The 57,671-nt window shown below is 69.8% G+C and carries 47 protein-coding genes (2 of these 47 cut by a window edge); 18 read left to right on the top strand and 29 right to left on the bottom strand.

The features are described 5' to 3' along the window. The 5 genes from U5N23_RS00765 to U5N23_RS00745 all read right to left on the bottom strand — a co-directional run. Positions 1-618, bottom strand: the beginning of a protein-coding gene (locus U5N23_RS00765; protein ID WP_322590969.1) for a branched-chain amino acid ABC transporter ATP-binding protein/permease. Its footprint begins 1,155 nt before the window's first position; only the first 618 of its 1,773 coding nucleotides appear in the window; it begins with the start codon at positions 616-618; the stop codon falls past the left edge of the window. Continuing rightward, positions 615-1,538: a branched-chain amino acid ABC transporter permease gene (locus U5N23_RS00760; RefSeq protein ID WP_322590968.1), complete on the bottom strand. Its 924-nt coding sequence runs from the start codon at positions 1,536-1,538 to the stop codon at positions 615-617. The genes U5N23_RS00765 and U5N23_RS00760 overlap by 4 nt, the downstream gene beginning before the upstream one ends. A 106-nt stretch (positions 1,539-1,644) precedes the next feature. Continuing rightward, on the bottom strand, positions 1,645-2,844 hold the full coding sequence (locus tag U5N23_RS00755) for an ABC transporter substrate-binding protein (RefSeq protein ID WP_322590967.1): 1,200 nt from the start codon (positions 2,842-2,844) through the stop codon (positions 1,645-1,647). 71 nt (positions 2,845-2,915) lie between these two features. Further along, on the bottom strand, positions 2,916-3,692 hold the full coding sequence (locus tag U5N23_RS00750; protein ID WP_322590966.1) for a glucose 1-dehydrogenase: 777 nt from the start codon (positions 3,690-3,692) through the stop codon (positions 2,916-2,918). A 38-nt stretch (positions 3,693-3,730) separates the two neighbouring features. Beyond that, a complete protein-coding gene (locus tag U5N23_RS00745) occupies positions 3,731-5,491 on the bottom strand; it encodes an FAD-dependent oxidoreductase (protein ID WP_322590965.1) in 1,761 nt (586 codons plus the stop codon). A gap of 166 nt (positions 5,492-5,657) precedes the next feature. Between U5N23_RS00745 and U5N23_RS00740 the strand changes: the two genes are divergently transcribed. Further along, positions 5,658-6,449 carry an IclR family transcriptional regulator gene (locus tag U5N23_RS00740; RefSeq protein WP_322590964.1) on the top strand — a complete coding sequence of 264 codons (792 nt, stop codon included), beginning with the start codon at positions 5,658-5,660 and terminating at the stop codon, positions 6,447-6,449. 444 nt (positions 6,450-6,893) lie between these two features. Beyond that, positions 6,894-7,220, top strand: coding sequence for a DUF2834 domain-containing protein (locus tag U5N23_RS00735; RefSeq protein ID WP_322590963.1), 327 nt, complete (start codon positions 6,894-6,896; stop codon positions 7,218-7,220). Here the strand turns inward: U5N23_RS00735 and U5N23_RS00730 are convergent. Then, positions 7,190-8,020: a helix-turn-helix domain-containing protein gene (locus U5N23_RS00730; RefSeq protein ID WP_322590962.1), complete on the bottom strand. Its 831-nt coding sequence runs from the start codon at positions 8,018-8,020 to the stop codon at positions 7,190-7,192. The two genes, U5N23_RS00735 and U5N23_RS00730, sit on opposite strands and share 31 nt — an antisense overlap. A gap of 154 nt (positions 8,021-8,174) precedes the next feature. Further along, on the bottom strand, positions 8,175-8,627 hold the full coding sequence (locus U5N23_RS00725; protein WP_322590961.1) for an acyl-CoA thioesterase: 453 nt from the start codon (positions 8,625-8,627) through the stop codon (positions 8,175-8,177). 223 nt (positions 8,628-8,850) lie between these two features. Here U5N23_RS00725 and U5N23_RS00720 point away from each other — a divergent pair, with 223 nt between their 5' ends. Further along, positions 8,851-10,809 (top strand): methyl-accepting chemotaxis protein, encoded by a 1,959-nt coding sequence (locus U5N23_RS00720; RefSeq protein WP_322590960.1) that lies wholly within the window; start codon positions 8,851-8,853, stop codon positions 10,807-10,809. A gap of 1 nt (position 10,810) precedes the next feature. On the opposite strand, the gene U5N23_RS00715 is transcribed toward U5N23_RS00720, so the two are convergent. Continuing rightward, positions 10,811-12,160 (bottom strand): ATP-binding protein, encoded by a 1,350-nt coding sequence (locus U5N23_RS00715; RefSeq protein ID WP_322590959.1) that lies wholly within the window; start codon positions 12,158-12,160, stop codon positions 10,811-10,813. Then, a complete protein-coding gene (gene ompR / locus U5N23_RS00710; protein ID WP_322590958.1) occupies positions 12,157-12,897 on the bottom strand; it encodes a two-component system response regulator OmpR in 741 nt (246 codons plus the stop codon). The genes U5N23_RS00715 and ompR overlap by 4 nt, the downstream gene beginning before the upstream one ends. Before the next feature lie 165 nt (positions 12,898-13,062). Between ompR and U5N23_RS00705 the strand changes: the two genes are divergently transcribed. Together U5N23_RS00705 and U5N23_RS00700 are read left to right on the top strand one after the other, a co-directional pair. Then, a complete protein-coding gene (locus U5N23_RS00705) occupies positions 13,063-13,371 on the top strand; it encodes a hypothetical protein (RefSeq protein ID WP_322590957.1) in 309 nt (102 codons plus the stop codon). A 46-nt stretch (positions 13,372-13,417) separates the two neighbouring features. Beyond that, positions 13,418-14,395, top strand: a complete 978-nt coding sequence (locus U5N23_RS00700) for an alpha/beta hydrolase (RefSeq protein WP_322590956.1) — start codon at positions 13,418-13,420, stop codon at positions 14,393-14,395. On the opposite strand, the gene uvrA is transcribed toward U5N23_RS00700, so the two are convergent. Beyond that, positions 14,392-17,382 (bottom strand): excinuclease ABC subunit UvrA, encoded by a 2,991-nt coding sequence (gene uvrA / locus U5N23_RS00695; protein ID WP_322591166.1) that lies wholly within the window; start codon positions 17,380-17,382, stop codon positions 14,392-14,394. The two genes, U5N23_RS00700 and uvrA, sit on opposite strands and share 4 nt — an antisense overlap. A 432-nt stretch (positions 17,383-17,814) precedes the next feature. Between uvrA and U5N23_RS00690 the strand changes: the two genes are divergently transcribed. From U5N23_RS00690 to U5N23_RS00660, 7 genes are all read left to right on the top strand, one after another. Continuing rightward, positions 17,815-18,996, top strand: coding sequence for an MFS transporter (locus tag U5N23_RS00690; RefSeq protein WP_322590955.1), 1,182 nt, complete (start codon positions 17,815-17,817; stop codon positions 18,994-18,996). 134 nt (positions 18,997-19,130) lie between these two features. Further along, a complete protein-coding gene (gene ssb, locus U5N23_RS00685; protein ID WP_322590954.1) occupies positions 19,131-19,703 on the top strand; it encodes a single-stranded DNA-binding protein in 573 nt (190 codons plus the stop codon). A gap of 128 nt (positions 19,704-19,831) precedes the next feature. After that, on the top strand, positions 19,832-20,983 hold the full coding sequence (locus U5N23_RS00680) for a VWA domain-containing protein (protein WP_322590953.1): 1,152 nt from the start codon (positions 19,832-19,834) through the stop codon (positions 20,981-20,983). A gap of 2 nt (positions 20,984-20,985) precedes the next feature. Next, entirely contained in the window at positions 20,986-23,076 is a 2,091-nt protein-coding gene (locus tag U5N23_RS00675; RefSeq protein WP_322590952.1) for an SWIM zinc finger family protein, read from the top strand. A 143-nt stretch (positions 23,077-23,219) separates the two neighbouring features. Beyond that, entirely contained in the window at positions 23,220-27,032 is a 3,813-nt protein-coding gene (locus U5N23_RS00670) for a DUF4132 domain-containing protein (RefSeq protein WP_322590951.1), read from the top strand. 233 nt (positions 27,033-27,265) lie between these two features. After that, a complete protein-coding gene (locus U5N23_RS00665; protein ID WP_322590950.1) occupies positions 27,266-27,829 on the top strand; it encodes a hypothetical protein in 564 nt (187 codons plus the stop codon). A 97-nt stretch (positions 27,830-27,926) separates the two neighbouring features. After that, positions 27,927-28,640: a Bax inhibitor-1 family protein gene (locus U5N23_RS00660; RefSeq protein WP_322590949.1), complete on the top strand. Its 714-nt coding sequence runs from the start codon at positions 27,927-27,929 to the stop codon at positions 28,638-28,640. A 104-nt stretch (positions 28,641-28,744) separates the two neighbouring features. On the opposite strand, the gene U5N23_RS00655 is transcribed toward U5N23_RS00660, so the two are convergent. Continuing rightward, a complete protein-coding gene (locus U5N23_RS00655; RefSeq protein WP_322590948.1) occupies positions 28,745-29,260 on the bottom strand; it encodes a hypothetical protein in 516 nt (171 codons plus the stop codon). A gap of 214 nt (positions 29,261-29,474) precedes the next feature. On the opposite strand from U5N23_RS00655, the gene U5N23_RS00650 reads away from it, so the two are divergent. After that, on the top strand, positions 29,475-30,581 hold the full coding sequence (locus tag U5N23_RS00650; protein WP_322590947.1) for an AAA family ATPase: 1,107 nt from the start codon (positions 29,475-29,477) through the stop codon (positions 30,579-30,581). An 8-nt stretch (positions 30,582-30,589) separates the two neighbouring features. Then, complete coding sequence (locus U5N23_RS00645; protein WP_322590946.1) at positions 30,590-33,181, top strand: DUF5682 family protein; 2,592 nt, start codon at positions 30,590-30,592, stop codon at positions 33,179-33,181. On the opposite strand, the gene mnmA is transcribed toward U5N23_RS00645, so the two are convergent. Both mnmA and U5N23_RS00635 read right to left on the bottom strand, forming a co-directional pair. Further along, the gene (gene mnmA / locus U5N23_RS00640) at positions 33,182-34,303 is read right to left on the bottom strand and encodes a tRNA 2-thiouridine(34) synthase MnmA (RefSeq protein ID WP_322590945.1); all 1,122 of its coding nucleotides are present in this window, start codon (positions 34,301-34,303) and stop codon (positions 33,182-33,184) included. It lies immediately after the preceding gene. A 17-nt stretch (positions 34,304-34,320) separates the two neighbouring features. Continuing rightward, complete coding sequence (locus U5N23_RS00635; RefSeq protein WP_322590944.1) at positions 34,321-35,241, bottom strand: LysR family transcriptional regulator; 921 nt, start codon at positions 35,239-35,241, stop codon at positions 34,321-34,323. A 195-nt stretch (positions 35,242-35,436) separates the two neighbouring features. On the opposite strand from U5N23_RS00635, the gene U5N23_RS00630 reads away from it, so the two are divergent. From U5N23_RS00630 to U5N23_RS00620, 3 genes are read left to right on the top strand one after another with little or no spacing between them, the layout of a single operon-like run. After that, complete coding sequence (locus U5N23_RS00630; RefSeq protein ID WP_322590943.1) at positions 35,437-36,531, top strand: 4-oxalomesaconate tautomerase; 1,095 nt, start codon at positions 35,437-35,439, stop codon at positions 36,529-36,531. Positions 36,532-36,576: 45 nt separating this feature from the next. Beyond that, positions 36,577-37,572 carry a tripartite tricarboxylate transporter substrate binding protein gene (locus tag U5N23_RS00625; protein WP_322590942.1) on the top strand — a complete coding sequence of 332 codons (996 nt, stop codon included), beginning with the start codon at positions 36,577-36,579 and terminating at the stop codon, positions 37,570-37,572. A gap of 36 nt (positions 37,573-37,608) precedes the next feature. Continuing rightward, complete coding sequence (locus tag U5N23_RS00620; RefSeq protein WP_322590941.1) at positions 37,609-38,691, top strand: porin; 1,083 nt, start codon at positions 37,609-37,611, stop codon at positions 38,689-38,691. Positions 38,692-38,699: 8 nt separating this feature from the next. Here the strand turns inward: U5N23_RS00620 and U5N23_RS00615 are convergent, their stop codons facing one another. From U5N23_RS00615 to U5N23_RS00595, 5 genes are all read right to left on the bottom strand, one after another. After that, the gene (locus U5N23_RS00615; RefSeq protein WP_322590940.1) at positions 38,700-39,533 is read right to left on the bottom strand and encodes an SDR family NAD(P)-dependent oxidoreductase; all 834 of its coding nucleotides are present in this window, start codon (positions 39,531-39,533) and stop codon (positions 38,700-38,702) included. Further along, positions 39,530-40,258: an SDR family oxidoreductase gene (locus tag U5N23_RS00610; RefSeq protein ID WP_322590939.1), complete on the bottom strand. Its 729-nt coding sequence runs from the start codon at positions 40,256-40,258 to the stop codon at positions 39,530-39,532. Before U5N23_RS00610 ends, U5N23_RS00615 begins: the two co-directional genes overlap by 4 nt. Continuing rightward, positions 40,255-41,046, bottom strand: coding sequence for a citryl-CoA lyase (locus U5N23_RS00605; protein WP_322590938.1), 792 nt, complete (start codon positions 41,044-41,046; stop codon positions 40,255-40,257). Before U5N23_RS00605 ends, U5N23_RS00610 begins: the two co-directional genes overlap by 4 nt. A 13-nt stretch (positions 41,047-41,059) precedes the next feature. Then, positions 41,060-42,547, bottom strand: coding sequence for a class I adenylate-forming enzyme family protein (locus tag U5N23_RS00600; RefSeq protein WP_322590937.1), 1,488 nt, complete (start codon positions 42,545-42,547; stop codon positions 41,060-41,062). A 145-nt stretch (positions 42,548-42,692) separates the two neighbouring features. After that, positions 42,693-43,697 (bottom strand): tripartite tricarboxylate transporter substrate binding protein, encoded by a 1,005-nt coding sequence (locus U5N23_RS00595; protein WP_322590936.1) that lies wholly within the window; start codon positions 43,695-43,697, stop codon positions 42,693-42,695. A 103-nt stretch (positions 43,698-43,800) separates the two neighbouring features. Between U5N23_RS00595 and U5N23_RS00590 the strand changes: the two genes are divergently transcribed. Beyond that, positions 43,801-44,628 carry an IclR family transcriptional regulator gene (locus tag U5N23_RS00590; protein WP_322590935.1) on the top strand — a complete coding sequence of 276 codons (828 nt, stop codon included), beginning with the start codon at positions 43,801-43,803 and terminating at the stop codon, positions 44,626-44,628. Between the two features lie 21 nt (positions 44,629-44,649). Here the strand turns inward: U5N23_RS00590 and U5N23_RS00585 are convergent, their stop codons facing one another. The 11 genes from U5N23_RS00585 to U5N23_RS00535 form a co-directional block, all read right to left on the bottom strand. After that, positions 44,650-46,344 carry a DUF692 family multinuclear iron-containing protein gene (locus tag U5N23_RS00585; RefSeq protein WP_322590934.1) on the bottom strand — a complete coding sequence of 565 codons (1,695 nt, stop codon included), beginning with the start codon at positions 46,342-46,344 and terminating at the stop codon, positions 44,650-44,652. 41 nt (positions 46,345-46,385) lie between these two features. After that, positions 46,386-46,679 carry a hypothetical protein gene (locus tag U5N23_RS00580; RefSeq protein ID WP_322590933.1) on the bottom strand — a complete coding sequence of 98 codons (294 nt, stop codon included), beginning with the start codon at positions 46,677-46,679 and terminating at the stop codon, positions 46,386-46,388. Positions 46,680-46,814: 135 nt separating this feature from the next. After that, on the bottom strand, positions 46,815-47,300 hold the full coding sequence (locus U5N23_RS00575; protein WP_322590932.1) for an NUDIX hydrolase: 486 nt from the start codon (positions 47,298-47,300) through the stop codon (positions 46,815-46,817). A gap of 120 nt (positions 47,301-47,420) precedes the next feature. Further along, positions 47,421-47,924, bottom strand: a complete 504-nt coding sequence (locus U5N23_RS00570; protein ID WP_322590931.1) for a GNAT family N-acetyltransferase — start codon at positions 47,922-47,924, stop codon at positions 47,421-47,423. A gap of 5 nt (positions 47,925-47,929) precedes the next feature. Beyond that, the gene (locus U5N23_RS00565; RefSeq protein ID WP_322590930.1) at positions 47,930-48,637 is read right to left on the bottom strand and encodes a riboflavin synthase subunit alpha; all 708 of its coding nucleotides are present in this window, start codon (positions 48,635-48,637) and stop codon (positions 47,930-47,932) included. A 114-nt stretch (positions 48,638-48,751) separates the two neighbouring features. Next, positions 48,752-50,113 (bottom strand): esterase-like activity of phytase family protein, encoded by a 1,362-nt coding sequence (locus U5N23_RS00560; RefSeq protein WP_322590929.1) that lies wholly within the window; start codon positions 50,111-50,113, stop codon positions 48,752-48,754. 89 nt (positions 50,114-50,202) lie between these two features. Further along, on the bottom strand, positions 50,203-50,700 hold the full coding sequence (locus U5N23_RS00555; protein WP_322590928.1) for a L,D-transpeptidase: 498 nt from the start codon (positions 50,698-50,700) through the stop codon (positions 50,203-50,205). An 11-nt stretch (positions 50,701-50,711) separates the two neighbouring features. After that, positions 50,712-52,427, bottom strand: a complete 1,716-nt coding sequence (locus U5N23_RS00550) for an NAD(P)-binding protein (protein ID WP_322590927.1) — start codon at positions 52,425-52,427, stop codon at positions 50,712-50,714. 48 nt (positions 52,428-52,475) lie between these two features. Next, the gene (locus tag U5N23_RS00545; protein WP_322590926.1) at positions 52,476-53,471 is read right to left on the bottom strand and encodes a two-component system response regulator; all 996 of its coding nucleotides are present in this window, start codon (positions 53,469-53,471) and stop codon (positions 52,476-52,478) included. Between the two features lie 39 nt (positions 53,472-53,510). Continuing rightward, positions 53,511-57,305, bottom strand: coding sequence for a PAS domain S-box protein (locus U5N23_RS00540; protein ID WP_322590925.1), 3,795 nt, complete (start codon positions 57,303-57,305; stop codon positions 53,511-53,513). A 250-nt stretch (positions 57,306-57,555) separates the two neighbouring features. Then, positions 57,556-57,671: the 3' portion of a polyamine aminopropyltransferase gene (locus tag U5N23_RS00535; RefSeq protein WP_416208556.1), read on the bottom strand. 1,435 nt of this gene lie beyond the right edge of the window; only the last 116 of its 1,551 coding nucleotides appear in the window; its start codon lies beyond the right edge, outside the window — the gene reads right to left on this strand; its stop codon occupies positions 57,556-57,558.

The raw sequence follows: 57,671 nt of genomic DNA, 5'->3' as shown, positions 1-57,671 counted from the left end.
CTTGGCACGGTACACGCGCACGCCGACCGAGGACGAGGCGATCTCGTCGGCCTGCAGCGACAGCAGGGCACGGCCAAAGCGGCTGCAGATCAGGTTGCGCAGCAACAGGTGGGCCACGGCGCACAGCACGATGCCGAACCACGCCCATTGCACCGGGGTGAAGGGCTGGCCGTTCCAGGTCAGCGGCTTGATGCCGTAGATGCCCTGGGCCCCGCCGAACACGTCCGTCCACTCGCCGACGAGCTTTTCCACCACGATGCCGAAGGCCAGCGTGACCATGGCCAGATAGGGCCCCTTGACGCGCAGCGAGGGCAGTGCGATCAGCACGCCGCACAGCCCCGAGATGCCGGCAGCAAGCACCAGCGCCAGCCAGGGGCTCATTTCCGTGCGCGTGGTGAGCAGTGCTGCGGCATAGGCGCCGGCTGCGAACAGGCCGGCCTGGCCCAGGGATTTCTGACCGGCGTAGCCCACCAGCACGTTCATGCCGGCGGCGCACAGGTAGTACACGCACATCATGAACACGATGCGCAGGTAGTAGTCGTTGTTGAACAGCGCCGTGGCGCCGATCAGCGCCGCGGCCATCAGGGCGACAGCGACGAAGTGACGGCCCTGCTTCATACCTTCTCCACCATCTTCTTGCCGAACAGGCCCGTGGGACGGAACGCCAGCACCAGGATCACCAGGGCGAACACCGCCACCTCGCGCCACTGCGCCTGCCACAGGTTGACCATGGACTCGAACACGCCGAGCACGAAGCCGCCGATCACGCAGCCGCGCGGGTTGCTCAGCCCGCCGATCATGGCGCCCGAGAAACCCTTGAGCCCCACGGTGAGCCCCATGAACAGCGAGGCCTGGGCAATGGGCGCGAGCAGAAAGCCCGACAACCCGGCCAGCGCAGAGCTGATGACAAAGGCGCCGATCATCACCGCATTGGTGTTGATGCCCATCAGACTGGCCACGCTGCCATTGGCGGCCACGGCGCGCATGGCCTTGCCGACCATGGTGTGGTTCATCACGCGGTCGAACACCAGCATGATGGCCACGGTCACGCCCAGCGTGAGCAGCTCCTGCGGGCGCACGCCCACGCCCATGAAACGGATCACCGCATCCCCCACAGGCGCCGGCACCACCACAGGCTTGGGCCCCCAGATGGCCAGGCCGATGCTCTGCAGGATGACGCCGAACCCCAGTGTGCTCATCACCCAGGCCATGCCGGGCCGGCCGGCGAACGGCCGCACGCCGATGGCGTACAGCAGCCAGCCCAGCAGGCCCATGGCACCCAGGGCCGCCACCAGGGCCAGCATCTGCGCGCCGGCCCCCGGAATGGCATCGCCGAAGGTGGTGGAGCTCACCGGCTTGCCCAGCACCAGGAAGAGCGCGCTCATGCCGATGAAGGCGCCCGCCGAGACGAATTCCCCATGCGAGAAATTGAGGGTCTTGGTGGTCGTGAATGTGATGCTGAACCCCAGCGCTACGAGCGCGTAGGCACCGCCTACCGCCAGCCCGCTGATGATCGCCTGCAAGAGCGCTTCTGTCATGTTCTGTTCCCCCGGCCGGGCGCGGCGTGCGGACAGCCCGTGTCCACCGCGCCCGGTCGTTGTTGTCGTCGTCGTGCGTCGTTCCGATGAAGGCCGTGAGACCGGCTTACTGCTTGAAGTCGGCCGGCGCCAGCGAGCCGATCAGCGCATCGGTGTAGGGCAGCAGCTTGCCGTCCTTCCAGCGGATCCAGACCAAGTCCTTGGCGGTCAGCGCGTCGTGGTTGGTCTTGGTGAAGGGCTTGTCGTAGGCCTTGAGCACGCCCTGCACCGGGGTCTTGAGGTCTTCGAGCGCCAGGCGCACGGCCGAGCCTTCGGTGGTCTTGGCCTGCTTGACGGCCTCGGCGTACAGCAGCACCGAGTCGTAGCCGTGCAGCGCGAACGAGAACGAGCCGGGCGCCTTGAGCTTGGCGCCGATGCGGTCGAACAGCTTTTGCTGGGCAGGGGTGCGCGTCTCGCTCACGGTGCGCATGAACAGCGGCTTTTCGGCCAGCGCCTTGCCGGCCGCGTCGTAGAAGGTGATGTTGTCAGCGGCCCAGGAAGTCAGCGTGAGCGGGAAGTAGTTGATCTTCTCCATGCTGCGCACCAATTGGGCAATCGGCGTGCCCTGGGCCCAGACGACCACCGTGTCCACGCCTGCGGCCTTCATCTTGCTCAGCTGCGAAGTCATGTCGGTGTCGCCGACGCCGAAACGCTCGGTGGCAGCGGGCTTGATGCCCTGCACCTCGGCGATCTCCTGCATGTCCTTCAAGCCACCCTGGCCGTAGCCGGTGGTCTCGGCCATCAGGCCCACCACCTTGGAGGTGGCAGCGTTCTTCTTGACGTAGGCCATGAGGGCAGCGACCTGCTCGCGGTCCACCATGGAGACGCGGAACATGTAGTTGTCGGCGCCCGGGCTCATGGGCTTGGTGATGTCGGTGCCCGAGCCCACGTTGCCCAGCACGGGAATCTTCTTCTGGTTGGCGATGTGCTTCCAGGCCATGGCGTTGCCCGAATTGGTGGGGCCGAACACGGCGACCACCTTCTCGTTGTCGATCAGCTCGCTCATGTTCTGGATGGACTTGGGCGGTGCCGAGACATCATCGCGCGTCACCAGCGTGAGCTTGCGGCCCAGCACGCCGCCAGCGGCGTTGATGTCGGCGATGGCCGCTTCCATGCCGATCACGGCGGCCTGGCCGCTCTGGGCCGAGGGCGAGGCGGAAAGGTCGCCGTTGTAGCCGAGCTTGATCTCCTGGGCGGACACGCCGGTCGAGATCGCGGTGATGGCGGCTGCGGCCAGAAGGCCTGCGCAAAGGCGTTTGAGTTGCATGGTGTTGTCTCCATCTTTATGGTTGAAATCTGCCTCGCACCCTTTCCCGGGCCGGGCCAGGGGGAACTCGGTCAGACGGCGAGAAATCCGCCGTCCACGGGCAGCGTGATGCCTGTGACGTAGCGCGACATGTCGGACGCGAGGAAGATCACCGGGCCGACGAGGTCCTCGGTCTCCCCCACGCGGCCCATGGGGATGCGGGTCATGAACGATTCGAGCCGCTCGGGGTTGTCACGCGTGGCCGCCGTCATGGGCGTGGCAATGACGCCGGGCGCCAGCGCATTCACGCGCACGCCCTTGGGGGCTTGTTCGGCCGCGAGCGACTGCGTGAACATCTTGATCGCACCCTTGGAGGGCGAGTAGCCCAGGCTGCCGCCCTGGCCAGCATAGGCGGCGATGGAGGCGATGTTGATGATGGAGCCCCGGGTGGACTGGATGGCCGGCAGCCAGGCCAGGCTCACGTTGAAGGTGCCGTTCACGTTCACGTCGATGGTCTTCTTCCAGTTGGCGGCGGCGCGTTCGCTGCCGGTGCCCTCGCGGATGATGATGCCGGCGTTGTTCACCAGGATGCCGATGGCCCCTACGTCGCGGCCCACCTGCGCGGCCAGGGCCTGACAGCCCTCGGGATCGGTCACGTCCAGCTTGTAGGCGAAGGCGTCGCCGCCTTCGGCCTGCACCAGGCGGGCCGTTTCCTCCACGGCCGCCGTGTTCATGTCGGTCACCACCACGCGTGCGCCGGCCTGGGCCAGGCCCAGCGCGATCGCGCGGCCATTGCCCTGGCCAGCGCCCGTGACCAGCGCCAACCGGCCGTTCAGCAGGCGCGGGGCCACTGCTTCTGGATACACCATCTGTCTGCTCCTTCTTCTCTGTTGTCTTGGGTGGGCGCTCAGGCCGTGCGGGCCAGGGGCACGGCGGCGCGGTCCTGCAGCATCATGGGGTCGTGCACCGGCATCAGGGCCTGCGCCAGTTCCATCCCGGCCACATAGCCGAAGGTGAGCGCCGGGCCCAGGGTGATGCCGGCACCGGGGTAGTTGCCGCCCATGATGCTGGCCGCGTCATTGCCCACGGCGTACAGGCCCTTGATCGGCTGGCCTGCGGTGTTGAGCACGCGCGTACGGTCGTCGGTCTGCAGGCCGGCAAAGGTGCCGATGTCACCGATCACGAGCCTGATCGCGTAGTAAGGCCCGTTCTCCAACGGGGCCAGGCAGGGGTTGGGCGTGACCAACGCATCGCCCTGGTAGCGGTTGTAGGCTTTGCTGCCCTTGCCGAACGCCGGGTCTTCGCCACGGCGCGCGGTGTCGTTGAATGCACTGACGGTGGTCTCCAGCACCGACGGCTCCACGCCGATGCGTGCGGCCAGCTCGGCCACGGTTTTGCCGCTTTGCAGGTAGCCGCTGCGCAGGTGGCGCCCGATGGGCAGCGGGGCGGGGGCCACACAGCCCAGCCCGTAGGCGCGCAGCGCCTTGTGGTCGCACAGCAGCCAGGCGGAGACTTCCTGCTCGCCCTGGCAGGCAGCGACCATGGCCTGCACAAAGTCGTGGTACGAATTGCCCTCGTTGGCAAAGCGCACGCCCTTGGGCGTCACGGCGATCACGCCGGGCTTGGCGCGGTCGATGAAGTGCGGCATCACGCCCTTGCTGCCATCGGAGCGTGTGGTGACCGATGCGGGCACCCAGGCCGCCGCATGGGGGATGGTGCCGTCCACATAGCCGCCCACGGCCTCGGCGAGCTTGAGGCCGTCGCCGGTGTTGGATGCGGGCGAAGGCGAGTAGTGCTCCTTGCCGGTGGGCGCGTGGGGAAAGAGCTGCTTGCGCCGCTCCACGTCGTGCGGGAACCCGCCACAGGCCAGCACCACGCCGCGCGTGGCAGTCACCTTCACGGTCTTGCCTTCGTGCTGCACCAACGCGCCGCTGACGCCGTCGTATTCCACCACCAGTTTCGTGACCGGGGAGGACAGCCATACCGGGATGTCCAGATCCATCGCGGCCTTGGCCAGACGGCCGGCCAGGGCGTTGCCGTTGGTCAGCGTCATGCCGCGGCCGTTGCCGATGACGTCCATGGCGTGCTTGCTCAGGCGCCGCGTCACGTAGGCGAACGAGGTGGGCGACTTGAAGGCGCGCATGAAATGTTTGATCTCGGGGCCCGAGCCCAGCATCATGCCGAACACCGTGAGTTCGGGCAGGGGCGGCGCCAGGTGCTTGATGCGCGGGCCGAGTTCTCGCCCATCGAACGGGCGCGTGACCATGGACCGCCCACCGGGCTGACCGCCCGTGGCCTCGGCGTGGTAGTCGGGGAACACGGCGGGCATATCGAATTGCACACAGGTGTTCTGCGTGAAGAAGTCGATGGCCTTGGGGCCGTACTCCAGGAAGGCGTCGACGCGCGCCGCGTCGAAGTGGGTGGTGGCCTCGTGCTGCAGGTAGGCGCGGGCGGCGCCGTCCGGTTCATGGATGCCCTGCTCCTTGGCCAGGCTTGTGCCCGGGATCCACAGCCAGCCACCCGAACGCGCAGTGGTGCCCCCGAAACGCGCTTCTTTTTCCACCACCAGCACCTTCAGGCCCTGCGATGCCGCCGTGATGGCCGTTGCCATGCCCGAGGCGCCCGTGCCCACCACCAATACATCCACCGAGATGCTGTCCTGCGTCATGCCTTGACTCCAACGTTAGAAGTGTTTTGGCGGATTCTATCGAGCATATGACTATTGTCAATTGATCCGTTAATATCAAATCATGCGATTCAATCGGATGAATCTGCCTATATCATGGAAAACCCTTATGGATACACTGGCCACCCCCCGTCTGGAACTCCCCATCATGGAAAAAAGTCGCCGTGGCATCCAATCGATCGAGATCGGGAGTGCCCTGCTGTTGCAACTCGCCCTGCATGTGCGCCCGCTGGCGCTCAAGGACCTGGCCAAGGCCAGCGGCATGACCGCTGGCAAGGCGCATCCGTACATGGTGAGTTTTCTGAAGGTGGGCTTCGTCACCCAGACCGAGGCCGGGCACTACGAACTGGGGCCGCTGGCGCTGCAGCTGGGCCTGACGCGCCTACAGCGCATGGACCCGGTCAAGGAGGCCTCGCAACTCATCGAGGCGCTGGCCAATGACTCGGGCCAAAGCATTGCGGTGGCCGTCTGGGGCAACCTGGGGCCCACCATCGTGCGGCTGGAGGAGCCCATCGAGCCTCTGCACGTGAACCTGCGCACGGGCACCGTGATGTCGCTGACCAATACGGCCACGGGCCGGCTGTTCGCGGCCTACATGCCGCCCAAGGTGGTGGAACGCATCCTGAACGATGAACTGCAGCGCCTGGGCACGCGCAAGGACGCCAAGGGCGAACCCGCCCACGCGGAACTCGATGCCGCCCTGGCCGAGACGCGCAGGCACGGCCTGTCGCGCTCGCTGGGGCAGCCGATTCCCGGCATCGACGCGCTGTGCGCACCGGTGTTCGACTCGGCCGGCCACCTGGTGCTGGGCATCCTGGCCATGGGCCCTTCGGCCAGTTTCGACAGCAGTTGGGATGGCTCGGTGGCCACGCCGCTGCGCCAGTGCGCGCTGCAGGTCTCACAGCGCATCGGGCGCACTGCGCCGCCCGTCCCGGGCTGAAAGGCTGAAAGTCTTCGTCCATGCCCGCCTTGCACGCCAAAAAAATCCCAGCCGCTGACGCCCCATGCTCAGAGCCCGGCCCTGGCTCGGGAAGACCTGGGAGCAACTGACCCCCTGGGGAGAATTCCCTGCCGCCCGAGAAGAAGGGCGCGCAGGGCGCCACGGGCGCACGTGGAGCGGCATCAGCCCCTGCGCCCCAGCTGCGCAAGTGCATCCAGGGTGGCCGCACGGTCTACACCGACGAAGCCTGTCCGCCGGACAGCCAGGAGCAGAAGGTGGACCGCGGCGCGGTCACCTCGCTGCCACGCGCGCCGTGAGCGCGGGGCCTGCACGCGCCGTGCCGGCCCCATGTCGTATTTTTCCTATCGCCAGAAGGCTTGCAAGCCTAGTCTCAGGGGTCCTTGATCCATCCAACGCCCGCCACTGTGCGGGCCCCCCTGACATATGCAGCCAAAACACCTGCGCGTTTTTCTTTTCGGCCTGGCCATCGCCGGCATGGCAGTCCCCTGGTACTTCAACCTGGTGTATTTCCAGGGCGGGGGCAGCGTCGCGCCCGGGGTGTACTGGCGCGATGCCGCCGCCAACGCGCTGACCACCGGCATCACCGTGGACGTGTACCTCGCGGCCGTGGCGTTCTCGGCCTGGGTGGCCAGCGATCGGCGCCTGGGGGCCTGGCGCTGGGCCTATGTGCTGGCCTGCTTCGGCATCGGCCTGGCGTTCGCGCTGCCCCTGTACCTGGCTCAGCGCCTGCGCGGCGAATCCACAGCCTGACGCACCTGCGCGCCGACCTGCAAGGGCCAGTGGGCGCTGGGCGAGCGCCGGGCCGCCTCCTTCACCAGTCCCTGGAGGGGCTGGCCTGCCAGCCTGCGCATGTCGCGCGCCATGTGCGACTGGTCGTAGTACCCCTGGTCGGCCGCGAGGTGCGCGCCGGGCTCCGTCGGCGCCTCCATCGCGTGCTGCAGCGTGGCGCTGAACCGGGCGATGACCTGGAACTGCTTGGGCGTCATGCCCCACTCTGCAACAAAGCGCCGCTCGAACTGGCGCAGCCCCCAGCCGACGCGGGGCGCAGTGCCCTGAGCGTTCGCGCATGCGTGGTCCAGCAAGGCCCTGGCATGCGCGAGGCGCTCTTCGCACTGCGCTTGCGCGGCGCGCTCCTGGCGCATGAACTGCCACAGCGCACCGATGCGGGCATCGTCATCGGGCGCTGCGCGGATGGCCTGCTCGGCCAAGGCCCAGGACGTGCCGGCCATGGCCGCCATCGGTCGCGCCCCGTTCACGATGCCCCGCCCGGGGGCCAGGAGCGACGCAACCGCCTCGGGCCGCAGCATGAGCCCCACGGCGCGCACCCGGCCCCGGTGCGCATAGGCCGTGGCCACCGTGCTGGCGCTGATCCACGCCGCCGCAGGCAGCGCCATGCCGCCACGCAGCACCTCGCCTTCGAGTCGGACGACCAGCATGCTGCCCACCATGGCAGGGAACTGCGAGCCGTGCAGTTCAGCCGGGCTGTCCACGGCCACGGCGCCTTCCAGCCAGGGCTGCAGGTCGCGGGGAGGAGGGACAAAGCGCTGCATGCCCCGATTCTGCACAATCGAGAACAACTTCGGGGGCAGCCGCTTCACCGTTTGTGCACGAACTGCCCAGTGTGGCGCTGTGCGACCTCGGCCAGGCACGCGCCCGCCACGGGGCGTGTGAAGTGGGGTGCCCAGCAACGACGCCAGCCAACTCTCAATGGACTGGCGCGAAAGGCTGGCGGGCGGCCTCCACCTGCGCGTTCACGCGCTCGGCCAGGGCCATGTCGCCCGGGGTCTCGGGCGTGAACTTGTCCACCGCGCGAGGCCGGCTGTCCTCGTCCAGCGCGGCATAGACCGCCACGCAGTGGGTGACTTCGCGCAACTCCTTCTCCTGGATGCCGCCGCTGCGCACCTCGATCAGCATGTTCATGCTGGTCTCGCCCGTGTGGGCCAGGCGGGCCTGCACCTCGACCAGGTCGCCGGGGTGGATGGGCCGCTCGAAGCTGGCATTTCCCATCAAGGCGGTCACACAGTTGCCCCCGGCCCAGGCGCAGGCGCAGGCAAAGCCGGCCTCGTCCATCCAGCGCAGCACCGTGCCGCCATGGATGCGGCCTGACGCGGAAGGTGCGCTGTGCGACGCCAGGAAACGCAGGGTGATGGAATGCATGCAATGGTCTCCTCAACAGGTACCGCTGGTATAGCCCATTTCCCGGCTGGCGCCCTGCAGGAAGGCACCGCCGGCCACCGAACGGGCCCGTTGGAGCGACCTGCGGTGCTGCGGGGCGCAGCTGGCATGTCGTTTGCTGAAGGTCAGGCGTTCCCTCCCAGCCCCGACCCGGCGCCACGCCGGGGCCGCAACCCCGCGCATGCAACGGCTGCCGCTTTTCGCCATGGCCTCCCTGAACCGTCTGAACTTGCCCCAGAAGTTCCTGATCCTCGGGCTGATCGCGCTGGCGATGACGGCCCTGCCCACCTTCATGCACGTGCGCGATGCCCTGCAGGGCATGGCCGCAGCGCGCCAGGAGGCGCGCGGTGCGCCACCGCTGCTGGCCCTCAACAAGGTGGTGCAGGGCATGCAGGTGCACCGGGGCCTTTCGGCCAGCATGCTCGGCGGCAACGAGGCCCTGGCAGCGCGCCGGCCTGCAGCGCGCGAGGCCGTGGAGAAAGCCCTGGCCGATGTGGCCACCCGCTTCGCCGAGGCGGGCGTGCCGGCGGCCGACGAAGCCACCTTGAAACAATTGCGCCAGACCTGGCAGACCCTGGAGCAGGCGGTCGCGGCGCGCGGCCTGCAGCCGGCCCAGAGCACGGCCCAGCACACCCAGCTGATCGCCGGGGTGATGCGCCTGAGCGAGACCTTGCTTCACCACTACGGCCTGGCGCTCGACCCCGGGCAGGACACGAACGCCCTCGTCCAGGCCTCGTTGGTGCATGTGCCCATGCTCGGTGAAAAACTCGGCGTGATGCGCGCCCAGGGTTCCGCCGCGCTGAGCGGCAAGGCCCTGGCGCCCGAGGGCAAGGGCGGGCTGGTGGCACTGCAGCAGCGCGTGCTGGAGCTGCAGGGCGATACGCTGCGCAGCCTGGAGCGCGCCATGCTCCACAACCCGGCCTTCCGCCAGGCACTCGGCGGCCCCGCGCAGGCGGTGCACACCCAGGTCCAGCAGGCATTGCAGCGCGCCGACAGGGAGGTGATCGGCGCGGCCGAGCTCTCGGCCCCGGCTTCGGACTACTTCGACGAGTTCACCCGCACCATCGACGCGCTGTACGCGCTCAATGCCCAGGCCATGGAGCTTCTCAACGGCGCCCTGCAGGGGCGGGTCTCGGGCCTGCAGCGCCAGTTGCTGTGGCAGCTCGGCCTGCTGGCCGTGGCCCTGGCGGTGGCGGTGGCATTGGCGCGCACCTTCATGCGCTCGGTCACCGTGCCGCTGGCGCAGGCGGTACAACTGTCCAACGCCGTGGCCCAGGGCGACCTGCGCGGTAGCGCCTTGGCCCACGGCACGGACGAGGTCGGCCAGCTCATGGCCGCCCTGGTGCAGATGCGCCGCCAGTTGACCGATGTGGTGAGCCAGGTGCGCGGCGGCTCCGAAGGCGTGGCCACAGCCAGCGCCCAGATCGCACAGGGCAACAACGATCTCTCGGCGCGCACCGAGAGCCAGGCCAGCGCCCTGGAGGAAACCGCTGCCTCGATGGAAGAGCTCAGCTCGACGGTGCGCCAGAATGCGGACAGCGCGCGCCAAGCCAGTGCACTGGCTGGCAATGCGCGCACCATTGCAGTGCAGAGCGGCGAGGTGGTCACCGAGGTGGTGCAGACCATGCAGGGCATCAGCGCCTCATCGCAGAAGATCGCCGACATCATCGGCGTGATCGACTCGATTGCCTTCCAGACCAACATCCTGGCGCTCAACGCCGCCGTCGAAGCCGCCCGCGCGGGTGAGCAGGGCCGGGGCTTTGCCGTGGTGGCCAGCGAGGTGCGCAGCCTGGCCGGGCGCAGCGCGGACGCGGCCAAGGAGATCAAGCAGTTGATCAACGCCTCGGTGGAGCGCGTGGAGCAGGGCAACCAGTTGGTGGTGCGCGCCGGCAGCACCATGCACGAGGTGGTGGCCGCCATCGGGCGGGTGAACGACATCATGGGCGAGATCAGCGCCGCCAGCCACGAACAGTCGCTGGGCGTGGCCCAGGTGGGCGAGGCCGTGACGCAGATGGACCAGGCCACGCAGCAGAACGCGGCCCTGGTCGAGGAGATGGCGGCAGCAGCCAGCAGCCTGCAAGGCCAGGCCGAAGAACTGGTGCAGGTGGTGTCGGTATTCCGCACAGGCGATGCGGCACCGGCGTCCGCACCACGATTGCGCTGATCTACGCAGCGCGCGGCAGCACCAGCCGCGCGCGCAGGCCGGCGCCCGGTGCGCTGTGCAGCTCCAGTGCGCCTGCATGCGCGCGCGCCACACGCTCGGCAATGGCCAGGCCCAGCCCGGCCCCTGGGGTGCCTGTGCGGGCATTCCCGCCGCCGCGCACGAAAGGCTGGCGCATGCGCTCCCGCTCGGCGGGAGGGATGCCCGGGCCATGGTCCGCCACCTCGATCCACGCGCCAGCCGCAGTGGCGCCCGTGCGCAGCACCACGGGCGCAGCGCCATGGCGCCAGGCGTTCTCGACCAGATTGTCCACCGCCCGCCGCAGCGCCTGCGCATGCACGAGAACGGCGGGCGTTGGGCCCGCTTCCAGTTGCAGCGCGCGGCCATGGTCGGCCTGCGCCTCGGCCACGGCCCGGGCCAGTTCATCGAGCGAGGCCACTACCGCAGCCTCGGCGTCGCCCAGGCGCGCAAAGTCGAGGAACTGGCCGACGATGGCATCCATCTCCTCGATGGATCGCGCCATGCTGGCGGCCAGCGGTGCGTCCACATGCGCCTGCGCGATCTCCACCCCCAGGCGCAGCTTGGTCAGCGGGGTGCGCAGGTCGTGCGACACGCCGGCCAGCATCAGCGCGCGCTCGCGGTCGGCTTCGGCCAGGCTGTGCGCCATCTGGTTGAAGCTGCGCGCCACGGTGGCGATCTCCTGGGGCCCATCCTCGGGCAGGGGGGCGGGCGCCTGGCCCTGTGCCAGGTGCTGCGCGGCAGCGACCACGCGGGCCAGCGGCCGGTTCAGGTGGCGCTGCAGCCACCAGGCGCCGAGCAGGGCGAGCAGCACGCCAGCCACAGTGGCCATGAGCCACGCGCCCGTGAACTCGCGCGTGGGAAACACGCTGGGCAGATTCAGCCAGTAGTCGGTGCCACCATGCGCCACACGCAGCGCCAGGGTTCCCGCGCCATCGCGGCGCCAGCGCGGCCCACCGGCAGCGGCCGCCTCGGCCTGGTCCAAGCGCCGGGCGACCGCCTGCACGAAGCGCTGTTCCAGCGGCGACAGCAGGGCGCGCCGGCGCGGGGGCGGCGGGTCGTCGGATTCCAGCGCAGCCAGGGCCGTCTGGCGGTTGAAGGCCTCGACGAAGGCCGCGCGTTGCGCTGGCGGCAGAACGTCCATCCCGGCGCGCAGGGCGGCCACGTTGCGCGCCACGCCGTCGGCCACCTGGGCCACGCGCGGCTGCAAAATCATCTGGCGCACCAGGACCACGGCGCACAGCTGGCTTGCCACCACCAGCGCCGTGATGAGCAGCAGGTTGCGACCCAACAGGCTGCGCGGCCACCAGCCGCTGCCCGGGGCGTGCGCGCTCATGCGGCACCTCCTGCAGGCGCCGCGCCGTCCGGCATGAAGACGTAGCCCACGCCCCAGACGGTGCGGATGTGGCGCGGCTGCGCCGGGTCGGCCTCGATGAGCTTGCGCAGGCGCATCACCTGCACGTCGATGCTGCGGTCCGTGGCCTCGTGGTCGGGCCCGTAGGCCAGGGCCATCAGCCGGTCGCGCCCGAGCGGGCGGCGCGGCTGCCGGGCCAGGGCCTGCAGCAGGGCGAACTCGCCGCTGGTCAGGGGCAGATCCTGCCCATCGCGGGTCAACCGGCGCTCATCCACCCACAGCGTGAAATCGCCAAAGCGGATGCTGCCGCCGGCCTGCAGCGGGCCGGCGTGGGCGCCCAGCATGCGCTGGCGCCGCACCATGGCCTGCACGCGCGCCAGCAGCTCGCGCGGGTTGAAGGGCTTGGGCAGGTAGTCGTCGGCACCCATCTCCAGGCCGATGATGCGGTCCACCGGGTCGCCGCGCGCGGTGAGCATGAGGATGGGGATGGTCTCGCCCTGGGCACGCAGGCGCCTGCAGATGGACAGGCCGTCCTCGCCCGGCATCATCACGTCGAGCACCAGCACATCGAAGCGCTCGCGCGCCAGCAGCGCATCGAGCGGACCGGCCCCGTCGACCGTGCGCACGGCATAGCCCTGGTCGCCCAGGTAGCGCTGCAGCAGGGCGCGCAGGTCGGGCTCGTCATCGGCCACCAGGATACGGGCCAGGGCGTCGGTCATAAGGAAGGGCGTGCAACTCAGGATGCGGCAATGGTAGGGCGCAAGGCCCTGCCGCAGGCCACTTCGTCATGCTTTGTCATACATCGGCCCGCCCACGCCACAAATGGCTCACACCTGGGCGCCACAGTCAGGGCATCCGCAACCCATCGCCCCAGGAGCCGACCCATGACCTCTTGCCCTCACTCCACCCGCACGCTGACCACGGCCTGCCTGCTCGCCACCGGCCTGGTGGCCGGCGCCTGTGCCCAGGCGGCACCGTCCGCCCAGCGTGCCCAGCAGATGCACCAGCGCTTCGTGGCCGCCGACAAGGACGGCAACGGCCAGCTCACCCGCGCCGAGGCCCAGGCCGGCATGCCGCGCGTGTACGGCGCCTTCGACCAGATCGACACCCAGCGCAAGGGCTTTGTGACCGAGGCCGAAATCATGGCCGCCATCGCCGCGCGCCTGCCCAGCCGCAAGGGCACGCTGCAGTAGCCCCCAGCCCCGCCCATTTTCACTGCCATTGCAGGAGAACACCCGCATGACCACCCCCCTCGCTCCCCGCCTTCGCACCTGGGCCCGCCGGACCCTGTGGGCCCTATCTGGCCTGGGCCTGGCCTTGGCCGCGCTCACCGCCGTGGCGCCGGCCCACGCGCAGCCCAACGACCCCGCCGGCTTTTTCGACGAGGCGGGTGGCGGCGCCCTCACCACCCTGCCGGCCGGCGTGCAACGCATCGCCGACATACCTTACGGCCCCGACCCGCTGCAGCGCATGGACATCTACCTGCCCAGCACCCCGCGCAGCAGCGTGGAAGGCCCGGCCCCGGTCCTCTTCATGGTGCATGGCGGTGGCTGGCGCAGGGGCGACAAGGCCATGTCCGGCGTGGTGCAGGAAAAGGCGGCGCGCTGGGTGCCGCGCGGCTTCGTCTTGATCTCGGTCAACTACCGGCTGCACCCGGCGGTCAACGTGCTGCAGGAGGCCATCGACGTTGCCGTGGCGCTCGACACGGCGCAGAAGCAGGCCGCGCAGTGGGGCGCCGATCCTGCGAAGTTCATCCTCATGGGCCATTCGGCGGGCGCCCACCTGGTGTCGTTCGTGAACGCCCATGCGGCGCTTCTGGGCCGGTTGGGGATCGCACCCTGGCTGGGCACGGTGTCGCTCGACAGTGCGCTGCTCAACGCACCGGTCGTGATGTCGCTGCCCCACTACCCGTTCTACGACGAGGTGCTGGGCAGCGACCCGGCCTTCTGGTTTGCGATCTCGCCCTACCATGCCGTGACCGGGGTTCAACCGCCGTACCAGTTCGTGTGCTCCACCAGCCGGCCCGACCGCCCCTGCCTGCAGGCGCAGGGCATGGCAGCCCATGTGCAGGCCCTGGGCGGCCGCGCCGAGGTGCTGCCGCAGGACCTCACGCACGGCGAAATCAATGCCAACCTGGGCCTGGAGAGCGACTACACGCGGGCCGTGGAGGCATTCATGGGATCACTCGATCCCGTGGTTGCACAACGCCTGCGTTAGGCCAGATAGCGCGCGAGGTACTTGCCCGTGTGGCTGGCCGGGTTGGCCGCCAGGTCCTCGGGCGTGCCCACGCCCACCACGGTGCCGCCGCCGGCACCGCCCTCGGGCCCCATGTCGATGAGCCAGTCGGCGGTCTTGATGACGTCCAGGTTGTGCTCGATGATGACAATGGTGTTGCCCGCGTCGCGCAGCTGGTGCAGCACCTTGAGCAAGAGGTCGATGTCGGCGAAGTGCAGGCCGGTGGTGGGCTCGTCCAGGATGTAGAGCGTGCGGCCGGTGTCGCGCTTGGACAGTTCCTGCGCCAGCTTCACGCGCTGCGCCTCGCCGCCCGAGAGCGTGGTCGCCGCCTGGCCCAGGCGGATGTAGGACAGGCCCACGTCGAGCAGGGTCTGCAGCTTGCGCGCCAGGGCCGGTACGTCCTTGAAGAAGGCGAAGGCATCCTCCACCGTGAGCTCCAGGATCTGTGCGATGTTGCGGCCCTTCCAGAGCACCTCCAGCGTCTCGCGGTTGTAGCGCTGGCCGTGGCAGACATCGCAGGGCACGTAGACGTCGGGCAGAAAGTGCATCTCCACCTTGACCACGCCATCGCCCTGGCAGGCCTCGCAGCGGCCGCCGGCCACGTTGAAGGAGAAGCGCCCCGGGCCGTAACCCCGTTCCTTGGCGGTGTTGACTTCCGCCATGAGCTCGCGGATGGGCGTGAACAGGCCCGTGTAGGTAGCCGGGTTGCTGCGCGGCGTGCGGCCGATGGGCGACTGGTCGACGTTGATGACCTTGTCGAAGTACTCGATGCCCACGATCTCATCGTGCGCGGCCGGCTCTTCGTGGGCGCGGTAGATCTGGCGCGCCACGGCCGCGTACAGCGTGTCGTTGACCAGGGTGCTCTTGCCCGAGCCCGAAACGCCGGTCACGCAGGTCAGCAGGCCCACGGGGAAGTCCACCGTCACGTTTTGAAGGTTGTTGCCCGTGGCGCCCGCCACGCGCAGGGCCTGCACGGCGCCCTGGCGCGCATGGTGGGCGGCCATGCGCTCGGCGCGGCGCTTGCTGGCCTCGGTTTCGGGAAAGCGCGACTTGCCCTTGGCCGGCGCAAGGGCCTGCGCGGCGGCCTCGACCACCGGCAACCAGGGTGTGCGGCGCTTGGGCACGGCGATGGCCAGCGTGCCCGACAGGTACTTGCCGGTGAGCGATTCGGGGTGGCTGCGCACCGTGTCGTAGCTGCCCTGGGCCATCACGCGGCCGCCATGCACACCGGCGCCCGGGCCCATGTCGATCACATGGTCGGCGGCGCGCATCATGTCCTCGTCGTGCTCGACCACGATCACGCTGTTGCCGATGTCGCGCAGGTGCTGCAGGGTGGCGATGAGGCGGTCGTTGTCGCGCTGGTGCAGGCCGATGCTGGGCTCGTCGAGCACGTACATCACGCCCGTGAGGCCCGAGCCGATCTGGCTGGCCAGGCGGATGCGCTGCGCCTCGCCGCCCGACAGCGTCTCGGCGCTGCGGTCCAGGCTCAGGTAGTTCAGGCCCACGTCGTTGAGGAACTGCAGCCGCGTGGTGATCTCGCGCACCACCTTGTCGGCGATCTCGGCCTTGGACCCCGTGAGCGACAGGGAGCGGAACCAGCCATGCGCGTCATTGAGCGTGGCATGGCTCACCTCGAAGATGGCGCGCGCCTGCTCGCCCTCGCCCACCTTCACATGGCGGGCTTCGCGGCGCAGGCGCGTGCCATGGCATTCGGGGCAGGGCTGGGTGCTGCGGTAGCGCGCCAGGTCCTCGCGCACCACCACCGAATCGGTCTCGCGGTAGCGGCGCGCCATGTTGGGCAGAATGCCTTCGAAGCTGTGCTTGCGGCTCAGCACCTTGCCCTTGGAGGGGCCGCTGTCCATGATGTAGCTGAAGGCGATCTCTTCCTCGCCCGAGCCGTGCAGCACCGCGTTCTGCACCTTGGCGGGCAGCGACTCGAAGGGTGACTCGACATCGAAGCCGTAGTGCCGGCCCAGGCTTTCGAGCATGGCGAAGTAGTAGCCGTTGCGCCGGTCCCAGCCCTTGATGGCGCCGCTGGCCAGGCTCAGCGTGGGGAAGGCCACCACGCGCAGGGGGTCGAACACCTCGCGCTGGCCGATGCCGTCGCAGGCCGGGCAGGCGCCCATGGGCGAGTTGAAGGAGAACAGGCGCGGCTCCAGCTCGGCCAGCGAGTAGCTGCACACCGGGCACGAGAACTTGGAGCTGAACAGGTGCTCCTGGCCCGAATCCATCTCGAGCGCGAGCACGCGGCCATTGCCCTCGTTGCCGCCCACGCGCAGCACGGCCTCGATGCTCTCGGCCAGCCGCTGCTGCATCTCGGGGCGCACCTTGAGGCGGTCGATCACCACGTCGATGCTGTGCTTCTCGGTCTTCTTGAGGGCTGGCAGGCTCTCGTATTCGTAGATCGTGCCGTCCACGCGGAAGCGGATGTAGCCCAGCGCCTGCATCTGCGCGAAGACCTCGGTGAACTCGCCCTTCTTCTCGCGTGCCACGGGGGCCAGCAGCATCAGGCGCGTGTCCTCGGGCAGGGCCAGCACGGCGTCCACCATCTGGCTCACGGTCTGGGCCGCCAGCGGCAGGCCGTGGTCAGGGCAGAAGGGCGTGCCGGCGCGTGCGTAGAGCAGGCGCAGGTAGTCGTGGATCTCGGTCACCGTGCCCACGGTGGAGCGCGGGTTGTGGCTGGTGGCCTTCTGCTCGATGCTGATGGCGGGCGACAGGCCCTCGATCAGGTCGACGTCGGGCTTGTCCAGCCGCCCGAGGAACTGGCGCGCATAGGCCGACAGGCTTTCCACATAGCGGCGCTGGCCTTCGGCATACAGCGTATCGAAGGCCAGGCTCGATTTGCCCGAGCCCGACAGCCCGGTGATCACCACCAGCTGGTTGCGCGGGATGTCGAGGTCGATGTTCTTGAGGTTGTGCGTGCGCGCCCCGCGGATGCTGATGCGCTGCTCCCGCAGCACGCGGGCCAGGTAGGCGCCGTCGGAAGATCGGTCGTCGGCGGCGGCAACAGGGTCGTTTTTCACGGGGGCGGGCTCAATGCAGGACAACCCACCATGATAGGCCACCGCGATCCCCCGCGCAGCCGCCATGCTGCTGCCAAAGCGCAGGCCGTTGCCGATGCAACCGGAAACGGCGGCGGCAGCCGGCCTGTCGCCACGGAGATGCAGATCCGGAAGAAATGGCAATCGTTCTCATTGGGGTATTTGGCGCCAGTGCCGACCCCATGCCAGCGCCAGCCGACGGCCGTTTGTTCTTGATCAAAGTCAATGGGCGAAGGGATGGGCGAGAATCGGGGTTTGCGCCAGCCCTCCACCGAGCCCCCTTCCTTGTTCATGCCTTCCCCGGCCCCGAGTGCCGCCCCCTCTTCCTCAGCCCCCCTGCCGCCAGCAGCTGCGCATGCCATGACGCCGCTGGAGCGCCGCGCAAGCGTCAGCCTGGCGCTGATCTTCGCGCTGCGCATGCTGGGCCTGTTCCTGGTGCTGCCGGTGTTCGCGCTGGAGGCGCGCAAGTACCCCGGGGGGGATGACCCGGCCCTGGTGGGGCTGGCCATGGGCATCTACGGGCTCACGCAGGCGCTGCTGCAACTGCCGCTGGGCATGGCATCGGACCGTTTCGGGCGCAAGCGCGTGATCGTGCTGGGCCTGCTGGTGTTCGCCGGCGGCAGCCTGCTGGCGGCGCTGGCAGACTCGCTCACCGGGCTGCTGCTGGGCCGGGCGCTGCAGGGTGCGGGCGCCGTGTCGGCCGCCGTCACGGCCCTGCTGGCCGACCAGACCCGCGATGCGGTGCGCACCAAGGCCATGGCCCTGGTGGGCGGCAGCATCGGCCTGATGTTCGCCGTGGCCCTGGTGGCCGCACCGCTGCTCACGGCCCACATCGGCCTGTCGGGCCTGTTCGGCCTGACCTGCGCGCTGGCGCTGGCCGGCGTGGCGGTGGTGCTGTGGCTGGTTCCCCCCGAGCCCACGGAGCACAAAAATGCCCCCCGGGGCCGCCTGGCCGATGTCTGGGCCCACCCCGACCTGCTGCGCCTGAACCTGGGCGTTTTCGTGCTGCACACGGTGCAACTGTCCATGTGGGTGGCCGTGCCCGCCATGCTGGTGCAGGCCGGCCTGCCCAAGGACCACCACTGGCAGGCCTACCTGCCGGCCGTGGTGCTGTCCTTCGTGGCCATGGGCGGGCTGTTCGCGCTGGAGCGCGCCGGGCACCTGCGCGCGGCGCTGCTGGGCTCCATCGCCCTGGTGCTGGTGGTGCAGCTGGGCCTTGGCGGCCTGGCGGCCAGCGGCGCCACGCCCACGCTGTGGGTGCTGGGGCCGCTGCTGTTCGTGTTCTTCTGCGGCTTCAACGCGCTGGAGGCCAGCCAGCCCAGCCTGGTCTCGCGCATGGCGCCTGCGGCCTTGCGCGGCGCGGCCCTGGGCAGCTACAACACCCTGCAATCGCTGGGGCTGTTTGCCGGCGGCGCGCTGGGCGGAGCCCTGGTCAAATGGGCCGGGGCCCCCGGCCTGTTCGCCACCACCGCCGTGCTCACGGCCCTGTGGCTGGTGCTGACGTGGCCGCTGCGCCCCACGGGGCGCGGGCAGGGGCACTGAGCGTTCCTGTAACAGATTTCCGCCCGCCCCGGCCACCCCGGCTTGCGGCACAATGGCGCGTTCGGCGCGCAGTCTCTCCACGGACCGGAGAGCACACCAACGCCCCCCAAACATCAAGTAGGTAGAGCAGCACCATGGCATCCGTGAACAAAGTCATCATCGTCGGCAACCTCGGCCGCGACCCTGAAATGCGCACCTTCCCCAGTGGCGACCAGGTGGCGAACGTGACGATTGCCACCACCGACAAGTGGAAAGACAAGCAAAGCGGTGAAATGAAGGAGGCCACCGAGTGGCACCGCGTGGTCTTCAACGGCCGCTTGGCCGAGATCGCCGGCCAGTACCTGCGCAAGGGCTCGCAGGTCTACGTGGAAGGCAGCCTGCGCACGCGCAAGTGGACCGACCAGGCGGGTGTGGAGAAGTACAGCACCGAAATCCGCGCCGACCAGATGCAGATGCTGGGCAGCCGCCAGGGCATGGGCGGCGGCGGCCAGGGTGGTGGTGGCCAGCAGGGCGGCGGCTATGACGATGGCGGCGGCTACGGCGGCGACCAGGGCGGTGGCGGCTACGACGCGCCACCGCAGCAGCAACGCCGCGCCGCGCCTCCCGCGCAGCAGCGCCCGCCAGCGCCTGCCGCACGTCCGGCACCTGCGCCGGCCCCGCGCGCGGCCTCGGGCTTTGACGACATGGACGACGACATCCCATTCTGAGCACCGAATGGGCGTGTTGCGCATGATTGCCGGGCTGGTGCAGCCCCTGCGCGCCGCACCCCTGCATTCGCTCAACCCATCCAGGCCCGCCCGTGTCGCGGGCCTTTTTTGCGCCCGCACAGGCCTCCATGGAAAGCCCTGATTCTGGCGACCGCCCCGACGAGGCCCTGCGCCGCTGGCGCCTGATCCTGGGCCGCTATGCCGCGCAGCCGCTGTCGCATGCGCGGTTCGATGCGGGCGACTGGAAGCTCGACCAGGCCCTCGAATACCTCTACGGCCGCGAGTACGACGGCCGGGGCCTGGCTCGCCCTGCGGGCGGCGGAGCCGGCTCGCTCGACCCGAGCCAGTTGCGCGCCATCGACTGGCTCAACCGCTCGCGCACGCTGTTCCCGCAGGAGGTGTTCGAGCGCATGCAGACCCAGGCCATCGACCGCTACCAGCTCACCGACCTGCTCAAGGACCCAGCGGTGCTGCGCTCCATGGACCCCACGCCGGGCCTGGCCAAGGCGCTGCTGGGCATGCGCGGGCGCCTGTCGGGCGGCATGCGCGATGCCGTGCGCGAGGTGATCCAGAAGACGGTGGACGAGATCACCCGGCGCCTGAAGAACGACTTCGTCAACGCCCTGGTGGGACGGCGCAACCGCCAGCGGCGCTCGCTGCTCAAGAACGCGCAGAACTTCGATGCCCGCGCCACCATCGCGGCCAACCTCAAGAACTACAGCGCCGAGCGGCGCCAGTTGGTCATCCAGCGCCCGCTGTTCAATGCGCGCGTCAAGCGCAATCTGCCCTGGGACGTGGTGCTGTGCGTGGACCAGAGCGGATCGATGATGGACTCGGTGATCTACAGCGCCGTGATCGCCGGCATCATGAGCTCGCTGCCCGCCGTGCGCGTGAAGCTGGTGGTGTTCGACACCGCCGTGGTGGACCTCACGCACCTGGCGCACGACCCGGTGGAGGTGCTGCTCACGGTGCAGCTCGGTGGCGGCACCGACATCGGGCGCGCCGTGCACTATTGCGAGTCGCTGATCGGCAACCCGCAGCGCACGGTGTTCACGCTGATCAGCGACTTCGAGGAAGGCGCCGCGCCCGGCCCGCTGCTGTCGGCCGTGGCGCGCATGGCCGAGGCGCGCGTGAAGCTGCTCGGCCTGGCCGCGCTCGACGAGGGTGCCAACCCGGTCTACGACCGCCAGATGGCCCAGCGCCTGGCCAACAAGGGCATGCACGTGGCGGCACTCACGCCCACGCACTTCGCCCAATGGCTAGCGGAAGTGATGGAGTGACGATGGCCGACTGGTTCGAGGGCTACCGAGCCTACGACGACGACACCCTCACGGCCCTGGCCAACGCGGGCCTGCTGCGCCGCGCTGCCAAGGACGTGGAGGCAGGCAAGGTGCAATGGGCCGAGCAGGGCGCCGATGGCGGCGTGGTCGAGGCCGATGGCCAGCGCGTGCAGCTCGACGCCCGGGGCCCGCAGAAGGCGCAGTGCGACTGCCCGGCGCCCGGCATCTGCAAGCACATCCTGGGCGCGGCGCTGTGGCTGCGAGCCCTGGAGCACGGTGCCGCCACCGCTGGAGCCCCAGCAACCCCTGATGCCCAGGCGGATGCGACACCGCTGCCTGCGCCGGGGCCCAGCGCCGACCCATTGGCCGAGGTGCGCGCACTGCAAGCCCCCGCGCTGTTCAAGCAAGCTGGCGTGGCCGCCGTGCGCCGCGCCGTGCAGGCGCTGCCCTGCGGCATCGAGTGGCGCGTGCAGGGTGGTACCTTGGTGATCGACCTGCCCGAACTCGCCGCCACCTGCCGCTATGTGGCGGGCGCGGGCTACGAGGGCATGGTGTCCGAAGTGCCCGCGCGCGAGCGCAAGGCCGTGCACCTGATCGCGCTGGCGGCCCTGCGCGAGGCGCTGGGCGAGCCGCTGCCCTGGCCCGAGGGAATGGCGCCTGCCGCGGCCGCAGCGCAGCCCACGGCCACGCTGGGCGAACGCGAGCGCGCCTTCCTCGCCCAGGTGGAAGCCATGCTGCACGAGCTGCTGACCGGAGGCCTGTCGCACGTGAGCGAGCAGGCCTCGGCACGGCTGCTGGCGCTCAACATGTCGGCACGCGGCGAAGGCCTGCCGCGCCTGGCCGCGCTGCTGCGCAACCTGGGCGGCATGGTGGACGGCCTGGTGCGGCGCGACCACCGCATGCAGGAACGCGACGCGCTGGCGCTGATGTCCAGCATCCAGGCGCTGTGCGATGCCCTGCGCGCGCCGGCCGAAGGGCCCGCTGCGGAGGAACGCACCGCCGCCCTGCGAGGCAAGCTGCGCCGCAGCTTCGACGAGACCACGGCGCTCACGCTGCTGCCCCTGGGCGCCCATTGGTGGCAGACCCTGGGCGGGGCCCGCGGCCTGACCCTGGCCTTCTGGGACCTGACCGGCCAGCGGCTGCTGCAGGCCGTGCTGGCGCGCCCCGATGGCAGCGACACCGGCTTCACGCGCCACAGCGCCTGGAGCGTCCACGCCGTGTGGCCCGGTGTGGGCGCCGCACAGTCTTTGTGCCAGGCCCCACTGCAGCTCGACAACCCCCGCCTGGCCGATGATGACCGGCTGGCCCTGGCCGGCACGGCCCGGGCGCAGGCGCTGGCGCCCTGGCAGGCCGGCGATGCGCGCTTGGCCACCCTGGGCTGTGGTCGCTGGGCCGAGCTCACGGCGCAGCTGAGCGTGGCCACGGGTCTCTCGGGCGATGGCGCCGAGCTGGTGCTGCTGCGCCCCGCCGCCACGCGCGCCCCCATCCTCGACGAGGCACACCAGCAGCTGCTGTGGCCCGTGCAGGATGCCGACGGCCTGTGGCTGCACCTGACCGTGCCTGTGGGCGACGCCAGCATGCAGCGCGTGGACAACCTCGACCGGCTGGCCGCGCGCAGCGCCCCGGTGCACGCCGTGCTGGTGCGCGTGGAACGCACCTCTTCCACCACCTTGCTGGTGCCGCTGTCGCTGCTCAGCAGCGACGCCAAGGGCCAGGTGCACGCCGTGTCGCTCGACTACGCCAACGAGGCCGCACGCCCCACGCCGCTGGCCCAGCGCATCCTGCGCCTGGTGCAATGGCGCAAGGACCAGGCCGCACCCGCGGCCACCCAGCCCACGCGCGCCCGGCGCCTGCTGGGCCCGGTGCTCGACGTGCTGGAGACCCAGGCCGCCACCGGGCGCATGCCGCTCACCGAAACCCAATCGGAGCGCCTGGCCGCCGCGCTGGCGGGCATCGCCTCGGTCGGCTTGCACACCGTGGCTTCGGCCCTGCAACACCACCTGGCCACACCGCAGCCGGCCGGCACCCTGCGCCTGCAGCAGCTGTGCCAGCGCACGGTGGAACTCGACGGGCTACCGTCCATCGAGGCATAGCTGCATCGCGGCGCACTGGCCTGGCGTTACAAGCCATTACCTTGAAAGCGGGCAAATTGCACGCTGGCGCGGCCCGGCGCCACGGTAGCGCCATGGCCCGCTGACAAAATGCGGGGCTCTATTCAGACCACAGGGGATGACGCATGGGACTGCTGGACAAGATCGTGGGCGCGGTGACGGGCCGCTCGGGCCAGGGTGGCAATGGGCTGACGACCGCGCAGAGCAACCTGCTGCGCCAGGCCATGGAGCCGCTGGACAAGGCGGCCCCGGGCCTGGCAGACAAGGCCCTGGCCTTCGTGGCCGACGGCACCCATGAATCCGTGTTGCTGGAGCTGCAGGCTCCCCATGCGCTGGAGCCTGGCCAGTTGCTCGGCTCGCCCGGCCGCCTGCGCTGGGGCTTCAACCTGTGGAACGACAAGCCCCTGGAGGCGGCGGGCAAGAAGAGCCTGGCGGGCCGCTCGGGCTTCTACGCCAGCATGCCGGCAGACCTGCCGCCGCCGGCCCTGCTGGTGCGCCTGGGCAAGCTGCTGGCCGCGGCCGATGCCGGCAAGTCGCTGGAGCACCCCGGTGCGCCCGTGCCCGACTGGCTGCAGTACCTGGTCAACGATGCAGTGCATGCCAGCTTCAAGGACGGCAACAGCAACAAGCACGAGCCGGCCAAGGAGCGTGCGGCCTGGACGGTCGACCTCGTCGCGCGCCTGCTGGCCGAGGAAGGGCTGGACGAGGCGCTGGCGCTGCAGCTGGTGTTCGAGCGCAAGGGGCTGGACAGCTACTACCAGGACCGCCTGGACCATCTGGTCAAGAACCCGGCCGTGGCCGATTTCATGCGCGCGCGCCCCGAAGCCGCGCAGGCCCTGCCGCAGCAGCTCTCGGCATCGGGCCGCGTGCAGCTGGCTTCGCGCATCGGGCCGGACAAGGAACTGCGCGCCGCCTTCGCCCCGCTGCTGGTGGCCCTGGCCGCTGATGGCAGCAAGACCGTGCGCGCCGAAGCCATGCCCCACCTGGAGGGAATCGCCGAGGCCGAACGCCTGCGCCTGCTGGCCGCACTGCTCAGCGACGGCGACACCAGCCAGCGCACCCAGGCGGCCGAGCTGCTCGCACGCCTGCCTGCCGAGGCCACGCGCGGCCTGCTCGAAGCCGCGCTGGCCAGCGAGGCCAGCAAGCCCGTGCAGCAGGCCATCCGCGCGGCGCTCAACCGCATCGATGCCGCTGGCGGCGCCCAGGAGCAGGACCTGCCCGAGCCCCCGCCCTGGACGCCGTTTGCCGACAGCCCGCTGGGCGAGGATGCGCTGGCCCTGCTGCTGGCCAACCGCACCGAGGTGATCGAACGTGCGCGCCGCGCCGCCGAAGAAGAGGCCGAGGAAAACAAGACCCAGAAGCACAAGTACAACTGGCGCCAGAAGAGCTATGCCAACCTGGCCAAGCTGACCGAGGACGACATGCGCCAGGCGCTGGCGCTGCTCAACGGTCAGCTCGACAAGAAGCAGATGGAGAAGCTGCGCAACAGCGAGGTGGCGCAGGCCGTGACGCATGGCAACCGCCTGTTTGCGCTGCCGTCCTTCGGGCCCTCGCACCTGATCCGCTGGCTGGGCGTGTCGCGCTACAACCGCAGCTTCTGGTTCGACGACGGCTTCCACAAATGGCTGGGCGGCCAGCCGCAAGGCAGCGTGGACCTGCGCGCCCTGGCCGACCTGCTGCAGCGCTCGGGAACCCCGCTGATCGAAGTGGCGCGCACGGCCCTGTTCGACTACTGGAACACGCCCAGCGCCACCGACCTGCTGCCACCCGAACGCGTGTGGCCCTTCTTCGCCGAGCACCCCGAGTTCATCGACCAGGCCCTGGGCCTGGCGGCGCAGCAGAACCATGGGGACCGGTATGCGAGCACGCTGGAGCTCGGGCCGGCCTTGCGCACGCTGGCCACCTTTCCGACCATTCCCGCCCGTTGGCTGCCGCGCGTGATGGAGCTGGCCCTGGGCGAGGGCAAGACCCACCGCCCCATGGCCCAGAAGGCCTTGTCCAGCCTGCCGAGCATCGGCCGCCAGGTGGTGGAGTCGCTCACCCACACCAAGAGCGAGGTGCGCATCGAGGCCGCAAACTGGCTGGCCGGGCTGAAATACGCCGACGCCATTCCCGCCCTCACCAAGGCGCTCGAAAAGGAGAGCCGCGAGACGGTGCGCGCTGCCTTCCTCACGGCACTGGAAGGCCTGGGCGAAGACATCTCGCCGCGCCTGGCTCCCACCATCCTGCTGGCCGAGGCGAAGAAGGGCCTCAAGGCCAAGCCCCCCGCTGGCCTGGCCTGGTTCGCGCTGGATGCACTGCCGACCGCGCGCTGGGCCGATGGCACGGCCGTGGAGTCCGAGATCCTGCGCTGGTGGGTGGTGCTGGCCTGCAAGCTCAAGGAGCCCGGTGGCAACGCCCTGCTCACGCGCTACATGGGCCTGCTCGATGCCGCCAGCCGCCAGGCGCTGGGCAGCAGCGTGCTGCGCCAGTTCATCGCGCAGGACACGCGCCACCCGCCGCTGGAAGAAGGCATTGCCTACGCCCAGGCCCATGCGCCGCAGCGCTACCAGTCCTACCAGAAGGGCTACCAGAACGCCAAGCCCGAGTACCGCCAGTACTACGAGGCCAACTACGCGAAGTCCCAGGACCAGGTGTTCGAGGAATGCAAGCGCGAGAAGATGGCCGAGTACCTGGGCAGCGCCATCGGCGAGAAGGGCATCCTGGCGCTGGCGGCCTTTGCACCGGGCCACGAGATCGTGACCCTGCTGCAGCAGTACATGCGCGACCACTACCAGCGCCGCTCGCAGATCGAGGCCATGCTCGAAGGCGTGGCCCCGGGCAACGACCCGGTGGTGATCCAACTGATGCTGGGCCTGTCGCGCCGCTACCGCACGGCCTCGGTGCAGACCAAGGCCCGCGCCCTGGTGCAGGAGATCGCCGACCGCAATGGCTGGACGCAGGACCAGCTGGCCGACCGCACCATCCCCACGGCAGGGCTGGACGACACCGGCACGCTGGCGCTGCCCTATGGCGAGCGCGTCTTCACCATGGTGCTCGACGCGGCGATGAAGCCCGAGCTGCGCAACCCCGAAGGCAAGGCCATCAAGACCCTGCCCGAGCCGCGCCAGAACGACGACCCGGCACAGACCAAGGAGACCAAGGCGCTGCTCTCCACGAGCAAGAAGGAACTCAAGCAGGTGATCGACCTGCAGACCGCCCGCCTGTTCGAGGCCATGTGCACCGGCCGCCAGTGGCCCGTGGCCGAGTGGCGCGAGTACCTGCAGCGCCACCCCGTGGCGGGGCGCCTGGTGCAGCGCCTGGTGTGGCTGGAGGTGGACGCCGAGGGCGCGGTGCTGCAAAGCTTTCGCCCGACCGAAGACGGCAGCCTGATCGACACCGAGGACGACGAGGTGGAGCTCGGCGATGGCGCGCAGGTGCGGCTGGCCCATGCCTCGCTGGTCGATGCTGCCACGGCCGCCGCGTGGACGAAGCACTTCAAGGACTACAAGACAGCGCCCCTGTTCCCGCAGATGTCGCGCCAGTCGCCCACCCTGTCCTTCACCGACGACAAGGGCCTGGCCGTGAGCGAGATCAAGGACCGCCAGGGCTGGGTCAGCGACAGCTTCACCCTGCGCGGCGCCTTCACCAAGCTCGGGTACCAGCGCGCCCAGGCCGAGGACGGGGGCTTCTTCTACGAGTACACCAAGGACTTCTCGAGCGTGGGCGTGCGCGTGGCCATCGAGTTCTCGGGCAACACCCTGCCCGAGGAAAACGTGGCTGCGGCCCTCAAGACGCTCAGCTTCGAGAACAGCAAGGCACGCAGCTGGGGCGACAACACCCTGCCCCTGGCCAGCGTGCCGCCCGTGCTGCTCGCCGAGGCCTATGCCGACTACCTGGCCGTCGCCCAGGCCTGCACCGGCTTCGATGCGGACTGGGAAAAGAAGATGCCTTGGTAGCCTGTCTGCGGGCCCCTGAAGAGGGCCTGCAGTGGGATTTCAAGCCGTAACTGTTTGAATCGCACGACGAAAACCGGAACGAATTCACGTTTTTCCGGTGAGGTCTCTCGGTTCTCACAATTTGCGACATCTTGGCGCGAAGACTCCCGCGATGATCCGGCCCTTGCACCGCACAACAGCCCATGAGCTGTGCGGGATTTCATTGGATGTGAATGATCGAGGGAGGAATTTTCATGCCGGGTTTTGTCCGAAAAATACTGATTTTCATCACGGGCTATGCGTGGCTCATTCTGCTGGCGGGCCCGGGCCTGGCCGGCCTGGCCATCTGGAGCCAGTGGAAGGCCGATGGCGACCATGCCTACACGGCGCGCGAGCAGTTGCAGACGGTGGCCGGCACGGTCACCGGCGCCAGCGAGGTCACGGTCAAGCGCAAGCGCCGCTCCACCAAGCAGTACTACGAAATCACCGTCAAGCCTGATGCCGGTGGCGAGGAGCGCAAGCTGCGCATCGCGCACAGCACGCCCAAGGACATCGTGGGCGGCATCATCGACGAGAAGATCACCGCGCTGTACGACAGCAGCGACAGCGACATCGTCTATGAGGTCGTCACCGGCGGCAAGGCCGTGATCGGCTATGACGACACCCGCAAGCGCATGCAGGCCGAGGCCGCGTCCACGGCCCAATCCTTCAGCGGCGCCGGCATCTGGGTGCTGGCCGTCGTGCTGACGCTGCTGGGCGCTGGCGGCGTGTGGTCCAACCGCAAGCTGCGCCGCGCCGACGAACTGGCTGCCGCCTGAGGCACCACCCCCCATACATTGTCAGAGAGAGGCAGGAGGCGGCCCGCAAGGCCGCTTCCTGTGTGAGAAGCAGCAACCACAACCGAGGAGCAACCTTGTGAATACCAATGTCCTGACCCCTGAAGACCCGTCCGGCTCCCCCATGGAGCGCCGCGAGTTCATCGTCTCCACCTACAAGCACCTGGGCGCGGCCATCCTGGCCTTCGTCGTGCTGTCGACCGTGCTGATGATGAGCGGCTTTTCCACCACCACGGCCAAGATGCTGATGGCCAGTGGCAACAAGTTCATCTGGCTGGGCGTGATGGGTGCCTTCATGCTGGTGGGCTGGCTGGCCTCGTACCTGGCCGACAACGCCGAGAAGCCCCAGACCCAGCTCATGGGCCTCGGCATCTACGTGCTGGCCGAAGGCCTGATCTTCGCGCCCCTGTTCGGCATCGCCCAGATCGTGGCGCCCGGCGCCATCGGCGTGGCAGGCTTCATCACGCTGCTGATGGTGGCAGCGCTGACCTGGACGGCCTTCACCAGCAAGTCGGACTTCTCGTTCCTGGGCGGCATCCTCAAGGTGGGCGGCCTGGTGGCCCTGGGCACCATCGTGGCCGGCGCGATCTTCGGCTTCAAGCTCGGTATCTGGTTCTCCGGCATCATGGTGCTGTTCGCTGGCGCCTGCGTGCTGTACGACACCTCGCGCATCATCCACGACTACCCCACCGACCGCCCCGCCGGCGCCGCGCTGCACCTGTTCGCGTCGATCGCGCTGATGCTCTGGTACGTGCTGCGCATCCTGATCAGCCTGGCAACGAACGACGACTGATATGAAACAGGGGGGTGCTTCATCTCTCGGGATGGGCCCCCCTCAAAAAAACACCGGGGCGTGCCCCGGTGTTTGCGTTTGCAGCTGCGGAAATCGCTGCCACCTCAATCGCCATTGGCGGGTGCCGCGCGCGGCGGATCGTTGCGGGAGACGGTGCCGTCGCCGTCGGTGTCCAGCCCCTTGAAGGTCCTGTCCGCAATGGCGGCATCTTCCGCCGGTGTGAAGCGGCCGTCGCGCGCACGGTTGACGATGGAAAAGCGCACATGCGCCTGCTTGATGCCGTTCTCATAAGCCTTGTCGGGCTGCTTGCCGTCATCGAAGTACTGGCGCTTGAGGCGGCCTTCGAACTCGGCCACGTACTCGGCCTCGGTCAGCACGCCGTCGCCGTTGGTGTCGGCAGCGCGAAAGCGCTGCAGGCGCACCGCGTCGAACTCGGCGCGCGTGACCTGGCCGTCGCGGTTCGTGTCGTAGCTGCCCAGGAAGGCCTGCAGGCCGTGGCCGCCTGCGGGGCGCGCCGGCTGGCCGGGGGCTGCCGGGGCACTGGCGGGGCTGCTGGCACAGGCCGACAGCAATGCGGCAGCGGCTAGCGCTGCAAGGAAGGTCGTGGGGTGGGTCGCCATGGTCGTTGCCTTTCAAAGGGGTTGATGGCTGGACCCCTTGTGAACCCAAGGAAACATCTGGCTAGGGGCAAATTGTAAGCATGCGATCGACGCGCGTTCATCACCCGATGGCACTATCGTTACGGAGCATGCCTGAAGCTGGTTCAAAATAGCTGCGAAGGGCGCGCAGCCCGTCTCCCTGAGCGCGCTCACCGCCGCCCACTCCACCGACACCATGAGCACCACCCCACCTTCCGCGAACCAATCCGTGCGCCTGGCGCCCGAGCAACGCTGGGCCGACGAACTGGCCCGCCTGGCCGCGGCCGACAGCCATGCCCGGCCGCCGGGCTGGAAGCTCTCGCCGCGTGCGGTGCGCCAGTTCATCCTGGGCGATGCCAAGCTGCAGGTGACGCAGAAGTTCTTTGGCGACGACCCGCTGGTGGACCGCGCCATCGTCACGCTCATGGGCCACCAGGGGCTGATGCTGGTGGGCGAGCCGGGCACGGCCAAGTCGCTGCTGTCGGAACTGCTCTCGGCGGCCATCAGCGGCGACTCGGGCCTCACGGTGCAGGGCACGGCCGGCACCACCGAGGACCACATCAAGTACAGCTGGAACTACGCCCTGCTGCTGGCCGAGGGCCCGAGCCAGCGCGCACTGGTGCCCTCGCCCCTGTACCAGGCCATGCGCGCGGGCAAGCTGGTGCGCTTCGAGGAAATCACGCGCTGCCCGCCCGAGATCCAGGACGTGCTGATCTCGCTGATGAGCGACAAGCAGCTCATGATCCCCGAGCTCGGGGACGACGCGCGCCTCTTCGCCCAGCGCGGTTTCAACATCATCGCCACGGCCAACCTGCGCGACCGGGGCGTGCACGAGATGTCGTCCGCGCTCAAGCGGCGCTTCAACTTCGAGACCGTGCGCCCGATCCGCGACCACCAGTTCGAGGTGGACCTGGTGATGGCCCAGCTCGCGCGCGAGCTGGCCGGCGAAGAGGCCCCGGTGAACGTGCCGCGCGACGTGGTGTCGCTACTGGTCACCACCTTCCAGGAGCTGCGCGCGGGCCAGACGCAGGAGGGCACGGCCATCAAGGGCCTGGATGCCGTGATGTCCACCGCCGAGGCGGTGAACGTGGCGTATGCGGCTGCCCTGCAGGCGCGCCATTTCAACGATGGCGAGCTGACCCCGCGCGAGATCGCCGGCCAGCTGCAGGGCGTGGTGCTCAAGGACAGTGCCGACGATGCCAAGCGCGTGCGCCACTACTTCGACACCGTGGTGCGCGAGCGCGCGCGGCGCGACCCGCAGTGGAAGACATTTCACGACGCGGCGCGGTCGCTGTGGCAGTAGTGGACTCAGTGGGCGCAGACCAGCCTGCGGGCCTGCCACCAGAGATCGCGGCCTTGCTGCCGCAGCTGCTCGGTGACGAGGGCATCTTCTTCGTGCCCGTGCGCCACCACAGCCCCGCCTGCGCCTGGGCACTGCGCCACCTGCTGCGCGAGGTGCGCCCGGCGGCCGTGCTGATCGAGGGCCCGGACGACCTCGACCCCCTGCTGCCCTTGCTGCAGGACCCGCTGACCCGCACCCCAGTGGCCTGGCTGTGCCAGGCCACGCGCGAAGCCCGGGCCGAGCCGCCTGCGCCCGGCGAGGAAGGTTCCGACGCGGAACCCGAGCCGGCCGGGTCGCGCACCGTGACCAGCAGCTCCTTCTACCCCCTGTGCGACTACAGCCCCGAATGGATCGCCGTGCGCGAGGGTGCGGCCCTGGGTGCGCAGATCGCGCTGATCGACCTGCCCTGGCGCCACAAGGCCTGGGAACGCCGCTACGGCGGCAAGGACGGCGAAGAGGACGATACCGCCCCCGACACCGCGCGCAGCCAGATGGAGGAACGCCACTTCGCCCACAGCCGCTACCTGAACGCCATGGCGCGCCAGCTCGGCTGCGTGGACCACCATGACCTGTGGGACCGGCTGTTCGAGCTGCGCACGCCCGAGGCGCTGGCCGACTGGCGCACCCTGTTTGCCGACGTGTTCAGCTGGTGCGCCATGGCCCGGCAGGACTACGAGCCCGAGGTGCTGGAGGCCGAGCTGAGCCTGCCGCGCGAGCGCCACATGGCGGCGCACATCCGCCGCTGGCGCAGCGCGGTGAGCGGCCCCATCGTGGTGGTGACCGGGGGCTTTCACACCGCCGAGCTGCTGCGCAGCTGGAAGTCGGCCCCGCCCATGGCGGCGCCCGCCAAGGCCACAGCCAAGAAGAACAAGGCCACCGAGCCCGATGCCTGGCTGATCCGCTACAGCTTCGAACAGCTCGATGCGCTCAACGGCTATGGCGCCGGCATGCCCTCGCCGGGCTACTACCAGCAGATGTGGGAGGCATTGGAAGCCCGGGCACAGCGCGATGCTCCGGCAGCCACGGCGGTACACCCCCTCACCGTGGTGGCGCTGGACCTGCTGACCCGCTTTGCCCAGCAGACCCGTGCGCAGGACCAGGCCGACGCCGTCTCCACCGCACTGGTGCAGGCCGCCGCGCTGCAGGCCGTGCGCCTGGCCGAACTGCGTGGCAATGCCGGGCCGGGCCGGCAGGACCTGCTGGATGCGATCCGTTCGTGCTTCGTCAAGGGCGCTATGGACGAGGGCACGCGCGGCTTCACGGCCGACCTGCGCGCCTTTCTCGGTGGCACGCGCATCGGCGACGTGCCGCCCTCGGCAGGCTCGCCGCCGCTGATCGAGGATGCGCGCCGCCTGGCCCGGGCGGCCGGTGTGCGCCTGGACGACAGTGCCTCGCGTGGCGTGCGGCTGGACCTGTACCGCAAGCCCTCGCACCGCGTGCGCAGCCGCTTTTTCCACGCCATGGCCTACCTCGATGCGGGCCTGGCGCAGTGGGTGGCCGGGCCCGACTTCATCGCCGGCAGCCGGCTGAACATGCTGTTCGAGGAATGGCGCGCCGCCTGGTCGCCCCTGGTCGAGGCACGCCTGATCGCGCTGGCCAGCGACGGCGCGAGCGTGGAGGCGGTGTGCCTGGCGCGCCTCATGCGCGAGGAGACCGCCCTGTCGGAGCAGGGCCGCGGGCGCAGCGCCAGTGCCGCCGTGGCCCTGCTGCAGCGTGCCTGCCTGGTGGGCTTGCACGCGCGGCTGCCGCAGCTGCTGGCCATGCTTTCGGCCCACCTCGACGAGGACGCCTCGCTCGGCTCGGTGGTGGAATGCGGGCACCGCCTGGTCACGCTGTGGCGTGCGCGCGAGCCACTGGGTGTGCAGCAGAACCCGCAGTTGGCAGGCCTGCTGCAGCGCGTATGGCCCGCCGCCCTGTACCTGCTGCCGCCGCTGGCGCAGATGGCCGCAGATGGGCAGGAGCAGGCAGTGCGCCTGCTGCTCTCGCTGCGCGAGCTCGGGCGCCTGCTCGCCAGCCTGGACGGAGAAGAAGACGCCAGCGCCATCGATGCCAGCCTGCTCGTGGAGCACCTGCAGCGCTTCGCCACCGGCGCCGGCGTTGCACCGGGCGTGGCCGGCGCCGCCACCGCGCTGCTCTACCTGGACGGCCACTGGGACGATGCGGCGCTGGACGCTGTGGTGCGCCAGCGCTTCGGCCCCGGCGCCCAGCCGCAGGAGGCGGTGCAGTTCCTGAGCGGCATGATGACCGCCGCGCCCGAGCTGCTGCTGCGCCTGCCGGCGCTGCTACAGGGGCTGGACACGCTGGTGCGCCAGTGGGACGACGCGGCCTTCGTGGCCCACCTGCCGGACCTGCGCCAGGCCTTCACCGGCCTGCGCCCGCAGGAAACGGCGGACCTGGCCACCCAGGTGGCACAGTTGCACGGCACGGACGAGGCCACCGCCGCGACCCTCGCCGGCATGCACTACGAAACCACCGAGGAGGACTTGCACGCCGGCCTGCGCCTGCAGGCATTGCTCGAAGCCAGCCTGCAGCGCGATGGGCTGCAGGGCTGGATCCGCTAGTTACTCCGTGGCGCTGGCGATGACGCCGCCGCCGAGGCACACGTCACCGTCGTAAAGCACGGCCGACTGGCCGGGTGTGACGGCCCACTGGGCGTCGGGGAACTGCAGGCTCAGGCTTGCGCCATCGGCCGACACGACCGTGCAGGGCGCATCCGGCTGGCGATAGCGCGTCTTGGAACCGTAGGCGCCCGGTGCGGGCGCATGGCCCGCCGTCCAGCTCACGTCTTGCGCGGTCAGCGCGTGCGACAGCAGCCAGGGGTGGTCATGTCCCTGCACCACGCGCAGCGTGTTCTTGGCCAGGTCCTTGCGCGCCACGAACCAGGGCTCGTGCTCGCCGCCGCCGCGCTGGGCACCCTTTTCCTTGATGCCACCGATGCCCAGTCCCTGGCGCTGGCCCAGGGTGTAGAAGGAGAGGCCCACGTGCTTGCCCAGGGTACGGCCCCGGTCGTCCTGGATGGGGCCGGGCGCATGGCTGATGTAGCGGTTCAAAAACTCGCGGAACGGCCGCTCGCCGATGAAGCAGATGCCGGTGGAATCCTTCTTCTTGGCGTTGGGCAGGCCGATCTCCTCGGCGATGCGGCGCACCTCGGTCTTGTGCAGCTCGCCCACGGGGAACAGGGTCTTGGACAGCTGGGCCTGGTTCAGGCGGTGCAGAAAGTAGCTCTGGTCCTTGGACGGGTCCAGGCCCTTGAGCAATTCGAACAGGCCAGTGGTGGCATTCTGGCGCACGCGCGCGTAATGCCCCGTGGCGATCTTCTCGGCGCCCAGGCGCATGGCGTGGTCCAGGAAGGCCTTGAACTTGATCTCGGCGTTGCAGAGCACGTCGGGGTTGGGCGTGCGGCCGGCCTGGTATTCGCGCAGGAACTCGGCGAACACCCGGTCCTTGTAGTCGGCAGCGAAGTTCACATGCTCGATCTCGATGCCGATCACGTCGGCCACGGCGGCCGCGTCCACGAAGTCGATGTTGGACGAGCAGAACTCGCTGTCGTCGTCGTCTTCCCAGTTCTTCATGAAGATGCCGACCACCTCATGGCCCTGCTCTTTGAGCAGGTGGGCGGTGACGGCCGAGTCCACGCCGCCTGAGAGGCCGACGACGACGCGGTGCTTGGTTGGTGCTGTCATTGCCCAGATTGTATTTTTTATGCTGCGGGCACGCTGCGCGGGCGCGAAGAACGCGTAGCCACCAGCAGGTCATACAGCTGCTGGGCGGCCGGTGACAGGGAGCGCCCGCGGCGCTTGATGAGCCCCATCTGCCGCGTGACCACCGGGTCCACCAGGGGAATGCTGACCAGCGTGGGGTGGTCCTTGCCCGGCATGGCCAGGCGCGGCACGGCCGCCACGCCCAGCCCGGCCTCGACCAGGCCGAGCAGGGTGGTCACGTGCTTGGCCTCGTACAGGCACTGCGGGCGGTCGGGCACATTGGCCAGCGCCAGGTCCATCAGCAGGCGGTTGCCCGAGGTCTTGCCCACCGACATGAAGTCGTGCTGGCCCAGCTCTGCCCAGGTCACCTTCTTGCGCCGCGCCAGCACATGGTCGCGCCGGCAGGCGGCGACGAAGCGCTCGGCCAGCACCGGCTTGAACTCGATCTCGGCCTCCTGGCTGCCGATGAAATTGAGGCCGAAGTCGGCATCGCCCTGGGCCACGGCCACCAGCACCTCGTTGGCGCTGGCGTCGTGCACCTTGACGCGGATCTTCGGAAAGCGCTCGTGGTAGCGCTTGACCACCTGCGGCAAAAAGTAATACACGGCCGAGGGCACGCAGGCAATGGTCACCTCGCCCATGCGCCGCGCCGCCACGTCGCCCAGGCCCATGAGCATGCCGTCGAGGTCGTCGAGCCACAGCCGCGTCTTGCGTGCGAAGTCGCGGCCCACGGCGGTGAGCGTCACGCGGCGCGTGGTGCGGTCGAGCAGGCGCACGCCCAGCGCCTCTTCGAGCTTGTCGATGCGGCGGCTGAAGGCCGGCTGCGACAGGTGGATGGACTCGGCTGCGGCGCGAAAGCTCTGCAGCTCGGCCACGGCGGCAAAGGCCTGGATGTCGGCGAGATCGAATTTGGTGTGCATGGCGAAAGCCCAGTGGATAGCCCCAGGAATGTGCGTGGTGTGCATTGCGTACGGTGCATCAATGCTTCGCAACAATGCAATTCACAGGCGCTATTTGATCACGTACAAGCGCCCGGCATCTATTGCATGGCATGCATCAATCGTTGCCAACAATGCAATTCACAAACAATCCGCGGCGCCGCACCATGCAGACCCATGAGCTACAACCTTCCTTGCGTTCTGATGCGTGGCGGCACCTCCCGAGGCCCCTTCTTCCTGGCCGACTGGCTGCCGCAAGACCCGGCGGAGCGTGACCGCACGCTGATCGCGGCCCTGGGTTCGCCGCACGAACTGCAGATCGACGGCCTGGGCGGCGGCAACTCGCTGACCAGCAAGGTGGCCATCGTCTCGCGCTCGGCGCAGGCCGGTTGCGACGTGGACTACCTGTTCGCTCAAGTCAGCGTGGATGAGGCCCGCGTGGACACCCGCCCCAACTGCGGCAACATGCTGGCCGGCGTGGGGCCCTTCGCGATCGAGCAGGGCCTGGTGCCGGCCAGCCGCACCAGCGACGTGACACGGGTGCGCGTCTACAACGTGAACACCCGCTCGCGCATCGACGTGCAGGTGCAGACCCGCGGCGGCCGCGTGCACTACGAGGGCGACGTGCACATCGACGGCGTGCAGGGCACGGCCGCGCCGGTGCTGATGAACTTCCTCGATGCCTGGGGCGCCGTCACCGGCCAGATCTTCCCGACCGGGCAGCGCATCGACACCATTCACGGCCTGCAAGTCACCTGCATCGACGCTGCCCAGGTGATGGTGCTGGTGCGCGCGGCCGACCTGGGCCTGCGCGGCGACGAGAGCGCCGCCGAGCTCGATGCCGACAGCGCCCTGCTCGCCCGGCTCGAAGCCCTGCGCTGCGAGGCCGGGCTGCGCATGGGCATGGGCGATGTCTCGGGCAGCGTGCTGCCCAAACCGGTGATCGTCTCCGACGGGCCGGCGCCCGGCAGCATCGTCTCGCGCTACTTCACGCCCCGGCGCTGCCACCGCTCGCACGCCGTGACCGGGGCCATCGGCGTGGCCGCGGCCCTGGTGCTGCCCGGCACCGTGGCCAGCGATGCGCGCAGCGCGCCCAGCGCCGGCACGCGCCGCGTGGAGGTGCTGCACCCGGCCGGCCGCATCCACGTGGAGGTCGAGCTCGCCCTGGTGGACGGCCATTGCACGCTGGTGCAGGCGGCCCTGGTGCGCACCGCCCGAAAGATCCTGGAGGGCACGCTGTTCGTGGCGCAGCAGCCTGCCGAACACCACTGATTTCCCTTGCTACCCATCCACAACGACATGAACGGAGACAAGACCATGAACCCTCGCAAACTCCCATCTCCATCGCGCCGCCACACGCTGGCCATGGCTCTGGCCCTCGCCACGCTGGCAGGGGCACCGCTGGCGGCACACGCCGCCTTTCCCGAGCGCTCCATCACCCTGGTCGTGCCCACGGCCGCCGGCGGCGGCAACGACGGCATGGCGCGCGTGGTGGCGCAAAAGATGTCCCAGTTGCTGGGCCAGTCGGTGATCGTGGAGAACAAGGCCGGCGCCAACGGCGCCATTGCCGCAGAGTTCGTGGCGCGGGCCACGCCCGACGGCCACACCCTCCTGTTCGGCTACATCGGCACGCACGGCATGAGCCCCGCGCTGCAGAAGCTGCGCTACGACCCTGTGACCCAGTTCGAGCCCATCGGCATGGTCTGCTATTCGCCCACGCTGATGGTCATCAACCCCAAGGTGCCGGCGAAGACGGTGGCCGAGTTCGTGGCGCTGACCAAGGCGAGCCCCACCTCGTACAACTACGCGTCGGCCGGTAACGGCACGGCGCCGCACTTCTCGGCCGAGATGTTCAAGCTCGAAAGCGGCGCGCAGATGGCGCATGTGCCCTATCGGGGATCGGCCCCCGCGATGAACGACACCATGGCCAACCAGACGCAGGTGATGTTCCCCAGCCTGTTCTCGGCCTCTTCGCATGTGAAGAACGGCAAGCTGCGCGCGCTGGCGCTGGCCGGGCCCAAACGCTCCTCGCTGATGCCCGACGTGCCCACGCTGGAAGAGGCCGGCATCAAGGGTGTGGAGATCACGCAGTGGTACGCGCTGTTCGCCCCCGGCAAGACACCGAAGGCGGTGGTGGACCAGCTCAACAAGGCGCTCAACACCGCCCTGGCTGACAAGGACGTGGCCCGGCGCATCGAAGAGCAGGGCGCCGTGGTGGACAGCAGCACGCCCGAGGCCCTGGCCCAGACCGTGCGCCAGGAACTGGCCAAGTGGCGCGGCGTGGTGCAGAAGGCCCAGTTGACGGCGGATTGATCCCGCCCACAAGAACATTCCATCCGAGGAGACAGCATGAAGAAGACAAGCGGCGCCATCTGCGCCCTGCTGGCCTGTGCGCCGGCTTTCGCCCAGACCGCAGCATCCAACCCGTCCTCCGCCCTCACGCTCTATGGCGTGGTGGACCTGGGCTTGCGCCACGCGAGCGGGCTCACGGCTGCCAACGCCCCCGCGCCGGGCTCGCAGCACAGCCTGGGCAGCGGCATCCACACCACCAGCCGCTGGGGCGTGCGCGGCAGCGAGGACCTGGGCGGCGGCGCGCGTGCGCTGTTCCACCTGGAAAGCGGGCTCAATGCCGATACCGGCGCGCCCGCCAACAGCGCCAAATACTTCGACCGCGCCTCGTGGGTGGGCCTGCAGGCGGGCTGGGCCACCGTGGCGCTCGGCCGCCAGACCACGCTGCTGGCCGATGCGATCTCGCCCGTGGACCCGCTCTCCATGCGCTTCGCCAGCTTCAACCCGAACATCGGCGTCACCGCGCTGAGCCAGCATGGCCTGGGCACCGAGTACGGCAGCGCGGGTGCCAGCACCGGCTCCTACCGGCTGGACAACTCCATCAAGCTCACGGGCCGCTTTGGCGGCCTCACGGCGCGCGCCATGCTGGGGGTGGGCGAGGTGGCATCGCAAAGTTCGGCCCTGTCCTCGCACGGCCTGGGCCTGGCGTATGCGGGCGGCGGCTTCACCGTGTCCGGCGCATGGCAGACCTTCAAGGACGCCAACCTGCGCCCGCTCGATGCCGCCACGCTGGGCGCTGCGTACCAGTGGGGCAGCCTGCGCCTGGCGGCCAATGCCGGGCGCAGCAAGGCGCAGACCGGTGCGGCCACCTACACGGAACAGCGCGTGCTCTCGGCCGGCCCCACCTGGACGGCCGTGCCGCTGCTGGACCTGACCGCCGCCTATTACAAAGTGGACCGCACGCGCACCGCCGCAGCCGACGACGGCTATGGCCGCCTGGTGGCCTTCGCCGAGTACAAGCTGTCGCGTCGCACGCGGGTGTATGCGGAGCTGGACCACACGCGCTGGCGCAACGGCTTCCAGGGCGCCACCAACCAGCGCACGGCGACCGGCGCTTCCGCCGGGGTCATGCACAGCTTTTGAGCCAGGCCCTACACGAACTTGCCCGTGATGCCGCCATCCACCACCAGCTCGGTACCGGTCACATAGGCCGAGGCATCGCTGGCCAGGAACGCGCACGCATGCGCCACGTCCCAGGCCGTGCCCATGCGGCCCATGGGCACCTGGCGGGCGCGCGCGGCGCGGGCTTCGTCGAGGCTGGTGTCCGAGAACATCCTGGCCACCGTGGTCGCGATGCGCGGCGTGTCGATCAGGCCCGGCACCACGGTGTTGGCGCGCACGCCCTGGCCCGCGTACTGCTGCGCCACCATGCGCGTGAAATGCGTGACCGCGGCCTTGGTCACGCCATAGGCCAGGTGCGGGTAGCCCAGGTAGCGCATGCCTGCGATGGACGAGATGGTGATGATGGAACCGCGCCCGCGCTCCACCATGCCGGGCAGCACCTCCTGGCAGGCGAGCAGCAGGCTGCCCACGTTCACGCCGTGGATGCGCTCGAAATCTTCGGCGCTGGTCTCCAGCGGGCCGCCGGTCTTGCCGATGCCCACGTTGTGGTGCAGCACATCGATGGCGCCGCCGAAGCGCTCGCGCGCCTCGGCGAACAGGCGCTTCACGTCCGCTGCCTCCGCCACGTCGCCCACGAAGGTGGCGGCCGTACCGCCCTCGGCCTGGATCAGTGCCGTGGTCTCCTCGGCCGAGGCCGCGTCGCGGTCGGCCACGCAGACGCAGGCGCCCAGGCGCGCATAGGTCACGCAGGCGGCCCGGCCGATGCTCCAGCCCGGGCCGACCGATCCGCCGCCGGCCACGAAGACCACGCGGCCCGACAGGTCCAGCAGCAGGGCAGGTGGAACATTCTTGGGCGCGTTCATGGTGCCAGCCCCACGGTCATGCCGCCGCACACGTAGACCACCTGGCCGGTGGTGAAACCCGCGCGCGCGTCGAGCAGCGAGGCCACCAGGTGTGCCACCTCCTCGGGCTGGCCCATGCGGCGCACGGGGATGGTGTCCAGGATGCGCTGCGTGGCCGGCGCGCCGGGCGGGTTCACGCGCTCGAAGAGTTCGGTGGCAATCGGCCCGGGGCCGATGGCATTGGCGGTGATGCCGTCGGCGCCCAACTCCAGCGCCAGGGTGCGCGTGAAGCCGTGCACTGCTGCCTTGCTCGCCGCGTAGGCAATGCGCTCGCCCTTTCCCAGCGCAGCGCGGCTCGAGATATTGACGATGCGGCCAAAGCGCGCCGCGCGCATGGCGGGTAGCAGCGCCTGCACGCAGGCGATGGCGGCCGCCAGGTTGACGGCCATCACCGCCTGCAGGTCGGCACTGGTGGCGGTGTCGATGCCGGCCGGGCGCACGATGCCCGCGTTGTTCACCAGGCGGGTGATGGGCCGCGCGGCCACGGTGCGCGCCAGCGCGTCGCGCAGGGCGGCCTCGTCGGCCAGGTCCACCTGCACGAAGGTCTCCCGCTCCGAAATGGCCTCGGGCGCAGCGATGTCGAAGTTCACGACATGCAGGCCGTCGGCCATCAACCGCGTGGCCACGGCGCGGCCGATGCCGCGGCTCGCGCCGGTGACGAGCACCGTGCCTTCATGGGCGCTCATGCCTGGCCTTCCTGGCCCGCGCCGCCGACGAAGGGAATCGCGTGCTCGATGGTGTCCCAGATGAAGCGGCCCGAGGGGCTGTGCTGCTCCTCGACGATGTGCGCCACCAGGCCGGCCGCGCGTGAGATCACGGCAAAGCCGCGCATCACGGAGGCAGGCACGCCGATCTCGCCAAGCAGCGCGGCGACGGCGCCCGTGGCGTTGATGGTGATGGGCCGGCCCGCCACCTCGTTCACCGCCTTGGACAGAGTCTCCAGCGCGCGGATCCTGTCGCCCTGGAGATCCGCCTCGGCGCGGCCCATCTCCAGCAGCTTGTAAGCGCGCGGATCCACCGGCTTGTGCAGGTGGTGGCCAAAGCCGGGCACGGGGGTCTTGAGGCCCTTGTAGTGGCGCGCAATGGCCGCTGCCTCGGCTTCGGGGTCGGCCGCGGCGGAGATGCGGTCAAGCAGGCCGGCGCAGTTCTCCATGGTGCCCACGAAGGAGCTGCCCACGGCCAGCAGGCCGGCCGAGACAGCGCCCTGCAGGTTCTCGGGCGCGCTCATGTAGATCAGCCGTGTGGCGATGGCGCTGGGCGTGAGGCCGTGCTCCATGAGCACGATGAGCACCACGTCGGTGATGCGCAGGTCCACGCCACGCGGCGCGCGGCCCAGGATCTGCATCAGCATCACCTCGGTGAAGGTTTTCTTGCCCATCAGGTCCTCCACCAGGTTCGCATCACGGTAATGCAGGCTGGTGAGGGTGTGGGTGCACAGGCGGGTGACGGGGGTCTTAGCGGATGGAGCGGTCATGGAGTGGGTTCCTTCAGGCGGTTGCGGCCAACGCGGCATCGCGCACAGCGGACTTGAGTACCTTGCCCACGGGCGAACGCGGCAGGCTCTCGTGGAAATGGATGTGCTTGGGCGTCTGCACCGGGCCCAGTCGTTCGCGCACGAAGGCGATCAGCTCGGCCTCGCTGGCCTGCTCGCCGGGGCGCAGCTGCACGGCGGCCTGCACGGTCTCGCCCCACTTGTCGTCGGGCAGGCCGAACACGGCGCATTCGTGCACCGCCGGGTGCTGGCCCAGGGCGTTCTCCACGTCCACCGGGTAGACGTTGAAGCCGCCGGTGATCACCATGTCCTTGAGCCGGTCCTTGAGGTAGAGGTAGCCGCGCCCGTCGATGAGCCCGCGGTCGCCGGTGTGCAGCCAGCCGTCCACCAGGGTCTCGGCAGTCTTTTCGGGCAGGCGCCAGTAACCGCTCATCAGCAGGTCACCGCGCGCCACCACCTCGCCGACCTCGCCCGCAGGCAGCAGGCGGCCATCGGGCGCCATGATGGCCACGTCGCTGAACCAGGTGGTGCGGCCGACGGCCGCCCAGTTGTGTGGGTCCTCGAAGTCCTCGGGCCGCATCACGGTGAGGATCTGCGGCGCCTCGGTCTGGCCGTAGGTGGTGCCCAGCACCGGGCCGAAAAAGTCGCGCACCTGGCGGATCTTCTCGGGCGGCATGGGCGCGCCGCCATAGATCAACCGGCGCAGGCGCGGAAAGTCGGCGCGCGAGGCGCCGGGCAGCGCCATCAGCATGTAGACCAGCGTGGGCGGCATGAAGCACACCGTGCCGCCGCGCTCGCGGAAGGCCGTGCGCACCGCCTCGGCGCCCGCGCCGCCCAGCACCACATGGCAGCCACCCTGCGCCAGGATGGGCAGCAGGTAGGTGGAGGTGCCGTGCGTGATGGGCGCCGCGACGATATAGCGCTCGTGCTCGTCGAAGCCCCAGGCGTGGATCTGGTTGGCGATGTTGGCCATCCACGCGCGGTAGGGCTGCATCACGCCCTTGGGCGCGCCGGTGGTACCGCCCGTGAACTTGATGGCCTGCGTGGCATCGGCGGGCAGGTCGATCACGGGGCGCGGCGCACCGGCGTGCACGGCGGCCAGGTCCGCCAGCCCCGCGGTCGGCACGCGGGCCCCGGGCGCGCCGTCGAGCAGGTCGGCGCAGGCCGCATCGAGCACCAGGATGGAGGGCTCGGTCGCGTCGATGATGCGGCGGATTTCGTGCCGGGTGCTCTTGGGGTTGAGCGGCACCCAGACCTTGCCGCAGGCCAGCACGGCCAGCAGCGCGGCGATGTGGTCGGCGCTGTTGCCGGCGCAGATGCCGACGCGGCTTTGCGGCGCCGGGTCGAGCGCGGTGAAACCGGCCGCCAGCGCCGCCACGCGCGCGGCCAGGGCGTCGTAGCGGATGGCACCCTCGGGCGCGTCGATGGCGATGCGGTCGGGCCAGCGCTGGGCGGCGCGCCAGAAGAAATCGATGGGGAACATGGAGGGCAGGTATTCCAGGGTTGCGATTCGATGAAAGGCGTCACAAGCGGCGGGCAAAGCCCAGCGAAGCGGTCCTGGCTAGGCGTTCCGTCGCGGGCAGTACGGTCAGACGGAACAACGACGCCAGGAGGGCTTTTCCCGTCGCCTACTCCGCGGTGGCGCCGGAGGCCTTGACGACCTCTCGCCAGCGCTTGATCTCGGCGGCGGCAAAGCTGCGCATCTTGTCGGGCGTGCCGGAGTCGGGCGTAGCGGCCAGCTCCTGCAGGCGGTTGCGCACCTCGGGCAGGGCCAGCACCTTGTTGAGGGCGGTGTTGAGCTGCTCGACCACGGGGCGCGGCGTGCCCGCAGGCGCGGCCAGGGCAAACCACGACTGCACGTCGAAGCCGGCGTAGCCCGACTCGGCCAGCGTGGGCACGTCGGGCAGCAGCGGCGAGCGCTGGGCGCTGGTGATGGCAATGGCACGCAGCTTGCCGGCCTGCACATGCGGCAGGGCCGAGGGCGTGTTGTCGAACATCGAGTCCACCTGGCCGCCGAGCAGGTCGGTGACGGCGGGGGCGCTGCCGCGGTAGGGCACGTGCAGCATCTTGAGCTGGGACTGCATCTTGAACATCTCGCCCGAGAGGTGGATGGACGAGCCACTGCCCGAGGACGCGAAGGTGATGCCGTCCTTGGACTCCTTGGCGTAGCGCACGTACTCGGCCAGGTTCTTTACCGGCAGCTTGGGGTTGACCACCAGGATGTTGGGGATCTTGGCGATCATGCCGATGGGCTCGAAGTCCTTGACCGGGTCGTAGCCGAGCTTGGGGTACAGCGAGGCGTTGATGGTGTTGGCGATGGTGTAGACGTAGAGCGTGTAGCCGTCGGCCGGGGCGCGCGCCACGCTCTCGGCGCCCACATTGCTGTTGGCGCCCGCGCGGTTGTCCACCACCACGGGCTGGCCGAGCTGGTCGCCGAGCTTGACGGCCACCAGGCGCGCAATCACGTCGGTGGCGCCGCCGGCTGCATAGCCCACGACCAGCTTGACGGGCTTGCTCGGCCAGCCGGTGGTCTGTGCCTGCAGGGGCAGGGTGGCGGTGCAGGCGATGGCAGCGGCGGCCAAGGCCAGAAGGCGCCGGCGCGGCGCGGTGGTGGCAGGGGTGTGCGAGGTCATGTCTTGTCTCCTGGTGTCTTGTGAAAATCCCGTCTTCGCGTCCCGGCGGCGTGGCTCTGCGGCACACTGCATGCTGGTTGCATCGACGGACAAATTCTTTCCCATGCCCTCCCGACCTGCGAATCGAAACGTCCACCTGCCGGACGTTCTATCCACCGCCACGCGCTCGCCACAAGCCGAAGAGGACCCCGGCAGCCGCACGCTGCGCCGCGGCCTGCAGGTACTCGACGCCGTGCTCGCCAGCGGCCGCGAAGGCCTGCGCGTGGTCGACCTGTGCCGCGCCGCGGGGCTGGAGCGCGCCACCGTCTACCGCCTGCTGGCCACGCTGCTGGAGGGCGGGCATGTGGCCCCGCGCGGGCGCTTCCGCTACGTGGCCGGACCCCGCATGGCCGCCCTGGCCGCGCCCGCCGCGCTGCCCAACATGGCCATGCGCCTGGCGCCCGTGCTCGAACGCGTGAGCCGGGCCTGCGGCGACGCGGCCTTCGCCATCGTGCGCGAAGGTGCCGCATCGCACTGCATCGCGCGCCATGTGGGCACGCACCCGGTGCAGATCCTGGTGATCCAGGTGGGCACGCGCCAACCGCTGGGCGTGGGCGCGGCCGGCCTGGCACTGCTGGCGGCGCTGCCCGACGAGGAGGTGGCCACCTGCATAGAGGCCAATGCACAGGCCTTGCCGCACTATGGCGGCATGACGCCCGAGCGCCTCGCGATCCTGGTGCGCGCCACGCGCGAGCGCGGTTGGTCGGTGGTGGGCAACCACGCCACCCAGGGCGTGCTGGCCGCGGGCATGGCCGTGCGCAACGCCGAGGGCGCGCCCGTGGCCGCCATCAGCGTCGCATCGACCCTGGACCGCATGCCGCGCGAGCGCCAGCAGCTGATTGCGCGCTGGATGCGCGAGGCGCTGGCCGCGCTGCTGCCCAAAGGGGTGTGACCTGGCACCGGCCAGGGAGTCTCAGCCTGCGCTCGCGCGCTCCTCAACGAGCGCCTCGGCGCCGTGGCTGCCGCGTGCCGCATCCAGGCCCACCAGGCCCTCCTGCAACAGGCCTGCCAGCCACTGTGCGAGCAGCTCCGTGCCGGGCATCGCCCCCAGCGCATGCAAGCGGTCACAGGCCTGCTCCACCGAGGCACCCGCTTGCAGCAGGTGGAAGAAGACCGCCTCCTGGGCACCCAGCGTGCGAAAGTGCGGCTGGTGGCCCTTGCGCCACACCAGCAAAGTCACAGGCGCTGGCAATGCCATCGCTTCGGGCACGTCTTCGTCGGCGTGGATGGCATTCCACAGCGCGACGGCATTGGTGCCCAGCGTGCGCAGCAATGCGCTGGGGTGCAGCACCCCGGCGCGCGCCAGCCAGGGGCCGGCGCAAGCAGCCGTGGCCGCGTCCAGCGCCGGCACGTCGGCCCCGTCGAAGCGCGTGCGCAGGTCCCAGTCGAGCTGGGCCAGTTCATGCAGTTCGGGGTTGTCCGGGTAGAGCGCGCGCAGGGTGTCGACAAAGCCCTCGCCATAGCGGTTGAGGCTGCGCGCCGTGGGCGGGTGCGCCACGGCATGGTCGCGTGCGTGCCCGTCGAAGGTGTCCGAGCCCAGGTAGAGCCAAGTCTTGGCGTAGGTGTCGGCCAGCACCTCGGACAGCCGCGCGCGGTAGGCATGGTGGTAGATGCCCAGGCGGCCCGTGACCGGGGCCTCCGCATCCAGGGCCTGCAGTGGCTCGGCCAGGATGCGGCCGGCCAGGTCCTGCTGCAGCACCTGCAGGGGCGGGGCAAAGGACAGCGGGCCACGCGGCCAGGGCGCTGCGGCCGGTCCTGCGATACCGGCCGGTGTCACGTGCGCCGCAGCGATGGACCGCGCCACGTCCATTTCGCCCAGCAGCTCGGCCAGCGGCGGAATGCGGTCGTCGCGCTCGACCATGGTCGCCACGGCACCGAAGCGCTCGCAGGCCCGCGAATACAGGTCCCACACGGGCTGGGCCACGGGGTGGTCGTGCGTGTCGATGATGTGGTCGCCCTGGTCGGCATGGCCGGCCAGGTGGATCTGCTGCACGCGCTGCGCGGGCAGCGCATCAAGGTAGGCGAGCGGGTCGAAGCCGTGGTTCACGCTGCTCACATAGATGTTGTTCACGTCCACCAGCAGCAGGCAGTCGGCCTCCTGCGCGATGTGGGCCAGAAACTGCCACTCGCTCGCGCTGTCGCCCGCGTAGCGGATGTAGCTGGAGACGTTCTCCAGCACCAGCCGGCGGCCCAGCACGTCCTGCGCGCGGCGGACCTGCGCGATCACGTGGCGCGCCGAGGCATCGGTGTAGGGCAGCGGGTACAGGTCGTGCAGCTGCTGGTCAGGGGTGGGGCCGATCCAGCACAGGTGGTCGGACACCCACAGCGGCTCGATGCGCTCGGCCAGCGCCTTGACCTGGCGCAGGTAGGCCAGGTCCACGCCCTGCGCCGCACCGATGGACATGGCCACGCCGTGCATGGCCATGGGGTAGTCGCGGCGCAGCGTGTCGAGCACCGCCAGTGGCTTGCCGCCGTCGATGAGGTAGTTGTCGGTGATGATCTCCAGCCAGTCGAGCGGCTGGGGATGCGCGAGGAAATCAGCGTAGTGGGCGGTGCGCAGGCCCAGGCCGAAGCCGGTGCCGCGCGCGGCGATGGGGTCGTGTGCCATGGTGCGCAAGCGGCTGCGCCGTGGCGCAACCGCCAGGGGCCTCAGCCCTTGATATCGCCGATGGTCCCCTTCTCGCTCAGGCATTGCGCGGCCGTCTTGGCCTTGAAGCCGTGGCCCTTGCAGGCGTTCTGGCCCTTGCAGCTGTGCTCGGCGGTGGAGCAATCGCTGTTGCCCTTGCAGTCGTGCACGTTGTAGCAGTGCACCTTGTCGTTGGCGGCGATGGCCGCGCCCTTGGAGCCCTTGGGGGCGTCAGCGGCGAAGGCACCGGACGACAACGCCAGCAGCGCAGCGGCCAGGGCGACAGAAGCAGCGGAGGAATTCGAGGTGGACAGCATGGTGGAAGGCTCCATAAAGGTGAGGGAGGATCGAAACAGGGGGTTTTCAGACCGCACGGCGCCGTGCGATCTGCCTGTTACTTCGCTCCATCCACGCCGCGGGTTACATGCGGCCCCACAAATATTTGCGGCGCGTCAGCCCGAGGTCTGGGTCACCGAGATATCGGTGTGCACCAGCGACACCGGGTAGCGCTGGCCGGCCAGGTAATCGGCCAGGCACTGCAGCAGCAGTGGGCTGCGATGGCGCTCGGGGCAGGCGCGGATCTCGTCAGCCGTCATCCACACCGTGCGCACGATGCCTTCGTCGAGCGTGCGCCAGGCGTGGTGCGTGCCCAGCGTGCCGGCAAAGGCGAACCGCAGGTAGGTCAGGTCGTCGCCCGTGCGCGTCTTGGTGAAGCGGTTGAGGTAGACGCCGATCAGGTGCGTGGGCTCGAAATCGAACGCCGTTTCCTCAAGCACCTCGCGCGCACAGGCGCCTGCGGGGGACTCACCGGGGTCCAGGTGGCCGGCCGGGTTGTTCAGCTTGAGGCCATCGGTGGTTTCTTCCTCCACCAGCAGGAAGCGGCCATCGCGTTCGATCACGGCGGCCACGGTGACATTGGGTTTCCAGCGGTTCGGCATGCCAGCCATTATGACCACGGCCTGCGACGGATGCCCGGCCCGTGGCGCCGTTCAAACAGGCCCGGTGGCCCACGCAGGGCTCTGGGGCGCGGCACCGCCGGCAGCAGGCCGCAGCGCTGGCTAAGGCACGAGCGCTCGCACCATGTAGACGGCCCCCCCGCCGTAGCTCGCCAGCCGCTCGCGCTGCAGCGCATCGGCCAGCGGCTGCACGGCATAGCCGTGGCGCTCCCAGTAGCCCTGCGAGCCCTGCACCGAGACCAGGGCCGTATGGCGCAGGCCCCAGGCGGCGCCCTGGGCCCACAGGGGCGTGAGCAGCGCCTGCGCCAGGCCCTGGCCCGCGCAGGACGGCAGCACCGCCATGTCGTGCAGGTACAGGGTGTCGGGTGCACCGGCCGGGCCCTCGAAGTCGCCGTGCAGTGGCGTGACCTTGCCCTGCACCGAGCGGTAGGCCGCCAGGTAGGCGCAGACCTGGCCCGCGCGCTCGAGCACCAGCGAGCAGTTGGCCGGGCTGGCGAGCCGGCGCGCGAAGACCTCGGCGCTTTCGACGAAGCCCGCGCCATAGCAGGCCAGCTGCACCTGCAGCAGGCCGGGCAGGTCGCGTGGCAGCAGAGCGCGGGGAACCACGGGGGTCAAGGGTTCTTCAGCGCTGGGGGTTGCACGAAGTCTTCCAGCGACAGGCCTTTTTCCTTGAGCAGGGCTTCGAGAACGGGCTGCAGCCGGCCCAGGCTTTCCTGCACGGCCTCGCGCACGGTGTCCACCACCACCTGGGTGCTGCGCTCGATCTCGATGTTCAGGCGGTCGCCGGCCTTCTTGCCCTCGAACACCGTGGCACGGCGCGTTTCGGGGATCAGCCAGACCTCGAACCAGCCCTCGGCGCGGTTCACCTCGGCCACCGTGAGGCTGGCGCCATGGATGGCGATGTAGCCCTTGGCGAAGACGTACCTGCGAAACTCGGGCGGTACGGCCACGCGCCACACCAGGTTGTTGTCGAACTCGCGCACGCTGTCCAGCGTGCCCGAAAAATCGATGTGGCCCGACAGCGGGTGGCCGCCGATCTCGGCACCGTCCTTGGCTGCGCGCTCCACGTTCACGCGGTCGCCCTGGCCGTAGCTGCCCAGCGTGGTGATGTTCAGGCTCTGCTGCATCACGTCGAAATTGGCCTGTGTCGGCGAGAGGATCTCGGTCACCGTGAGGCACACGCCATCGGTGGACACACTGGCACCAATGGCCAGGTCCTGGCAGAAGCCCTCGGGAAAATCGAGCGTGAAGGTGCGCAGGCCTGCGCGGTCATGGATGGCGGCAATGCCTGCCGTGGCTTGAACGATGCCTGTGAACATGGTGGCGCGGCTTTCGGGGTGGGGCCGCCGATTTTGCCACCCGACCCCGCGCCGCGCTGCCCGCCATGAAAAAGGGCTGCCACAGGGCAGCCCTTTGTGCAGCGAGCGCAGCGCTTACTTCGCGCGCAGCAGCTCACCCGCTTCGAGCAGCACCAGCTCGTTGTCGTCGGCCTTGTTCGGCTCGCGGCTGGAGCTGAAGGGCAGATTGTTGTCGTTGCCGACCACGATGTGCGTGCCATCCACCACGTCCACGTTCTCGATGGTGAAGAACGGGAAGGTGAGCACACCGTTGTTCAGCGGCTTCTTCGCCAGGCGCCTGGGGTCCTGGATGGCCATCAGGTCGATGTAGCCCACCTTGCGCAGCGGGCCGCCGACGTTGGCGTCGGTCAGCTCGATCTTGTAGACGCGCTTGAACTTGGCCAGGTCGTGGAAGCAGTCCGCGCGCTTGACGCCTTCGGGGCAGGCCTTGTCGGCCGTGCCTTCGCCGTTGTCGCGCTCGATGATCAGGCCGGTGGTGGCGTCGATCATGTTGAAGTCGCCGATGGCGTGGTGGTTGGCTTCGAGCACGTACTTCCAGTGGCGGCCGGTCCATTGCTCGGTCTTCACGTCGAACTCCAGCACGCGCAGGTACTGCTTGCCGTCCACGGCTTCGTAGGCCTTGCCGGCCTCGTTCCACAGCGGGCCTTCGAGCAGGGCGTAAAGCTTGCTGCCGTCCTTGGACGAGGCCATGCCTTCATAGCCTTTGGAGCGCCTGACCTCGAAGGCCGGGGCCTTGGCGTCGGGCGCGCCGGCCGTGGTGATGGCCGGGTGGTCGGGCGAGCGCACGGGCTTGCCGTCCACCTGTGTCTCGAACACCGCGAGCACGCGGCCCGTCAGGTCGGCCTTGACCAGGTAGGGCCCGAACTCCTCGCCGATCCACAGCGCGCCACCGGCGAACTGGAAGCTCTCGGGATCGAAATCCGCACCCGTGAGGTAGCGCTTGTCCGTGCCTTCGTGGGTGATGCGAAACGGCACCTTCTTGTCCGGGTCGTGCAGGAACACCGTGGCCAGGCGCTTGAACTGGCCGGCCTTGAAGTCCACCTGGTAGTGGCTCAGGTGCAGCATGAAGTCGGGCGAATTGGCCTTGGCGCCAGCGCCGTTGTCGGTGAGGATCCAGAACGAACCATCGGCCATGCGCTTGATGCCCGAGTGGCCCTGCAGCGGCTGGCCGGCGAAAGGCAGCGAGATGCCGGTGGGGCGGCCGCCCGACAGGCCTTCGACCGAACCCAGTGCCTCCACGCGCTTGCCCGTGGTGAACTTGCCACTGACCTGCAGGTCCTGCGGTGCATCCTTGGGCGCGGGCACCAGGCTCATGGCGGGCATCACTGCATGGCCTGCGAGCGTGGCGGGGTAGGCTTGCTGGGCCTGGGCGGTGAGGGAAGCAGCGGCAGCGCAGGCGAGCAGGGCGCTGGCGGCAATGGAGGAGAGTCGGGACATGGTCGCAGACGGCAGGAAATGTAAACCGGCGACGATGCCCGGCGCACGTGACGGGCGCGTGACACCCGGCCCCTGGGAGCGGCGCAGCGCTATGCCGCGATGTGCACCGGCGTCCCCACCGCCACCCGCCCGAACAGGTCCATCACATCGGCATTGGCCATGCGCACGCAGCCATGCGAGGCGGGCATGCCCAGGGGCGTGCCATCGGGGCAGCCGTGGATGTAGATGAAGCGGCGCAACGTATCCACCGCGCCACCCCGGTTGAAACCCGGCTCGCAACCCGTGAGCCACAGGATGCGGCACAGGATCCAGTCGCGCCCCGGGTGCTGCGCCGCAAGCTCGGGCGAATACAGCTCGCCCGTGGGCCGGCGCCCCACGAACACGGTGGCGGCGGCGCAGCCCGCGCCCACCTTGGCACGCACGCGGTGCAGGCCGCGCGGCGTGCAGCCGCTGCCATGCGACTCACCCACGCCGTGCAGCGCCGTGGAAACGGCGTAGCGGCGCACCAGGGCATCGCCCCCATACAGATCGAGCTGCTGGCGCGGCACGCTGATGTGCACCTCCACTTCGCGCGCCGCGCCTGCCATGCCAGCGCCGCTCAGCCGGCGGCCACCAGCCCGGCCGCATGGCCGCGCGTGAAGGCCTCTTCGAACACCGAATAGCCCGACCAGTCGCTGTGCGCGAACGCCAGGCGCGCCGTGGCCGGCGTGGGCAGCACGGCCACGCGCTCGCCGCCCGCCAGGCGCACGCGCCTGTCGGGCGCCCGGTAGCGGCCCGGCTGGTGCAGCCAGCCCAGCAGCCCCGGCGTGGGGATGGACATGGCATGGCCGTAGCGCGTAATGTCCATGCGCGTGGCGCGCTGGGCCAGGTCGGGGTGCGGGCCGGCCAGCGACTGCAGGGCCGCCTGCGCCCAGTGCGACCAGGGCTGGGTGGCCAGTTGCTGGCGGCCATCGGGCACATCGCCCAGGGCCTGGTAGTAGGTGAGCACCGTGGGCCCGGGGCGCGGGTCCAGGCGCTGGTGGCCCGCGTCCACGTAGCCCAGGCCGCCGGGGTTGGCATCGGCATAGAGTACGTTGTCCCAGGCGGGTGCGGCGCCTGCGCGGTCGGCCAGCGGCGCATCGATGTGGATGTTGGCCACCAGCCAGGGCGCCCAGGACAAGCGCTGCGCCGTCTCGGTGAGGAACGCCGGCGGGTTGCGCACCACGCGCGCGGCCAGGAACACCGGCAGCGCCACCACGCAGCGCGGCGCCTGCCAGCGCTCGACATTGCCCGAGGCATGGTTGAGCGCATCCACCTGCACGCCATGGCGCCCCTCGGTGATGCGCAGCACGCTGCTGCCCGTGGCCAGCTGCCCGCCTTCGCGCAGCGGTACCGCCAGGCGCTGCGTGAGCCAGCCATTGCCCTCGGGCCAGGTGAGCACGCCCTCGCGGTCGTCGCTGCCCGCGTCGCCTGGCGCATGGAAGCCATGGCGGCTGGCGAAGTAGTGGATGCCGGCCCAGGCCGACACGCGCGCCGTGCCCGCGCCATAGTCGTCGCGGCAGCAGTAGCCCAGATACCAGCGCAGGTGCGCATCATCGAGCCCCTCCTGCGTGAGCCAGGCGTCGAAGGAGAGGGCGTCGAGCGCCTGGTGCGTGGGCGACAGCGCCCGCTTGCCGTCGAAGGCCTTGAGCATGGGCATGGTGAAGCGCGCCGCCTTGGACAGCGCATCCACCCGCTCCGAAAATCGGCGGTACTGGGCCAGCGTGGCTTCGCCCACGCCGTGCACCGGCAGCAGGCCCTCCTGCCATTCGCCCTCGAAGTACAGCCGCTCCTGCGGGCTGTGGCACAGGTGGCGCTCGTCGTAGCGCCAGCGGCCGGCCACGCGCTGGCGCAGTCCCAGTTCCTCCAGCAGGTCCTGCACCTCGCTGGCATCGTCGCCGGGCACGGGCAGGTAGTGCGCGCCCAGGGGGCAGGCGATGCCGCCGACCATGCCGCCGCGGCTGTTGCCGCCGGCCTGGTCTTCGAGCTCCAGCAGCGCGAAGTCCTCCACCCCGGCCAGGCGCAGCGCGCGCGCCGCCGCCAGGCCGGCCACGCCGCCGCCGGCGATGATGACCTGCGCGCGCCGCACCACGGAAGGCCCGGGCAGGGTGCCCCTGTGCAGCATGTCGCGCAGCGCATGGCCGCGCTCCATGTCGATGCCGGCAAAGCCGCCTTCGAGCGTGCGCGGCGCCTTGTCGCAGCCCTGCAACAGTCCGCCTGCGGCGAACAGGGCGCCAGCCTGCAACAGTTGCCTGCGTCGCGGAGATGGCGGGAGGGAGGGGGGCGCAAGGGACATGGAGCCGTACTCTACGTCACCCGCAAGCCAGTCCCCAGCAACGGGGGGTCAGTCCTTCCAGCGCGCCTGGATCTCCTGCAGCTGCGGCAGTTGCGCGATGAACACCTCCACCATGCCCGGATCAAAGTGCTTGCCCGCCTGGGCGCGCAGGTGGGCCAGGGTGTTCTCGATGCTCCAGGGCTCCTTGTAGGGTCGGCGCGCCGTGAGCGCGTCGAACACATCGGCCAGGGCGACGATGCGCGACTCCACCGGAATCGCCTCGCCTGCCAGGCCCTGCGGGTAGCCACTGCCGTCCCACTTCTCGTGGTGCGTGAGCGCGATGGAGTGGGCCAGGCGCAGCAGGCCGCCGGTGTGCTCGCCGATGATTTCGGCACCGATCTGCGGATGGCGGCGCATGGTCTCCCACTCGCCGGCATCGAGCGGGCCGGGCTTGCGCAGCACAGCATCGGGGATGCCGATCTTGCCCACGTCGTGCATGGGCGCGGCGTTGAGCAGGTCCTCGGCCCAGGCCGGCGAGTGGCCCAGCGCCAGCGCCAGCACATGGGCGAAGTGGCTCATGCGGATGACGTGCATGCCCGTCTCGTTGTCCTTGTACTCGGCCGCGCGGCCCAGGCGCTGCACGATCTGCAGCCGCGTCTCGCGCAGTTCCTCGGTGCGCACCAGCGACAGGTGGGTGCGCACGCGGGCGCGCACCACCGGGGCGCTCACGGGCTTGGTGATGTAGTCCACGCCGCCCACGTCGAAACCGCGCGCCTCGTCCTGCGCTTCGGTGAGCGCGGTGACGAAGATCACCGGGATGTTCGCGGTGGCGCGGTCGGCCTTGAGGGCCTGGCACACGCCGTAACCGTCCATCTGCGGCATCATCACGTCGAGCAGCACCAGGTCGGGCCGCTGCTGCGCGGCGATCTGCAGCGCGCGCGCACCATCGGTGGCGAACAGCAGGCGAAAGTCCTCCTGCAGGATGTGGCGCAGTACCTGCAGGTTGGTGGGTTCGTCATCCACCAGCAGCAGGCGCGGGCGATGGTCTTCGGGGGCGGCCGTCATGGGGCTTCCTTCGGGTGCCGGGGGCGAGGGTTCCGATTTTCAGGCATGCATTTCCCCCGGATGCAGCGGCGCCTGCAGATGGCGCTGCAGAGCCTGCAGGCAGGCGCGCGCCTCGTCGAAGTCGAAGCGGTCGAGCGCCTCGTGCAGGCTGTTGAGCGTGACCGCGGGCAACTCGCCCTCGAGCACCGCCAGCGGCGCATCGGCCAGCTCCCCCTGCGCCAGGGCAGCGGCGAGGGCCGCAATGGCCGCCAGCACGCGCTCGCGCTGGGCCTGCTGCAGGGGCGCCGGTGCCGGCGCCGAACCCTGGCGCTGCGCGTCGGGCGCCTGCGGGCTGAGCAGGGCACCGCCCACGGCATCGAGTGCCGTGGCCAAGGCCAGCAGGGCCACCTGCACCGCACCGGCATCGCGCTCGCGGGCGGCCTGCTCGATCTGGCCGGCAAACTGCTGCACCGCAGGCAGCGCCAGGTTGCCGGCCGCACCGCGCAGGCGGTGGGCGCGCGCCGCCAGGCTGTCCCAGTCGTCCGCCTGGTGCGCGGACAGCAAGCCGGCCAGCGCCACGCCGCTCTCCTGCATGAAGCGCTCGATGGCCTCGCGCAGGTAGCGCGCCTGCGTCCACAGCCGCACCCCCCGGTCCCATTCGATGGCCGGTGCCACAGGGGCCGTCGCCGGTTGCCGGGCGGGCGCCACGGCCTGCCGTCCCTCGCCAGGGGGCAGGGCACCGAAGATGCTGGCCACGGCGAACACCGGATCGCCGCCGTCTTCGCGCACGCCGATCACGCGCGCGATTTCGGCCATGAGCCGCACGGGCTCCACCGGCTTGCTGGCAAAGCCATCCATGCCGGCGGCACGGGCGTTGCGGCGGTCCTGTTCGAGCACGCTGGCCGAGAGGGCCACGATGGGGGTCGGCTTGCGCCGGCGCGCCTGCTCGAAGCTGCGCAGGTGCCGCGTGGCCTCCAGGCCGTCCATGTCGGGCATCTGCAGGTCCATGAGCACCACGTCGAAGCGCTCCTGCGCGAAGGCCTCCAGCGCCAGGGCGCCGCTGGCCACGGCCGTGAGCTTGTGGCCGCCGCGCTGCAGCGTGATCTGCAGCAGCTCCAGGTTGGCGGGCACGTCGTCCACGGCCAGCACGCGCAGCGTGGGCAGGGGCGCGCGCAGCCAGTCGCGGGTCGTCGAGGGGCCGGTATCCACTGGCGCCTGACCGGTGCGCAGCGGCAGGCGCACGGTGAAGGTGCTGCCCTGGCCCACCTGGCTGGCCACCGCGATGCTGCCGCCCATCAGTTCGGCCAGTTGGCGGGCGATGGTCGTGCCCAGGCCCGTGCCACCGTAGCGGCGCGTGGTCGAGGCATCGGCCTGCGCAAAGGGGTCGAAGATGCGCTGCAGGCCGGCGGCGTCGATGCCGATGCCGGTGTCCACCACCTGCAGCACGAGCTGCGCATCGGCGCCGGCCACGCGCAGCGTGACGCGGCCCTTGTGCGTGAACTTGATGGCGTTGCCCATCAGGTTGAGCAGCACCTGCTGGATGCGAAAGGCATCGCCCTGCCAATGCGTGGGCACGCCTTCGGGATAGTCGAGCACGACCTCCAGCCCCTTCTTGGCGGCGTTGATGCGCAGCGAGGCCAGGATCTGCTCGCACAGCTCGCGCAGGCTGAAGTCGGCCACTTCCAGTTCCACCGCGCCTTTTTCGAGCTTGGCGGTGTCCAGGATGTCGTTGAGCAAGCGCAGCATGGAGCGCGCCGCATGGTGCACCGTGCCCAGGTGGCGGCGCTGGGTGCTTTCGAGCGGGGTGTCGAGCAGCGCCTCGGTGAAGCCGATGATGGCGTTCATGGGCGTGCGGATCTCGTGGCTCATGTTCGCCAGGAAGGTGCTGCGCGCCGCCGCCGCATGCTCGGCCTGCTCCTTGGCCGTGCGCAGGTCGGTCTCCATGCGCCGGCGCACGGTGAGGTCGGTGGCGAACTTGACGATCTTGAAGGCCCGCCCCTGCGCGTCGAAGATGGGGTTGTAGGTGGCCTGGATCCAGACCTCGCGCCCACCCCGGCCCAGGCGCAGGTACTCCCCCGCATTGAACTCGCCCTGGCCCAGGCGCGCCCAGAAGGCCTGGTAGGCCTGGCTGCCGGCGTACTCCGGCGTGCAGAAGATGCGGTGGTGCTGGCCCTCGATTTCGGCGAGCGTGTAGCCCATGAGGTCCAGGAAATTCCGGTTGGCGGTGAGCACCCGGCCCGTGAGATCGAACTCGATCACCGCCTGCGAGCGGCCGATGGCGGTGACCGTGCCCACGAACTCGGCGTTCTGCGCCTTGGAGGCCGTCATGTCGGTGATCACGCCATCGATCCACTCGACTTCACCTCCCGGCCCCGCGACACCCCGGCCCGTTTCGGACACCCAGCGGACGCCCCCATCACGCGTGTGCAACCGGTACTCCAGCACATACGACCCACCCGCAGCCAGGGCGCGCGCCACCTGCTCACCGATGCGCGCGGCATCGTCCTCGTGGACGATGCGGCCAAAGGAGACGCGGCGCTGCAGAAAGTCCTCGGCCGGCCAGCCCGTGAGGGCTTCGACCGCGTCGCTGATGAACAGCATGGACCAGTCGGCGTCGTAGCGGCAACGAAACGCCACGCCCGGGATGTTGCGCACCAGCGAGCGCAGCTGCTCCTCGCCGCGCTGGCGCTCCTGTTCCATGGCCCGGCGCTCGGTCAGATCGGTCAGGAAGCCCACCAGCACGGGCGGGCCGGGCAGGTCCACGCGGCCGACCACCAGCCGCACCGGCACCAGGGTGCCATCCTTGTGCACCACGTGGATGTCCTTGTCCTTGCCCACCTGGCGCGCCTGGCCCCGGGACAGGTCGCGCGGCAGGTAGCTGTGCGGCGTGTCGGCATAGGCGGGGTCCACGAGCATGCGCACGGGCCGGCCCACGGCTTCCTCGGCGGTCCAGCCGAGCATGCGCCGCGCGGCGCCATTGAAGGAGCGGATGGTGCCATCCGCATCGGCCATGATGATGGCGTCCATCGCCGTCTCCACCACGGAACGCAGGCGCGATTCGCTCTGCTCGGACCTGCGCAGCAGCCAGCGGACGCGCAGGCCGATGTTGACGGTGGTGACCACCAAGCCCACCAGCACGGCCATCAGGGCGATGGCCAGTGCCATGTACCAGGCCTGTTCTGGCACCGACCCCAGGTCCGGCACATTGCCGGACACGCGCACGGCCGCGATGCTGATGTAGTGCATGCCGGCGATCGCCAGGCCCAGCACCAGGCCGCCCAGCAGCGTGCTCAGCCAGGGTCGGCCCGTCCAGGCGCGCTGCATGCCGAAGCGCAGCCACAGCGCCAGGATGGCCATGCCCACCGCGAACACGAGGGAGGCCAGGAAGCCGCCCACGTCGTAGCGGATCAGTGGCGCCGCATCGGATGCCGACATGCCGGCGTAGTGCATGACGCCGATTCCCGCGCCCACCAGGGCACCACCCCAGGTGATGGCGCGGCGGGTGGGCTGCTCCTGGGTGAGCACGTGCAACGCGATCCACGAGGCCACCAGGCTGGGAAGAAACGACAGCGCCGTGACCCAGGGCTCGAAATGGCCATTGGCGCACAGGTCGAACGCCAGCATGCCCACGAAATGCATGGACCAGACGCCCCCGCCCAGCGCCACCGCCCCGGAAGCCACCGTGAGGTTGCGGCGCAAGCGGTCGGGCGCGCGCAAGGCCAGCGCTGCCAGATGCAGCGCCATGAGGGAAGAGGCGATCGCCAGCGCGACCGACAGGGCCACCAGCCAGGGGTCGTGCCCCCAAAGGTTCTGTAGATCCCGCTCTGCGCCGACAACGAAGAATCTCTCGAACATCGGACGGAAGAATGTAAGCGTTGGTTTCCATTCTGCCGGGAAGCCCGTGAGCGATTGACCCACGTGCCCTGTAACCCCCCCAACTCCCGGGTTTGTTACATCCGCGCGGCATGGATGCAACAGCGCAGGCCCCTAACCCCAGGTCCCCACAACTGGCGCGGCCCAGGCCAGCGCCCCCGCGCAAGGGCCGCCCCGCCGCGCTGGGGGCGTCCCCCTCAGGGGGAAGGCGCGCAGCGACTCAAGGGGGAGACTAATGCCCGACCACCTTGCCCCATTCCCGCTCGTAGGTGTGCACCAGGGCCTGGTTGGACAGGCGGTTCACCTCGGCCGGCAGGCGCGCCATGTCGAGCGGAAAGTCGAACAGCA

The organism is Acidovorax sp. (genome assembly GCF_034519795.1).
Lineage (GTDB): Bacteria > Pseudomonadota > Gammaproteobacteria > Burkholderiales > Burkholderiaceae_C > Acidovorax.
This window is presented reverse-complemented; position numbering and strand designations above follow the sequence as displayed.

Coding starts and splice junctions, on each gene's coding strand:
- U5N23_RS00760 (WP_322590968.1), bottom strand. CDS start 1,538: ATGACAGAAGCGCTCTTGCAGGCGATCATCAGCGGGCTGGCGGTAGGC.
- U5N23_RS00755 (WP_322590967.1), bottom strand. CDS start 2,844: ATGCAACTCAAACGCCTTTGCGCAGGCCTTCTGGCCGCAGCCGCCATC.
- U5N23_RS00750 (WP_322590966.1), bottom strand. CDS start 3,692: ATGGTGTATCCAGAAGCAGTGGCCCCGCGCCTGCTGAACGGCCGGTTG.
- U5N23_RS00745 (WP_322590965.1), bottom strand. CDS start 5,491: ATGACGCAGGACAGCATCTCGGTGGATGTATTGGTGGTGGGCACGGGC.
- U5N23_RS00740 (WP_322590964.1), top strand. CDS start 5,658: ATGGAAAAAAGTCGCCGTGGCATCCAATCGATCGAGATCGGGAGTGCC.
- U5N23_RS00735 (WP_322590963.1), top strand. CDS start 6,894: ATGCAGCCAAAACACCTGCGCGTTTTTCTTTTCGGCCTGGCCATCGCC.
- U5N23_RS00730 (WP_322590962.1), bottom strand. CDS start 8,020: ATGCAGCGCTTTGTCCCTCCTCCCCGCGACCTGCAGCCCTGGCTGGAA.
- U5N23_RS00725 (WP_322590961.1), bottom strand. CDS start 8,627: ATGCATTCCATCACCCTGCGTTTCCTGGCGTCGCACAGCGCACCTTCC.
- U5N23_RS00720 (WP_322590960.1), top strand. CDS start 8,851: ATGGCCTCCCTGAACCGTCTGAACTTGCCCCAGAAGTTCCTGATCCTC.
- U5N23_RS00715 (WP_322590959.1), bottom strand. CDS start 12,160: ATGAGCGCGCACGCCCCGGGCAGCGGCTGGTGGCCGCGCAGCCTGTTG.
- ompR (WP_322590958.1), bottom strand. CDS start 12,897: ATGACCGACGCCCTGGCCCGTATCCTGGTGGCCGATGACGAGCCCGAC.
- U5N23_RS00705 (WP_322590957.1), top strand. CDS start 13,063: ATGACCTCTTGCCCTCACTCCACCCGCACGCTGACCACGGCCTGCCTG.
- U5N23_RS00700 (WP_322590956.1), top strand. CDS start 13,418: ATGACCACCCCCCTCGCTCCCCGCCTTCGCACCTGGGCCCGCCGGACC.
- U5N23_RS00690 (WP_322590955.1), top strand. CDS start 17,815: ATGACGCCGCTGGAGCGCCGCGCAAGCGTCAGCCTGGCGCTGATCTTC.
- ssb (WP_322590954.1), top strand. CDS start 19,131: ATGGCATCCGTGAACAAAGTCATCATCGTCGGCAACCTCGGCCGCGAC.
- U5N23_RS00680 (WP_322590953.1), top strand. CDS start 19,832: ATGGAAAGCCCTGATTCTGGCGACCGCCCCGACGAGGCCCTGCGCCGC.
- U5N23_RS00675 (WP_322590952.1), top strand. CDS start 20,986: ATGGCCGACTGGTTCGAGGGCTACCGAGCCTACGACGACGACACCCTC.
- U5N23_RS00670 (WP_322590951.1), top strand. CDS start 23,220: ATGGGACTGCTGGACAAGATCGTGGGCGCGGTGACGGGCCGCTCGGGC.
- U5N23_RS00665 (WP_322590950.1), top strand. CDS start 27,266: ATGCCGGGTTTTGTCCGAAAAATACTGATTTTCATCACGGGCTATGCG.
- U5N23_RS00655 (WP_322590948.1), bottom strand. CDS start 29,260: ATGGCGACCCACCCCACGACCTTCCTTGCAGCGCTAGCCGCTGCCGCA.
- U5N23_RS00650 (WP_322590947.1), top strand. CDS start 29,475: ATGAGCACCACCCCACCTTCCGCGAACCAATCCGTGCGCCTGGCGCCC.
- mnmA (WP_322590945.1), bottom strand. CDS start 34,303: ATGACAGCACCAACCAAGCACCGCGTCGTCGTCGGCCTCTCAGGCGGC.
- U5N23_RS00635 (WP_322590944.1), bottom strand. CDS start 35,241: ATGCACACCAAATTCGATCTCGCCGACATCCAGGCCTTTGCCGCCGTG.
- U5N23_RS00630 (WP_322590943.1), top strand. CDS start 35,437: ATGAGCTACAACCTTCCTTGCGTTCTGATGCGTGGCGGCACCTCCCGA.
- U5N23_RS00625 (WP_322590942.1), top strand. CDS start 36,577: ATGAACCCTCGCAAACTCCCATCTCCATCGCGCCGCCACACGCTGGCC.
- U5N23_RS00620 (WP_322590941.1), top strand. CDS start 37,609: ATGAAGAAGACAAGCGGCGCCATCTGCGCCCTGCTGGCCTGTGCGCCG.
- U5N23_RS00615 (WP_322590940.1), bottom strand. CDS start 39,533: ATGAACGCGCCCAAGAATGTTCCACCTGCCCTGCTGCTGGACCTGTCG.
- U5N23_RS00610 (WP_322590939.1), bottom strand. CDS start 40,258: ATGAGCGCCCATGAAGGCACGGTGCTCGTCACCGGCGCGAGCCGCGGC.
- U5N23_RS00605 (WP_322590938.1), bottom strand. CDS start 41,046: ATGACCGCTCCATCCGCTAAGACCCCCGTCACCCGCCTGTGCACCCAC.
- U5N23_RS00600 (WP_322590937.1), bottom strand. CDS start 42,547: ATGTTCCCCATCGATTTCTTCTGGCGCGCCGCCCAGCGCTGGCCCGAC.
- U5N23_RS00595 (WP_322590936.1), bottom strand. CDS start 43,697: ATGACCTCGCACACCCCTGCCACCACCGCGCCGCGCCGGCGCCTTCTG.
- U5N23_RS00590 (WP_322590935.1), top strand. CDS start 43,801: ATGCCCTCCCGACCTGCGAATCGAAACGTCCACCTGCCGGACGTTCTA.
- U5N23_RS00585 (WP_322590934.1), bottom strand. CDS start 46,344: ATGGCACACGACCCCATCGCCGCGCGCGGCACCGGCTTCGGCCTGGGC.
- U5N23_RS00580 (WP_322590933.1), bottom strand. CDS start 46,679: ATGCTGTCCACCTCGAATTCCTCCGCTGCTTCTGTCGCCCTGGCCGCT.
- U5N23_RS00575 (WP_322590932.1), bottom strand. CDS start 47,300: ATGCCGAACCGCTGGAAACCCAATGTCACCGTGGCCGCCGTGATCGAA.
- U5N23_RS00565 (WP_322590930.1), bottom strand. CDS start 48,637: ATGTTCACAGGCATCGTTCAAGCCACGGCAGGCATTGCCGCCATCCAT.
- U5N23_RS00560 (WP_322590929.1), bottom strand. CDS start 50,113: ATGTCCCGACTCTCCTCCATTGCCGCCAGCGCCCTGCTCGCCTGCGCT.
- U5N23_RS00555 (WP_322590928.1), bottom strand. CDS start 50,700: ATGGCAGGCGCGGCGCGCGAAGTGGAGGTGCACATCAGCGTGCCGCGC.
- U5N23_RS00550 (WP_322590927.1), bottom strand. CDS start 52,427: ATGTCCCTTGCGCCCCCCTCCCTCCCGCCATCTCCGCGACGCAGGCAA.
- U5N23_RS00545 (WP_322590926.1), bottom strand. CDS start 53,471: ATGACGGCCGCCCCCGAAGACCATCGCCCGCGCCTGCTGCTGGTGGAT.
- U5N23_RS00540 (WP_322590925.1), bottom strand. CDS start 57,305: ATGTTCGAGAGATTCTTCGTTGTCGGCGCAGAGCGGGATCTACAGAAC.